Origin of the sequence: Enhygromyxa salina, assembly GCF_000737335.2 — a bacterium.
Classification (GTDB): Bacteria; Myxococcota_A; Polyangia; order Nannocystales; family Nannocystaceae; genus Plesiocystis; species Plesiocystis salina_C.
Genome location: NZ_JMCC02000062.1, coordinates 1 through 57,671, shown reverse-complemented (window position 1 = coordinate 57,671; position 57,671 = coordinate 1). Strand labels below are relative to the sequence as shown.

Below are 57,671 nucleotides of genomic sequence, written 5' to 3'. Positions count from 1 at the left end.
AGTTGCCTGAACTCACACAATACACGGATCGCAAGGGCGAGCTCGATCGCTACCTGCCCGTGGTCGGCGACACGGGGGAGATTCGCATGGATGTCGCCCTCTCCGCCGAGCTTCAGCGCCCAGAATATCGGCGGGCTGGGATCGCGGTGATCGTCGAGGTTCAAAAAGAGATCAACTCCGTTAAGCGGTGGCGGTTGTGGGTCTATTGGGCCCTGCTCGCCGAGCGGCTGCGCCGAAATACTGCGGTGCTCGTGGTTCCACTGTCGAAAGCTGTGGCGCGTTGGTCACGAGGGCTTGGGCGGCTCGAGATTCCGATCCGTGAAGGTTTGCTGGTTCTCGACCACGAAAACATGCCGCGGATCAGCGATATCGAGGAAGCCCGATTACGCCCGGCGTGGGCGGTGCTCTCGGCGGTGATCCACGCGATCAACGGTGACTACGGGAGCGCGCGAATTGCCTTTGAGATGGCGCTGGAGCTCGCGGATGAACGCCGCTGGCGCTACGCTGCGATCATCCTGAGCGCCGTCCCCAAGCACGAGGCGGACCAGATGAAGGAAGGGATGAACATGGAAGAACAGCACAAACTGACCGAACTCGAATACAACAGCATCGCGTACCACGACGGGTTGGACCGCGGGAAGCTCGAGGGCAAGCTCGAAGGCAAGCTCGAAGGCAAGCTCGAGGGCAAGCTCGAGGGCAAGCTCGAGGTTCTCGCGGAGCTCTTGTTCACGATCCTCGAGCTGCGTGAGCTCCCGATCGACGCGGCGACCGGGGCCAAGATCCGAGAGTGCAGCGATCCAGATCTGCTCGAGCGCTGGGCTGCCCGCGCCAAGCAGGCAAGCGAGACCGCGAGCATCTTCGTCTGACACTCGACCGCTTGTGGCGATCGCCAGCCTCAGCCGGGCTGCTTGCGAAGATTCGCCCGCGCCCCGCGGGGATCGATCTTCGGCCCACTCACCCGCTTGCGCAGCCGCCTGGCAGGCTTGTCAGCCCGCTCGCTCCGACGCCCACGCATGTCGCTGATCCCCCACGGCTCGGGCCGGCGCGAGATCGACAACAGCACACCGATCGACGCCATCGACACCAACAAGCTCGAGCCACCGTAGCTCACGAACGGCAGCGTGATCCCCTTGGCCGGCATCACCGAGAGCACGACCGCCATGTTGATCAGGGCCTGCAACCCAAACAGCGCAGACAGCCCGATCGCCAGGTAGGTCCCAAACCGATCATGGGCCTGGCGAGCGATCACCAGACCCCGCCAGACCAACAGCGCGAACAGCCCGATAACCGTGAAGATCCCGATGAGCCCAAGCTCCTCGCCGATCGTGGCGAGGATGAAGTCCGTATGGTTCTCCGGCAGGAAGCCCAGCTTCTGGCGCCCGTTGCCAAGGCCCAGGCCAAACGGGCCGCCGGATCCAATCGCGATCAGCCCCTGCTCGACTTGGTAGTCGTCGCCCGACAAGAAGCTCTCGACCCGTTCACGCCGATAACCAACGTTGACGATCTGCGACCACGCCAGCGGCGCGGCGACCATGATCGCGGCGAGCACCCAGCTCGCGCGGGTCCCGGCCACATACAGCAGGATCAAGCTGACGCTGCCCAGCAACACGGTCGTGCCCAGGTCCTTCTCCATCAGCACCAACGCCATGGTCCCGCAGGCCGCGATCATCGGCGGCAAGAACCCGGTCTTGAAGCTGCGGATCTGCTCACCTCGGCGAGCCAAGGTCGCGGCCAAGAACACGGCCAGCGCGATCTTCGCGATCTCCGACGGCTGCATGTGGACCGGACCCAAGTCGATCCAGCGGCGCGCGCCGTTGATGTCCTCGGAGATGAACAGGACCAGCACCAGCAAGCCGGCGGCGAAGGCCATCAGCTGCGGCGCGAACCGACGCAGCAGCCGGTAGTCGACGCGGCTGACCGTCAACATCACGCCCACGCCCATCGCAAAGAACACCGCCTGCCGACGCAAGAAGTACTCCCACGAGCCCGAGGTCCTGCTGCCCAGCCACGCGCTGGAGCTGTAGACCATGACGAGCCCGACGCAGCCAAGGGCCAAGGCCGCGAAGAACAGCCACGGATCCATGGCCTGGTCCGCGCCCGCCCTTCGGCGCCGAGGCGAACTCACCTCGGTCGCGGGGGCCTGCTGGGGCTCGGCTGCCACGTTGACGGTCTCCGACACGATGGCGAGCCAAGCACGGCCCGGGCGAGACTCCAAAAAAACTGCCAAGCGGGGGGCGTGGCCGCGCTATCGTGGCGGCATGCACCTGCGTCTATCGACATGCACGTGGACCATTCTCGCCGCGCTTACCGTGACCTCGGGCTGCAAGGGCGACAGCAGCGGGGACATCGGCGACGCTGACACGACCGGCGACGGCGACGGCGACACCGGCCCAACCGGCGACGGCGACGGCGACACCGGCCCAACCGGTGATGGCGACGGCGACACCGGTCCCACCGGCCCAACCGGCGACGGCGACGGCGACACCGGCCCAACCGGCGACGGCGACGGAGATCCCGGTGACTGCGCCGGCTACTTCCCGGCCGGCGCCGTGTGGTGCGAAGACGTCACCAACGCCCCCACCACGGCCGACTCCGACACGGTCACCGCCTGGCTCGAGCAGGCCGGGTGGGGCAACGGCGACAAGTTCCAGATCGACTTCTCGATCGAGGTGCTCGAGGCCGACGCCAACACGCCGCGCATGAGCTTCGAGGCGACCGACGCCTTCTACACACCCGACTGCGACTGGGTCGACGTCCCGGTCCCTGCCGTCGGCGCGATCGAGGGCGAGTCCGGCTACGAGTGCACCAACGACGGCGACTGCCACCTGATCGTCGCGGCCCGCGACGAGAACCTGCTGTACGAGATGTGGCGCGCCAACATCGTCGACGGCACCTTCTACGGCGGCTGCCTCGCGGTCTGGGACATGACCAAGGTCTACGGCGACGACGGCCGCGGGCAGGGCTGCACCAGCGCCGACGCGGCTGGGTTTCCGATCGCGCCCTTGCTGTTCACCGCCGACGAAGTCGCGAGCGGATCGATCGACCACGCGATCCGCTTCATCTTGCCCAACGCCAACATCCGCGACCTCATCTACTCGCCGCCCGCGACCCACAGCACCTACGCGACCTCGGGCCCCGTCGAGGCGCCGCCCTACGGCGTGCACCTGCGCCTGCGCGCCGACTATCCGCTCGAGAACCTGCCCAACGAGGCCGCCCGCGTGGTCGCGCGGGCGCTGCAAAAGTACGGCATGTTCCTCGCCGACGGCGGTCAGATCGCGCTGACCGGACAGAGCGATCGCTACTCCACGAACAAGTGGGCCGACCTGCTCGCACCGCAGGATCTCGTGGCGCTGCGGCCGATCGACTTCGACGTGATCGACCACGGGCCGCTGCTCGATTGGGGCCAGCAAGACTGCGAGCGAACCCCACTCGGAACCCCGTGATCTTTATGACCCCGTGATCTTTATGTCCCCCACATAGACCTGGACATGCGCCGACTGCAGCCGCTGGCGCGTCTGGTCGCTTCGCTCCTCGGGGCCGTTTGTTCGCGGTCGTATGTGTGGCCCCCTTGGAGGGGGCTCGGGTCGCTTCGGCGGACGTGTACTGGCCCTTCGCCGACTGCAGCCGCGAGCGCGTCTGGTCTTCTATAGACCCCCACAGAGACCTTAGACTGCGCCGACTGCAGCCGCTTTGCGTCTGGTCGCTTCGCTCCTCGGGGCCGGTTGTTCGCGGTCGTATGTGTGGCCCCCTGAGAGGGGGCTCGGGTCGCTTCGGGGCCTTCGCCCGGGACCGTTTGTACGCCCAGGTCCGAAAACGGCCAGACTGCGAGGGCGCAACGCGCTACACCCAGCGTGTGATGCTCGACCGCGACCACTGCTACCGCGCCCTGAAGGCACGGGACGCCCGCTTTGACGGGGTGTTCTTCGTGGGGGTGCACAGCACTGGCATCTACTGTCGACCGATCTGTCCGGCCCGCACGCCCGCGGAGCGGCGCTGCACGTTCTACGCACATCCAGCGGCGGCTGAGCGCGCGGGGTTTCGGGCCTGCCTGCGCTGTCGGCCGGAGCTCGCGCCGGGTCACGCGCGGGTCGACGCGCTGTCGCGCTTGGTCACCGAGGCCAGCGTTCGGATCCAGCGTGGCTACCTCGATCAGCACAGCGTCGATGACTTGGCGCTGGCGCTGGGGGTCTCGGCTCGGCACTTGCGACGCGCGATCGAGGCCGAGCTTGGGGTCTCGCCGATCGAGTTGGCCCGCACGCGGCGGCTGGGGATGGCCAAGCGGCTGCTGCACGACAGCGCGCTCTCGTGCGCCGAGATCGCGTTCGCGGCCGGGTTCTCGAGCGTGCGGCGGTTCAACGCGTGCGTGCGCGAGCAATTTGGGGTGTCCCCTTCCGCGCTGCGCTCGGGTCGAACGCAGCGCCGCCGCGACGACGGCGGCAGCCTGACGCTGCGCCTGGACTACCGACCGCCCCTCGACTGGGACGCGCTGCTGGGGTTTCTGGCTGCGCGCGCGATCCCAGGGGTCGAGCAGGTCGACGGTGGCTGCTATCGGCGAACCGTTGGCCCGGCCGGTGACGCGAGCGCGGGGTGGCTCGAGCTGCGCCACGATCCCCAGCCCGATCGCCCACGCCTGCACGTGACGCTGTCCCTGTCCCTGACCAAGCGTCCACTGCAGATCGTCGCGGCCCTGCGCGCGCTGTTCGATCTCGACGCCGAGCCACAGGTGATCCGCGAGCAGCTTGGCCGCGACCCCAAGCTCGCGCCGCTGCTGGCTCGGCACCCGGGCCTGCGGGTCCCCGGCGCGTTCGATCGCTTCGAGATCGCGGTCCGGGCCGTGCTCGGGCAGCAGGTCAGCGTCGCGGCGGCAACCACGCTCGCGCAGCGGCTCGCCGCGCGCTTCGGTGCCGCGCTCGAGGATGGACCCGCGGGGCTCGAGCGCGTGTTCCCAGACGCGCCCACCCTCGCGCAGATCGAGCCCGAGCAGCTGCGCGCGATCGGGCTGACGGGCGCGCGCGCGGCCACGCTCTGCACCCTCGCGCGCGCGCTGACATCCAACGAGCTCACCCTCGAAGGCGATCCCGAGCTCGTGCAAGCGCAGCTGCTGGCGCTGCCTGGCGTCGGCCCCTGGACTGCGCAGTACATCGCGATGCGAGCGCTGCGGTGGCCCGACGCGCTGCCAGCTGGAGACTTGGTGCTGCGTCGCGCGCTGGGCGTGACGACCAGCCGCGCCTGCGAACACGCGGCACGAACCTGGCGACCGTGGCGGGCCTACGCGGTCATGCAACTGTGGACGAACGAACAGGAACGAGCATGAGCGACCTCCATCAACGTCTTGTCACCACGCCGATCGATCGCCTGCGCTTGGTCGCCTCGTCGCGTGGGTTGGTCGGCGTGTACTTTCCCGATCACCGCGCCGCGTCGCCGCCCAACTACCCCGAAGCAGACGAACACCCGGTGCTCGATCTCGCGGTCGCCGAGCTGCGCGAGTACTTCAGCGGGACCAGGCGAGCGTTCACGATCCCGCTCGAGCCGCGCGGGACCGAGTTCCAGCGCTTGGTCTGGGCGGCCCTCGCGGACATCGAGTTCGCCGGCACCCGCAGCTACGGTCAGCTTGCGAGCGCGATCGGTCGACCTCGCTCAGCCCGTGCCGTGGGAGCCGCGAACGCCCGCAACCCGCTGTCGCTGGTGTTGCCCTGCCACCGCGTGGTCGGCACCAACGGCGCGCTCACGGGCTACGCGGGCGGGCTCGAGCGCAAGCGTTGGCTGCTCGCGCACGAACGCGCCCACCGCTGAGCGTGCCCCATCCGGGAGCGAGCGAAGCGAGTGACCTGCGTCGTGCAAGAGCGGCTGTGGGGGTCCCCGTGCCTACGGCGCGTGGAAAATTTTCCGCTCCCAGCCATTGTTGCCGTTGAGAAAGGTACCGCCACACCGATAGCCGCTGGTGATCGCGTCGCCGCCCGTGTGCCAGCACATCCGAAACTGTGGATTGACGTTGTCAACGTCGCAGGAGTTGCGGTCGACGCTGTTGCCCCCCTGCGCGAAGCCCATCGAGTGGCTGTTGCTGTAGTACCACGCCACGCCGTTGCCTTGATGCGTGGCGTTGACCCCGTTGCCGGTCGGAAACAGCACGTCGGCGCGGTCACCCATGGCGAGCACCGCGTAGGTCGGCGAGCCGACCTGGCGGCAGGCCTCGAGCAGCTTCGAGCCGGTGCAGTTCTGGCTCAGGATCGTGTTGCTCAAGTTCGGGGACGGGGTCCCGTAGAGCCCGCTCCAGCACTCGGTCCAGCCGGTGAGGGCCTGGGCCGAGACGTTGGTCTGCACGCCCACCGCCCAGTAGAGACTGGCGGTGCAGTCGTTCGCGCACCCGTCGTCGTCGACCTCGTTGCCGTCGTCGCACTCCTCGACCCCGGCGTGGACGTGTCCATCGCCGCAGACCGCGTTGAAGCAGGTGGCGCAGTCGTCGGTGTTCTCGAAGTTGCCGTCGTCGCACTCTTCGAGCAGCGCGTGAACGTAGCCGTCGCCACACGTGGCCGAGAGGCAGGCGATGCAGTCGTCGGTGTCGTCCCCGTTGCCGTCGTCGCACTGCTCGTTGCCGGCCCAGATGTAGCCGTCGCCACAGATCGGCACCCTACACGCAGCGCAGTCGTCGGTGTGGTCGTCGTTGCCGTCGTCGCACTCCTCGTCACCTTGGAGCATGCCGTCGCCGCAGGTGCCAGACATGCACATGTTGGTGCAGCCGTCGTCGTTGACGTCGTTGCCGTCGTCGCACATCTCGACGCCCTCGTGGACGATCCCGTCACCACACACGGCCGCAGTGCAGGCGTTGGTGCACGCGTCACCGTTCGTGGGGTTGCCGTCGTCGCACTCCTCGTCGCCCTCGACCAGACCATCGCCGCACAAGGCCGGGTCGCCGTCGCCGTCGCCCGTGGTGGGGTCGCCATCGCCATCGCCGGCCGGATCACCGTCGCCGTCGCCAGCGGTCTCGGACATGTCGCCGTCGCCGTCGCCGGGCGCCGAGGTCATCGTGAAGGTGGTGGTGGCGTCGGCCCCTGCGTCGTCGGTGCAGCCAAGGGTCAAGACCAGCGCAGGAAAAAGAGCAATCGGGGCCACGAGCCGTGTCATGGGCCGAGTATGCAGAATTTCTGCGTGCGCGTGACCCCACCCCCGCGTTGGGCTCGTCGGCGATCCGCGCGAGGGCCTCCACGGCGATCGCGACCATGGCCGCACCCGAGCGGGCGCGGCCATGGTCACTGCTCATACAGGCTCAGTTTGCCTGGTAGATCTTCCGCTCCCATCCGTTGTTGCCATTGAGGCCAGTCTGGGCGCCGCAGCGCCAGCCAACGTTGATCTGGTCACCGCCGGTGTGCCAGCACAGACGGAACTGCGGGTTGGTGTTCTGGGTGTCGCAGGAGCTGCGGGAGACGGGGTCACCACCCTGCGCGAAGCCCATCGAGTAGCTGTTGCTGTAGTACCACGCGACCCCGTTGGCCTCGTGCTTCGCGGCGTTGCCGTTGCCAACGTCGAACAACACGTCCGCGCGATCGCCCATGGCCAGCACGGCGAAGTTGGGCGCGCCAACTTGGCGGCAGGTCTCGAGCAGCTTGTCGCCGGTGCAGCTCTGGCCAAGGATGTTGTTGGTCAAGTTGGGGTAGCCGGTCCCGTACAGGCCGCTCCAACACTCCGTCCAGCCGGTCAGGGTCTCCGGGGGTACGTCGGTCTGCACGCCCATGGCCCAGTACAAGGTGGAGGTGCAGTCGTTCGCGCACGCGTCGTCGTCAACGTTGTTGCCGTCGTCGCACTCCTCGACCCCGGCTTGGACAAAGCCATCGCCGCAGACCGCGATTGAACAGGTCGCGCAGTCGTCGGTCTCGTCCATGTTCGCGTCGTCGCACTCTTCGACCATGTCTTGGATGTAGCCATCGCCGCAGGTGGCCGCGACGCAGCTGATGCACGCGTCGGTGTCCTCCATGTTCGCGTCGTCACACTCCTCGTTGTCCGCCCACACGTAGCCGTCGCCGCAGCTGGCCATCTGACAGCCGGCACAGTCGTCGCTGTTGTCATCGTTGCCGTCGTCGCAGACCTCGTTGCCCTGGATCATGCCGTCGCCACACGAGCCGGCCATGCACATGCTGTTGCAGCCGTCGTCCTCGACGTCGTTGCCGTCGTCACACATCTCGACGCCCTCCTGCAAGATCCCATCCCCACACACAGCGGTCGTGCAGGCGTTGGTGCACGCGTCGCCATCGGTCGGGTTGCCGTCGTCGCACTCCTCGACCCCGCCGTAGACCAGCCCGTCGCCGCAGGCAGCGTTCAGGCACGCGCTGGTGCAGGCGTCGGTGTCGTCGGGGTTGCCGTCGTCGCACTCTTCGTCGCCGCCAACCACACCGTCGCCGCAGGTGCCCGGGTCGCCGTCGCCATCACCGGTGGGGTCGCCGTCGCCGTCGCCGTCGCCGTCCCCCGGATCGCCGTCGCCGTCGCCGTCGCCCTCGGCGGAGCCGGTTTCATTCGTGTCGCCGTCGCCGTCGCCGTCGCCGGTCGTCGACGTCGTCGGGAAGGTCGAAGCTGAATCGGTCGAGGCGTCATCGGTGCAACCAGTGACCAAGACAAGAGATGAGAGCAGAGAGAGCGGGATGACGAATCGTGCCATGCGTCGAGTATGCATACTTCCAATGCGCGCGTGCCCCCTTTTGGCAAAACTAACTCGTGTCGTGTATGGCGATTTCGCCCAGCGTGAATGCGCGCAGGCAAATCGTAGTTGACGGCCCCGATGGGCCACGTGTGACCACCCCGTCCCCATTCGCGCGAATTTAGCCAGCATCGATCGGGTGCCCATGTGGTCACGATGCATTCCCAACACAGCCGATGGACATTGCCGATTCGCGCTCACATCGCGTGACACTTAGCGTCAGTGGGGCAATATGCACACCGTGGTCAAGCCCAGCTGCAGAGAGGGGCAGACAGCCCCGATCGGTGCTCTACAAGCTGATACCAAGCGAATAGCGGCGGAGCACCTTGCTGCACTCAGCGTCTTCGGCGAACGATGCCCGCTCTGGATCCGTGACCGCGAGCGGCGACAGCTCGGCGATGCACGCGACGAGATCGCCAAGCTCGAGATCATCGAGGACCTTCAGCTCATCCGCCGTTACCCCGAACAAGCGCAAGAACAACAGCGATCCGTGCACAGTGTTGATCTTGCCCAGCAGCGGATCGGGCAGGCAGATCAGCCCGGTGAGAACGCTGTCTTGGGGCCCGTCGCTGCCCGGTGCGACCAGCGAGGCCCCAAGATCGATCGCGTGCCCCGAGTCGAAGCCGCCCCCGGTCGAGAGCACGTGGTGACCGATGCTCTGCAACAACCGCAGCGGCCACGCAGGTGGACGCTCGTCGGTGGAGACGCCGGACCCAGGCAGGCGCAGGCTCAGCTCGAAGCCAAACCCCGACACGTTGGGGTCGTTCGAGCTCTTGTCGAACAGCTCGCTGAGCCCGTAGGTCACGTATAGCCAGCCCGCCGGGGCGCTCGTGGCCCACACCGTCACGGCTGGCAGCGGGTTGGGCGACTCGAGCTCGTACGCGGTGTGGCTGGTGAATTGATGCGGGACCTGCCCGCCAAAGCGCGCGCCGACCCAACGATCGATCGCGTCCCAGCCCGGCGCTGGGATCTTGGCGTCTTCGTCGTGCTGGTTGCTCATCCCTTGCGCTCGAACTCTTGCATGAACTCGACCAGCGCGGTCACGCCCGCGAGCGGGAAGGCATTGTAGATCGAAGCGCGACAGCCACCGACGCTGCGATGGCCCTGCAGCCCCGAGAACCCGGCCGCGGTCGCCTGCTTGACGAAGCGCTTGGTCATCGCCTCTTCTTCGCCAGCGGGCGCGCCGCCGAGGGTCCAGACCACGTTCATGCGCGACCGCGAGCCGGGCTTGGCCAGCGGCTTGTACAGCGAAGATCCATCGAGCAGGGCGTAGAGCGCGTCGGCCTTGGCCTGGTTGCGCGCGGCCATGCCCGCGACCCCGCCGTTGTCCCGCACCCACTCGAGCATGAGCTTGAGGACCAGCGCGCCAAAGGTGTTGGGCGTGTTGTAGAGCCCGCCTTTGTCGGCGTGGGTCTTGTAGCGAAGGATCATGGGGACGCCGGCCTGCGGCGGCTGGGCGGCGGCCCACTCGCGCTGATACCAGACCAAGGTCACACCGGAGGGTCCCAGGTTTTTTTGTGCGCCCGCGTACCCGAAGGTCGCGCGCTCGAGGCCCATCGGGCGGCTGCCGATGTTGCTGCTGGCGTCGACGATCAGCGGCGCTTCGACCTCCGGCATCGACTCGTACTCGGTCCCGAAGATCGTGTTGTTGCTGGTCACGTGCAGGTAGCAGGTCTGCTCGGGCAAGCTCGTCGGGATCTCGGGGATGTGGTCGTACTTGCTGGGCTTCGAGCTGGCGACCACCGCGGTCTCGTGCCCGCGCGTCTCGGCGACGACCTTGCTCTCTTTGATCGCGTTGGCTGACCACGAGCCAGTGTCGACGTAGCAGGCCGTGCGACCCGCCGCGGCGAAGTTGAGCGGGATCATTCCGAACTGCAGCGACGCGCCACCTTGCAGCAGCAAGACCTGGCAGCTCTCGGGGATCCCCAGCACCTCGTGAACCAGCGAGATCGCCCCGGTATGGATCGCGTCGAAATCTTTGCTGCGATGTGAGATCTCCAAGAGCGACAGACCAATGCCCTCGCCGTCGGCCGCGTGCGCGTTGCTGCGAAGCTCGAGGACCGACGACGCGGCGCGCTCGAACACCTCGGGCGGAAGGATCGCGGGTCCAGCAGAGAAGTTGAAGATCTGGGACGCTGCCATGCGCCCAAGGTACCTGGGTCGTGTCCCTAGATCGAGACCCGCTGCGGTGGTAGATTCTCCCGCCGTGTCGCACCGCACCAGCTTTCCCCCGGTCCAGGAACTCGTCCCCGGCGAAGGCCCCTTGAAGGCCACGTTCCGCACCAACTTGGGCAACTTCACCGTCGCCCTGCTCGAGGAGCTCGCGCCAAACACGGTGTCGAGCTTCGTCGGCCTCGCCACCGGCAAGGGCGAGTGGGTCGACCCGGTCTCGGGCGCGCCCGGCAGCGGCCGCTACTACGACGGCGTCATCTTCCACCGGGTCATCGCCGGCTTCATGTTGCAGGGCGGTGACCGAACCGGCACCGGCCGCGGCGGCCCCGGGTACACCTTCGACGACGAGTGCAGCGCGCAGGCCAAGCACACCAAGGCCGGGATCCTGTCCATGGCCAACGCCGGCAGCCGGGGCGGGCGCGGCAGCAACGGCAGCCAGTTCTTCGTGACCTTGGGCCCCACGCCGCACCTCGACGGAAAGCACACCGTGTTTGGTGAGGTGGTCGAGGGGCTCGAGGTGGTCAAGGCGATCGGCGCGACCAAGACGGCGGCGGGGGATCGGCCGATCCAAGACGTCCGCATCGAGACCATCGACGTGAGCCGGGGCTGACCATTACCCCCACAGCCGCCTTCGCACTTCGCGGTCACTCGCTTCGCTCGCTCCCAATGGGGTGTTTGTTTGCGGGCGTATGTGTGGCCCCCTAGAAGGGGGCTCTCGTCTGACCACCTGCAGGCACCGGGGGGCGCTCCACTCACGTGTCGTCCTTCGGTCCTTGGGCGGGTCGGGCTTGGACCGCCCGCTGACACCTGGTCGCTTCGCTCCTTGGGGCGGGTTGGGCTCAGGCGGCTACCATTGGCCCCATAGTTGTTCGTCGCCGTCGCGCATGCCGTCGGCGTCGCGGTCGATGCCCAGGCGCTCGCCCGAGCCTGGTGGGACGCAGGTGTAGGTCACGGGGGCGCCCAGAGCCAGCAGGCGGACTTGGGCGTCGCTGAGGCTTGGCAGATTGACGAAGCTCGTCGTGTAGGCGCCGCCCTCGTAGAAGAGGCCCAGCTCGAACGGACCAAGCCGGGTCTTGGCGATGAGCTCGCACTCGTTGGCGTTGGCTCGCTCGCGCAGCAGGTTGATGCTGGCGTTGACGGCGGGCCACGCCTGGGGCTTGAAGTCTTGTTTGCGCAGGGTGACCTGCTGGCCGACGACCGGCGCGAGGTTGGTGTCGATCGCAAACAAGAAGCTGGCGACTTCCTGCATGGTCTCGAGGTCGTGGAAGCCCCCTGGCGCGAAGCTGAAGCCGTTGAAGATCCGCATGATCTGGTCCTTGGAGCCGTCGTGCGCGTAGCCGTAGCCGCGGACCTGATCGCCCTGGTGGCTGTCGTCGAAGAAGGGCCGCTCGGGGACGTTGAAGAAGAAGTCACCGCCGGCCATGCCGAACGCGCCCACCCGCGTGTAGAAGTTGCGCATCTGCGGGATCTTGAGGGTTTGACCGAGCTCGGCCAGCACGAGCTGGCCGTCGCTGCCGAAGAACCCAGGCCGCGCGACGCCGTACTCGGCGTTGGCCTGCGGGTCGATGCGGTGGCAGCTCTCGCAGGTGAACGGTGGCTCATCACCAACGATCACCGACAGGTTGTTGAAGAAGAAGTCGCGACCCGCCTGCTGCTGGGGCGTCAACGAATTGTCGAGGTTGCGGATCGGGTTGGGCGGGTAGGTGAGCTGCAAGGCGAAGTCCGTGAACGCCTGCATGTCCTCGGGGCTGAGCTGCTCGTCGCGGCCGAGCAGACCCGGGAACGCGACGTTGAAGGTGTTGAACGCGGCGACTTCGCTGTAGACCCCCGTGTCAGGCTGGGCGCTTGGCTCCTCGCCAGCGCCGTTTCGATCACCGCGCCAGTGCATCGGCCCGTGGTTGTCCAGGCCGCGCAAGCTCTGGGTCAGCATCGGGCCCTTCATGGGGTGATAGTCGATGTCGCCGATCCCAAAGTTGGTGCGGATGTTGTCGGGCGTTGCCATGACGTCGGCGTCGGGATTGCCCAGATCCCAAGCCAGGTCGTCTTTGTCGCCAAAGATGTGGCACGAGGCGCAGGATTGGTCACCGTGGCTCGAGCTCCCGGCGGCGTCGTACAGCGCCCGGCGCCCGGCGATGAGATCCGCCGGCTCCGGGTTGTGCATGGTCAGGTGGTCGATCTCCTCGAGGGCGTCGGTGTCGATGACCGAGATGCCGTTGTCGAACCGGGTCATGACGTAGAGCCGATCATGGGCCTCGTCGAGGACCAGCCCGGTCGGGCCGCCGCCGCTGACGGGGATCTGGTCGAAGGCGTCGGGGTAGAAGCTGTCGTCCTCGAGCTCGGCGGTGTAGTAGATCGCGACTTTGTCGTTGCCGAGCACGGCCGTGTACAGCACCGCGCCGTCGCTGGTGGTCGCCATGCCCAGGGGCTGCGACACGCTCAGCTCGGTCTCGGCGTTGGGTGCCGGGGCGCAGCAATTGTCGTAGTTGATGTGCTTGTTGAGCACGCGCGGGTGCACGCCCTGGGCGTCGAGCACGGTGATGCGATTGTCGACGAGGTGCCCGCGGACGGTGGTGTCGGCGAAGATGCCCGGGCCCTCGAACCGGACGTGGTTGCGAGCCTCTGTGTTGGTCACGTAGATCTTTCCGCTGACCGGATTGACGATCATGTTGAACAAGGTTGTGCCCACGCTGGCGAAGAAGCCGTCTGCGCCGGGCAGCAGCGCTGGCATGGCGCCGTTGGCGTTGATGACGAACACGTCCTTGTCGGGGAGATCGAACTTGACCAAGTCGTCCCAAACCCGGCCAAGCTCGTCGACCCAGTGGTCACCATCGAAGCGGACGATCAGGCCGTTGTCGGGCTCTGGGATGCCCGCATGGTTGATGTTTGGGCCCGGCAGCCCGCCAGCCTGCTCGCCCGCGTCTGAGATCAACGCCGGAGCGATGACCGTGGTCTGGTTGCCCGAGTTGAAGGCCGCGGCATAGACCCGCGAGCCGTCGGCGTTGACGGCGAGCGCCCGCGGCGTGTCACTAAAGAGGTTGACGATCGTCAGGGGCGCCGCGCTGGGTTGGTTGGCGTCGAACACCCAGACATCCGCCCGCCCAACGCTGGGTGTGGTCAGCTGGGGATCGAAGGGGGCGTGTTGCCCACGGTGGGCGGCGGTGATGAAGGCCCGCTTCTTGCCAGGCCCGGCGAACACGATGTCCCGGGGCTCGTCGCCCACCAGCAAGGTGCGCTGCACGTGGGCGTGCGGACCCACGTTGACCACGCTGACGTTGTCTGACAGGTGGTTGACGACCCACACCTCATGATTGTTGCGCGCTGCGACGGCGACCGGCTCGAGCCCGACCGGCACCGAATCCTCGTGCTCGAGGCCCGCATTGGTGATCGCGTAGATCTCGAGGCGGTTGTCGGGGGTGTTGACGACGAACAGCCGATGGCCATTGGGCGAAATCGCCATTGGCCTGACCTGACCGCTCTCGAACGCGGTCATTGGCTGCGATGCTCGTGCCTGGCCGGTGATACCAACGAGCGCAAGTGCCGAAACCACGGGGAACACCAGCTTGCGAAGATCCATCGCCCCCATGATTGATCAGTATGGACAATAACGCCAGTACGAATTCATACATTTGTCCGAGCGGTCCAGAATGCCACAATGATGATCTGCGCGGATGTGTCCAACGGCGCGTCGCTACTTCGCGCCTGTCCCAATTTGCCCACCACCGCGTGGATCGGGTCCAAGACGCCGCGCAATCGCGCCCGCGCAGAGCGGGAACGCGCAGCAACCGGCCCGGGGGCCGCGTTCTGGCTGGCCGGCTGGTGCCGATGAGCGAGAAAGTTCGCTTCCCGCAGTGAAAGCCCTCGCTAGCTGAAAACAGATCAAAAATAGTCCGATCGAAACACCTTGTTTCTCCAACTATCCATTCAGCACACATCGGCGCCGGTCCGCTCGGCACATTCATAGCTCATGGGGCTGCACGCCGTCATGGGGTGGGTGCACCGATCGTCTTGTACGCATTCGCTAGCGGCGCGACTCCGAGCAGGCTGACCGATGACGGGTTGGCGCGAGCTGGCACCGACTGCCACGAGTTGGCGCGGCGAGCGGCTCAGATCGAGCCGAGCACCTGCTCGACCCCAGGAAAGTCTTCCGCCCCGACCCCGCCCATCCGCACACATCGCAGGCGCCCGGCCGCGTCCACGAACAGGTGGATCGGCAGCACCGCATTGGCCGGCAACCCCAGCCCCTCGAGCCAACCGGACAGCTGCTCGGGGTCGCTGATCTGCAGCGTGTCCGCGACCTCGGGGTGCAGCTTCGCAAACTCCTCGAGGTTCACGTCGGCGCCATCGACAGAGATGAACACGAGCTCGGTCCGGTGCCCTGCCCCCGCGAGCTTGGCCGTCCAATCAGCGATCCGCGGAAATTCCTCGATGCAGGGCTTACACCAAGTCGCCCAGACGTTGACCCAACGGGCCGACCCAGCGCCCGGCCCAGCGCCCGACCCAGCACCCGCGGCGCCGGCCAGCGGAGGAAGCGAGAACGCTGGCCCGCCGTCGGCTTGCCAGTTCTCGCAAAACTGATCGGGCGCGAAGCGAGGATCGGCCTCGGCCTCAACGGCCTCGAAGCGGCTGCGCGAGCCGGCTGGATTCGGCTCGGACTTTCCGCTCTCACACGCCGACACGAGGCCGATGACGGCGACTACAGCCGACAGTCGATCCATGCCACGAACGCGCTGCGGTTGATGTGTTCGGGTTCGCATTCGTCGGCTCCTCCACTGCGATTCCAGGAACAGAAGCTCTGGTCGAGCTGGGCAAATTCCTCGCCCAGCCACAAGAGCCCGACCTCTTTGTCGAGATCTGGATCTTGGAAATTCTGGCGCAGGTGCTCCATCACCGCCTCTGCGCGGTCCTGCGAGAGCGCGCTGTTGGCCTCGAGCGATCCCTCGGGCGAGGCGCGGGCGACGACCAAGAAGTAGCTCGCGCCGCGCTGATCCGCGAAGGCTGCGTCGAGCAGCGCGAGGTCACGCTCGTCGAGGACCGCGTCGCCCTTGCCAAACTGCACGATGCTCGCGCGATCGACCAAGGGCAGGAACAACGCGTTGAAGTCCTCGCCCTCCATGGTCGCGACGTTCTTGGCGTCGATCGGCTGACACCCGCGGGTGTCGCCGCCGGCCAGGCCGCAGCTGGCCAAGACCCGACGCAGGACCTGGCGCAGACCGGCGTTGCAGTAGCCCTCGTCGGCCTGGGCGGCGACCGCGACCTGGGCCTGCTCGCCGGGGTTGGTCTCGAGCTGCTCGAGGCGATCCTCTGCGGCGCTGACCCAGTGGCCGACGAGAAACGAGGGCACGGCCAGCGCGGCCAAGCTGATGGCGATTCGTAGGGCGATCATGGGGTCTCTTTCTTGGCGGTGCCGCCTGACTTGTCGCGGGTCTTGCTGGCGGCCTTTGGCTTCGTCGGTGCTTCGAGCTTGGGCTCGGGCACGGCGGGCGGCGCCTCTCCGCGAAGCTTGCCCGCGGCCTCGAGCTCGAGCATTCGGGCGAGCGCCCAGTCGAGGCCCAGGTCCGTGTCTTCGTCGCAGACCTTGACCCCGGCCACGTACAGCTGCGGCGTCAACACCGGGATCGAGTTGCGGACCGCGAAGCGCAGCGACTTGTTGAGCTGCGACTCGACCTCGGCCGAGCCCAAGCACGCGGCCAGGGTCGGGAACTGGGCCGTGACCATGCGCGCTGCAGCGTCTGGGTCGGCCTTGCTGGCCTCGAGGATCTTCTCTTGCTCGGCGAACGCCCAGTCGATGACGGACGTCGGCGACAGCTTGTTTGGCTTGGCGCACAGGATCGCCTTGCTGACCGTGCACGCGCCCGGGTGCAGCGAGCGCGAGACCATCCAGTTGCAGGTGCTGTCGAGCGGAAACAGGACCGCCTTGCGGTGCAACTTGGACTCGACCTCGGATGCGTCGAGGCGCCGCTCGAACCCGCGGCAGGCTGCACACAGGGGATCGAAGATCTCGATCGCGTCAACCCGATCGACGGCGCTCCCGGTGTCACTGAGCTCGATCATGACGCCGTAGGGATCTTCCTGCTCGCGCAGGGCCCCGCAGCTGCCCAGGTAGCTCGAGAAATCTGGCGCGAGCAGCAAGTACAGGCCCGCGGGAATCGCCACGAACGCGCCCAGCTGAGCCGCCCCCGTCAGCCAGACCTTGACCGCCCCCGCCCCGCTCCCGCCGCCCGAACGAACGACCGCGCGCCGACACAGCACCGCGGCGATCAGCACCGCGGCGGAGCTGCCGTAGATGCCAATGCAGATCTTGCAAGCCGCGTGGAGCTCGGTCGCGGCGATGTAGCCCATCACCATGCTCGCGATGACGGGGATCACCGACGCGGCGATCAAGAAGTTGGCGGCGGCCTTGCGCTGATCTTGCTGACGCAGGATCAAATCCAACGCGCGCCACAGCAAGAACGCGAAGATGCCCATGGCCGGCAGCGCGATCGGCAGCCCGCCCCAGATCTTGGTGCGCAGCACCGACGAGTAGGGGCTCATCATCGCGACCTCGCAGCCGCTGGCCTGCTCACCCGCTGGCTCCTCGGCCCCGGGGATGAACGAGCAATGAATGGCGTGAACTTGGCGATCGAGGTGCTGCGCGAACTCGGCCGTGGAGAATGCCGCGAACACCAGCCCCACGGTCGCGGCCGCAGCGAGCACGATTGCGACGACCCTGAGCGCCGTCTGAGATCGGCCCGGGGAAGAGGGAGCTGCCGGAGCGGCAGCGGGGGGAGGGACCGCCGTCATGCCGCGCATTTTAGCAAGTGCGTGGGAATGTACAGGGCCGCAACACACGGCGCCGCGAGGCCGAGCCTGCTTACCCAAACCGGAGAGTACGAACGCAGCGCTCTTGGATCTTGGTCTCGACCGCCCGCGGCCCCCGGGCGGCTCGCACGATCTGCAGGGCGTCGTCGGCACTGACCCCGCGGCTGCGCAGCCAGGCCGCCGCGACCATGCCCGAGCGGCCGAGCCCGCCGACGCAGTGAACCAGCACGGACTGCCCGGCGGCGACCCGGACCTGAACCCAGGCCGCCGCCTCGCGCAGCTTGTCCGCGCTCGCGCCCTTTTGATCGAGCAGCGGCATGTGCAGGGTCGCGAGTCCGCTGTCGCGGTAGGCGTCGATCAGCTCCGGCACACCGTAGCGCTCGAGCTCCTCGTGGGGCACCAGACAGACGACGGCGTCGACGCCGGCCTCGCGCAGTGAGCCCAGATCTTCGCGCAGGTGTCGTCGCCAGTCGCGGCGTCCGGGCAGCACCGTCAGCCCCACGCGGCCGCCGGGCCCGCCGCTCGACACCTCATCGGCGAGCTCGAGAAAGTCGACCCGCAGCCGGGTCGAGGCGGTCAGCGTTGCCTGCACCCGGTCGACACAGCGCGCCGCCGTGTACAGCGCCCACTTGAGCTGCAGCGGGGTTGGCTCGTCAAACGACAGCGTGTGCCCAGCGTAGCGAAGCATCGCCACAAACAGCTGCAGCGGCGCGCGGTCCGAGTGCACGAGCCTGCGGTAGTAGGCCCGAAGCATTCGCAGGGTCGCCCAGGCTCGCTGCATCTGCGGCAAGGTTGAAGGGCACTGCGCGGGCAGCTCGGCCCACAGATCCTGCACATCGATCAGCGCGTCGGTGAGCTTGAACGCCTCGCGCAGCTCGTGCTCGGTCTGCACGGGAGTGAAGATGTAGAACAGATCGTTCTCCATCTTGACCAGGTCCATGAGCACGTGGGCCCGGCGGGTGTGGAAAAAGTCGATCAGCCACACGTTGTCGTGGCCGTCGAGCACGATGTTTTGGCCGTTGAGGTCGCCGTGCACGTGGGCCTGATAGAAGCGATCCTGGGCGCGCGCGGGCAGCTGCGCGAGCGTGCGCCGATAGAACACCGCCGGGTTGGTGACCTCCACGCCGGGCAGCAGCTCTAGCGTGTCGCCGGGGACCTCGTGACCCACGATCTGCTCGACGCTGCGCTGGACCCCCGGCGCCCGCTCGGGCGCGAAGAAGTAGTGCTCGAGCAGATCCCCAGACTCCAGGGTCGCGGCCTTGTACAGCCGCATCAGCTGCTCGCCGTAGACGGTGTTGATGACCTGCTCGACCTTCTCGAGCGCGAGGCCGCGCTGGTACTCCTTTTGAAATGTGGTGGTGAAGCTGCCGCCCATGGACGCGTAGCGGTATTTAATCGCGCCGCGGTCATCGAGATCGGCGAAGTCGCTGATCTGCGGGGCGTTGTTGCCCATCACGTCTTGGACCTGCTCGAAGTTGGTGCGCTCGCGGCCCATCTTGTCTTGCGGGCCGATCTTGACCACGTGCGGGACCTGCTCGTGACCGTGCAGATCCACGCTGGTGGTCCCCGCCACCAGGTTGCCCGAGAAGCCACCGCCGAGCAGCTTCAGCGTGACCGACCTGCAGTCGCGGAACAAGAAGCGCAGCAGCATCGCGTCGGTCGGGTCGAGCTGGGCCTCGCCCGCGTCGATCACCGGGTACTTCTCGCGCAGGCCAAGCAGCGGCGCGTTGGTGGTGCCGCCGCCCAGCCAATCAATGAAGCCGCCGACCGAGTCGATCACCTGAACACCGATGATCCGGTCGAGCTGGCTGAGCGCCTGAAAGTGGTGCTGGCGCGAGGACGAGGCCGTCAGAGCGGAGCACACGGCGATCTCGAATTCAGGGAACCGGGTGCGGATCTCATAGGCGAGGAACAGCACCTTGGCCTCCGTCCAGACCCCCGTCAGCCCGACGCGGCACGGGCCGGATCCGTAGGGCGCGAGGACCTCGGTCAGGCCCGTACCCTCGAAGTCGTTGAGCGTGACCGAGTTGATCAGCGCGATGTCCTTGGCGTGGCGCTGCGGCTCGGTGAACACGAACCGAGCACCCTCCGTGTCGCGAATGCAGTGTTCGCCGAATTGGGCCAAGTGCGAGCGCTGCTCGGGCTGGCTGGGGTCGTGCCAATCGCGGATGTGGACGACCCGCACGAGCTCGTCGGGCTGCGCGTAGGCCCACTGCATCATGCGCTCGACCGGGCCTTCGGCCGGCGTCTCACCCAGCAGCCGCAGCGCCTCGGCGTGACCCACGTGGAGCTGGTTCGGGATCGGGTCAAACCGCCCGATCGGCTTGACGAAATCATTCTGCAAGCACTGCGTGATCAACAAGCTGTGTCCAGCCCGGGCAAGGCCCTCTCCCCCGCTTGCGGGCGCATTCTTGGGCTGGATCATCGTAGGCAGCGAACGAGTTGGCATGGTGATCCCAGGGTAGGTCTTCGGGTCGTGAGCATCGGGCCGCGCTCAACCCCCGCGACGGCGGAGCGCGAGCAGACCGATGAACCCGACCACGGCAAACACGGCCGTCCCCTGGGTGACCTCGTCGTCGACGCTGCAGCGGTTGCACCCGCCCGAAGGCGCGAGGTCAGCGAGCGCGAGCGCGGGGGTCAGCAGGAACAGGGCGAGGGTGAGCGGGGCGAGAAGGCGTCGCACACGCCATCGTAGCCTGACGGCGGCGCGTCGTGGTCATGCGTGATCCGCAGCAGCACGTGCGGAACCTGCCACGGTAGGGCGAAACCCGCGGATTTGGCCGGTGTGTTCCGCTCGCCCGAGCTGAACACAGCTGCGCCTGCGCCGTGGCATGGAACCTGCTAATCGCCCGGTCCATGCAGCTCATACGGCTCTCGTCCTTGGTCTTGCTCTGTACTCTGACGCTCGCGTGCGGCGATGATCCGGGGCTCGCCGACTCCGAGGCAGGAACCGGCAAGGCAGGAACCGGCGAGACCGACGGAACCGAGGAGGCCGACAGCTCCGACAGCTCTGACAACGGCACCGACGGCGGCGCGGGCCTGTGTGACGATGACCCGGCGGACCTGGTCCGGCCCGATGGTTGGGGCCGCGACAGCCACTGCAAGGGGGCGACGCCCGACTACGACCGGCTGTTCGACGACACCAAGGTTCAGCGGCTCGATCTCACGATCGACCCCCTGGACTACGCGGACATGCGGTCCGACTTGGACGACATGGCGGCCAACAACAACTGGAACCTCGACCCGATCTACGTCCCCGCCGACGTCGCGTACGACGGCAAGACCTGGTGGCAGGTCGGGGTCCGCTACAAAGGCAACTCCTCGCTCCACTCCGCGACCAACCAGGGCATCGACAAGCTCGCGCTGCGCTTCAAATTTGACGAGTACGAAGCGGACAACCCCGAGCTGGTCGACCAGCGCTTCTACGGGTTCAAGAAGATGACCTTCTCGAACGCCTACAAGGATAACTCGCTGATCCGCGACAAGCTGGCCGGCGATATTTTTCGGGCCGCGGGGGTTCCGGTGGCCCGCTCGGCGTTCGTGCGCATCTACGTGGACGTTGGCCAGGGGCCGACCTACTGGGGTCTGTACACGATGATCGAGGATCCCTCGAACAAGATGCTCGACACACAATTCGCCGACGCCAGCGGCAACCTCTACAAGCCCGATGGCGCGGGCGCGCGGCTCCAGAGCTTTGACGCCGACAGCATGATCAAGAAGACCAACGAAGAGCTAGCTGACTATGCCGACGTGGAGGAGTTGATCAGCGTGCTCAACAGCGGCAGCGGAGCGCAGTGGCGCGCCGAGCTCGAGTCGGTGTTTGACGTGGATGGGTTCTTGACGCTGCTCGCGGTCAACCAGTCGATCGTCAACTGGGACAGCTATGGGTGGATGACGCACAACTACTATCTGTACGCGGATCCCTCGGATGGGCTGATCAAGTGGATCCCTTGGGACCTCAACGAGTCGCTGCTGATCCAAGGTGGCGGCGGCGGGCCTGGGCCGGGTGGCGGCGGCGGCGGGCCGGGCGGTGGGTCTGACTCGGTGCTCCTCGATGAGATCAGCGCGCAGTGGCCCATGATCCGTCGGCTGCTCGACGACGAGGTCTACAGCGCGGCGTACCGAGACAAGCTCCTCGACCTGCAGACGGGGGCGTTTGACCTGCAGACGACGACGGCGCTGGCGCAGACCTATCACGATCTGATCACGCCCTACGTCGTGGGCGCGGACGGGGAGCAGCCCGGGTACACCTTCTTGAACAGCGACGCCGCGTTCGAGAGCTCGATCTCGGGGGGCAACAACGCGATCGCGGATCACATCGCAGACCGCCACGCCGACGTGAGCGCGGCGCTCTGACCGGTATCTGGCTTCAGCTCGGGCGAGGTGCTCGCGGGCACCTCGCCGTCCTAGCCCTAGCCCTAGCGGGCCGCGAAGCTCAGTCGGCGATCAGCTTCTGTAGTTGCTGGGTCTGCAGCTGCACGCTCAGCGGGATGCCCAGCTTCGCGTAGCGATCAACCTCGGTCTCGAGGACTTGCTTGCCGTCGGCACCCCACGGGCGCACGCTGGGCTTGCTCAGCAGCACCACGCGCGAGACCTCGATGTTGGCGGCGGCGATCTTGGCCTGGAAGTCCTTGATGTAGGGCACCGCCGGGTCACCCTTGCCGTGGCCGTCGGTGCCGCCGTTGACCCACAGCCACAGCGGGTGCCCGCTGGAGTCGCGCGGGACCAGCTCCTCGAGCAGGGCGATCGCACGATCCTGTTCGGCCTCGAAGCGCAGATCATAGCGCTCGACCGCGAGCGCCCCATCGAGCAAGCGCCGGCCGTAGACGACGCGCCGGGTGATCGCCAAGGCCTGCGGCGCGAGCTCCCAACCCCACACGCCAAGCCCCTTGCCTTCGTCGCGCAGCTCGTGCTCGTTGGGGTTCTCCACGAAGATCGGGATGATCTTGTCGCGGCGCAGCTCGGCGCCAAAGTAGCTGCGATCCGAGGCTGCGATCCACTCGGCGCCGGCTTGCGCGACCGCTTCGGCGCCGCGCGGGGCCGCGTCGATCATCGCCTGGGCCGCGGCGGCCAACATCTGCATCGAGACCCTGGCGTTTTGGATCTGCAGTCGGGCGCTGGCGTCGGCCGTTGCGAGCGGTCGCGTCGCGTCACCAAACAGCCGCTCACTGACGGGGAACGAGCCAAAATAGGCGTTGATGTCGGTGCCCGCCCACGCGGCGTCGTCGTCGATCGGCGCGCTGCGTGGGGCGGTCAGCGGGCGGTTGGCGAGCGTCTGCGCGACCGCGACGGTGACCCAGCTTGGCGACATCATGAGCGCCCGCGGCCGCTGGGCGACGGGGTGATCTTGCTGCGAGAACAACGAGTCACGCAGCACGACCAAGCCGCCAACTCCCGCGGCGAAGCGACGCCAGTCCGCGGCCGTCTCGTCGCCAGATCGAAACAGCCCCGCCGCGTCCGGCTCGGCGCGAAAGTGCTTGTTGTTGCCCTCGTAGACCAAGTTTGCGTAGCGAGCCCGGATCGGGAGCGCCGCGCGGAGCACCAGGCCTTCGTAGCGCGCAGGGGCGTCGAGCCGCTCGCTGGGGTCGACCGTGGGCGTGCCGGGATCGTCGACTGGAGGCGAGCGGATCGTCAGGTCGCTCGCGGGCGTCGGCGCAGCGCTGGGGGTCTCGTCTACCGGTGGGCTGCGCGTGGGAGAGGGTTTGGACGCCTCCCCCGGGGGCGGCGTGACGCTGGTGCAAGCGCCAAGCAGCATCGCCAGCCACGCGAAAGATCGCGAAAAATTGTGGGAGCGGCTGACCGACATGGACCTGTTTTGCATGGGTCGGAAGGTCGTGTCGAGCTGGACCAGCCGACACATGCGCCCGGCCCCGTGCGACTGATCGCGCCCGCCTACTTGCAGCCGTCGTCGTCGGGCGTGCACGTGAAGCGCACGTGGATGTGGTCGTCGTGCTTGGGCTCGTGACGCACGATCCCATGCGCGGCGTAGGGCCCATCGGGGTACTGAAACACGTCGCGGAGCTTGGCCTTCGACCAGCCGTCCTTGCGCGCGGCCGCGTACAGCCAGCCCTGCAGCTCGTAGTCCAAGAACACCTTCTCGACGCCGCCGTCGCGCCCGGCCGTACGCACGAAGCTGACCAGCAGGGCCCAGGTCGCGGCGGCGTCGAAGTTGTCCTTGGTCGCGACCACGAACTCGCTTGGGTACCCGGCCGGGACCTTGCGGTAGTACAGCCCCACGTCGATGTCGCGCCCCGATTGGTGCGAGTGGTGGCCCGAGAGCGACCCGCCGTCCTTGTCGGACAGATCACCGATCGCCAGCCGGTGCAGCTTGGGAAACGCAGCGCGAGCGTCGGCCACCGCGTTGACGGTGTGGTCGATCACGTGCGCAGCCGCCCAGGTCCGCTCGATCCGACGCCGGTAGTAGGCCGAGCTCTGCGGCAGCTGACTCGGCTGGTACAGCCACCCGTGGCCCGGCCGACCGCGGCTCTGGCCGACCAGCAAGCGCACCGTTCGCTTGGCCTGACCCGGCACCCGCAGCTGCTGGCCAAGCTTGATCAGGTTGCCCTTGATGTCGTTGAGGGAGCGCAGCTCGGCGACGGTCGTTCCGTGCTTGCGCGCGATCGAGGATAGGCTGTCGCCGGCCACCACGACGTAGCGACGCCCGGCGGTGCTCGCCTGCGCCGAACCTCCCGAGCAGGCCGAGAGGTCCAGCTGGTTGCCAACGATGATCGGATCATCGACGTCCAGCTTGTTGGCCTTGCGCAGCTGCTCGATCGTGCAGCCGTTGTCCTCGGCCAGCTCCCACAGCGTGTCACCGCGCTGAACGATGTACGCCCGGGGCCCCGCCCACGCGGTAGATCGGGGCCCCGCGAGCGACACCAGGCTCGCCAAGCCCACGAGCATGATCAGCTGCAGCCGACGCATGCTCTCACCCTCCACCAAGCTGACATCGTGCGCAAATTTCTGGCATACGGTGGAGTCGCGCGCCGCGATAGCCGACCATTGACCTCGATGAGCACCTCCGACCGCCCCGACATCTTCGACGTCGACGACCGCGTTCGCGCCGGCAGCAGTTCACAGATCCCGGACATGCCGTCCTACCGCGAGCACTGGTCCCGGGCAGAGGCTGATCCAGACGGCTACTGGCTGGCCCAGGCCAAGCAGCGGGTGCGCTGGCGCAAGCAACCAACCCGCGGGCTCGAGGGGGACTTTTGGTCGATCCGCGAAGCGCCGATCTCGTGGTTTGCCGACGGCGAGCTCAACGTCACCGAGTCGTGCTTGGACCGCCAGCTCGAGCGCCGCGCAGACAAGACGGCGATCTTGTGGGAGGGCGACGAGCCCGGCGACGTCCGCACCCTGACCTACGCGCAGCTGCACGAGCAGGTGTGTCGCTGCGCCAACGCCCTCGTCGAGCTCGGGCTCAAGCCCGGCGAGCGGGTGATCATCTACATGGGCATGGTGCCCGAGGCCGCGATCGCGATGCTGGCCTGCGCGCGCGTGGGCGCCGTGCACTCCGTCGTGTTCGGCGGGTTCTCGGCCGAGGCCGTGCGCGACCGCGTGCGCGACTGCGGGGCTTCAATCGTCATCACCCAAGACGTCGGCAAGCGCGGCGGCAAGCACATCCCGCTCAAGGCCACGATCGACACCGCGCTCGAGGGTGAGCGCGGCGTCGAGACGGTGTTGGTCTACCAGCGCGATCCCGCGGTCACCGTCAACATGCAGGCCGGCCGCGATGTCTGGTGGCACGAGCAAGTCGACCCGGCCAGCCCCACCCACGAAGCCGCGCCCCGCCGCGCCGAAGATCCCCTGTTCGTGCTCTACACCTCGGGCTCGACCGGGCAGCCCAAGGGCCTCGTGCACAGCTGCGGCGGCTACCTGACCTGGGTCGCCTACACCCACGCGCTGACCTTTGATCTACGCGAGGACGACGTGTACGCGTGCATGGCCGACATCGGCTGGATCACCGGGCACAGCTACATCGTGTATGGGCCGCTGTGCAACGGCGCGACCAGCTTGATGTTCGAGTCGATCCCAACCTACCCCGACGTGGACCGCTACTGGGACATGGTCGCTCGCCACGGCATCACGGTGTTCTACACGGCGCCCACGGCCATCCGCACGCTCGCGGCTCACGGCGAGGCGCCGGTCCGCAAGCATGATCTGTCCTCGCTGCGGGTGCTCGGGACCGTGGGTGAGCCGATCGATCCAGTCGCGTGGCGTTGGTACTACGACGCCGTCGGCCAGGGTCGCTGCGCGATCGTGGATACCTGGTGGCAGACCGAGACGGGCGGCCACTGCATCACGCCGATCGCCCCGGCCACCCCGGAAAAGCCGGGTTCGGCGACCTTGCCGATGCCGGGGATCATCCCTTCGTTGGTCAACGACGAAGGCCGCGAGATCGTCGGTCCGGGGCAGGGTCGGCTGTGTATCGAGCACCCCTGGCCCGGGCTCGCGCGGACCGTGTGGGGGGACCACGCGCGCTACGTCGCAACTTACTTCGCGATGTTCGCGGGCCGCTACTTCACCGGAGATGGCTGCCGCCGCGACGCCGACGGCTACTACTGGATCACGGGCCGCGTCGACGACGTGCTCAACGTCTCGGGTCACCGCATGGGCACCGCCGAGTTCGAGTCCGCCCTGATCGCGATCGACGACATCGCCGAGGCCGCGGTCGTCGGCTACCCGCATGCGGTCAAGGGTCAGGGCGTGTACGCCTACGTGGTCTTGCAACCTGCGTGCACCGACGAGGCCGGGGCGATCCAGCGGGCCCACGCGGCCGTGCGCAGCTCGATCGGCGCCCACGCCCGGATCGATCGCTTGCAGATCGTGCCGGGCCTGCCCAAGACCCGGTCGGGCAAGTGCATGCGTCGGATCCTGCGAAAGATCGCGGAGGGCGAGCCCGACAAGCTCGGCGATGTCTCGACGCTCGCAGATCCCTCGGTCGTAGAGGTGATCGTGCGTGGGGCGGAAGCGCTCCGCAAGCCCTGACGCGGGGGGGGCCAAGCAATTGCGGCCGCGGGCTCGACCGCGTGACGCCGACCGCCCGGCCTGGCTCGGGGCTGGTCAGGACTTGGCTGCGCTCTACCGAGCGCGACCCGGCATCGGCGCGTCGAGCATCTGCCGGTCTGGGATGCTGTTACATTTGTGAGGGTGCGCGGTGTCGCAGACCGGTTGCGTGAAGCCTTCGACGGGCTGGTCAACGAGCGCAAACTCGATACGCCCGAAGAGTTGCCGGCGTCGCACGACGTGGTCACCTCGCGGGTGTGGGTGAGCAGTCAGCCCCGGCGCCCCCGCGAGCGGCTGCGCATCATCGCCAACATCCGCGACAACCCGTTCACCTCGGTCGGCGACATCACCCGCCCGGCGGCGCTCGGGACCATGCTCGAAGGCGCGATGTCGTTTGCGATCGACGACGTGATCGACGGTCGCTGCGAGGGCTTGGAGATCCGGTTGTTGACCGATGGGTCCGCCATGGTCACCCACACAGGCCCCGGCTTCGATCCGGATCGCGCGGCTCGAGGGCTGCAGCGCTGGCCGTGGCTGCGCCGCTCGGCCGAGGGCCAGGTCATGTTGACGCAGAGCCTGGCGGCCCCGGTCGTCACGTGCGCGCTCAGCCACTGGTGTCGGATCGAGATCACCCGCGACGACGGCGTCTGGCACCAAGCGTTCTACCGCGGCGAGGCCGAGTGCCCGCTGACTCGAGATCCGCCCAAGCCCGGCCAACAGACAAGGACGCGGGTGTGCTTTCGTCCTGACCCAGAGATCTTTGGCGAGCTGCGATTTTGCGTCGACGATCTGTACATGCGCGGGCTCGGGTTCTTGATGGAGCTCGCGCAGATCGAGCTGCGCATCCTCGATGAGCGCAACAACGCGCCGCCGTTGATCATGTACGGCACCGGCGGCCTCAGCCGCTCTTGAGCGCGGACAACAGCCTCAGTCGTCGTCGATCTCGTCGAGGTACGCCGAGCCCTTGCGGTAGCGCAGCTTGTCGCCGATCAGCACGCCGACCACCCCGACCGCGCCCCACGAGAACAGCGCCAGCACCTGCATCCGCATCAAGAAGATGAACCCCGCGTCGCTGCCCCCTAGGTCCCCAAGCGCGATCATCACCACGAAGGTCGCCAGCAGCCAGTTGATCGGCACCAGCGCGCCCGCGCTCGCTCGCGAGCCGCGCTTGACCAAGAAGGTCAGCAACAAGGGCGCGCCCAGCATCAGCGGCGCGGTCACGCCCAGGTAGCGCCACTGATCCACCGCCCAGAACGTGAAGTCCCGCGAGGTCATGGCGGTCACGAAGATCGTGAAGCTGCTGTCGCCGCGGGCGTCGATGCAGCCCTTTGACATTTGCCCGTGACACTCGAGCGCGAACCCCAGCGGCTCGCGGAGGAACACGACCACCAGCGCGAACGCGATCGAACACCCCAGCGCCACGAGCATCACCCACGGCCACTGCACGCCGTCGCGGTCCTGCTCGGCGTCGCATTTGGGACACCGCACGGGCGGCCGCGGCCGCAGCGAGTAGCGGCTGTGGCACTGCACGCAGGTGGCCTTGCCGGTGATCTGCTCTTGCGCGATCCAGCCCGCGAACGCGAACAGGATCGCGGTGAACAACATCAAGAGCAGCAGCTGCGTCAGCAGGATCGGCGCGGGGCCGCGCAACACGAAGCCATCGCCGGCGATCCACAGGTCACTGCGTAGGTGCCCGCCCGCAGCGCGGGCCATGAACAGCCACAGCACGAACTGCGCGAACACACCCGCGGTGGCCCCGAGCACGACCTCGCGCAAGTACCGACCCGCGAACACGATCGAGGCGACCAGCCCCGCCAGCCCAAACGCCAGGGCCAGCCCGAACACTTGGGACAGATCCGCGTTTGACGTCAGGACCTCGACCCGAACCAAGCGCTCGCCTTCGACCCGCATCACGTCCGCGACCTCGAGGTGCATCGACAGCCCGGTCATCCACGCGAGCAGCACCGCGCCCACGCTGATCCCCGTGACGGTTGCGACCACGACACCGTGCAGCTTGCGAACCGGCGCGGTCGAGCGCTGGGCTTGGGCCAGCGGATCGAGCAGCCGGCCGCAGCTGTGACAGATCGTCGCGCTCGCGCCGTTTTGGGTCCCGCACTCCGAGCAGAACACCGAGCCGACCTCGATCCGGCGCATCCCGGAGTCGCTGTCGAACGACTCGCTGTCGGGCGAGACGGGCTCGTCCTCGGGGACCGTCTGGATCTCCTGCTCGTCCTCGGGCGCGTCCCCATGTTCTCGCATCGACCGGATGGTAGCGCAGTCCCCTGGATCCTCGATTGCGCTGGGGCTGGGTTTCCCAGCCAGCGGGGTATAACCCCCGCAGTGCTCGGTCTGCTCGTGATGCTGCCGCTGGTGCTCGGCGCTCAGCAGTGCCCCTCGGTCCTCGACCCCGCGGTTGAGCCGCGCCTTGCCTGCTTCGTCGACGCGACCCCGGCCTGCCCGCCTGACCGACGCTACTGCGTGGGCTTGCAGCTCCACCTCGCGGACGGGGCCGAGCAGACCCCCGCGTGGATGGCCGCCGAGCTCGAGCACGCGTTCAAGCTGTTCGCGCCCGCCGATGTCGGCTTCACGGTCGTGGGCATCGACGCGATCTCGGCCGAGTTTGCCGTCATGCACACCGCGGATCAGCGCGACGAGGTCGGTCGCCAACAGTTCACCCGCGGCGTGATCCACGTGTACCTGGTCGCCCAGCTCGACGACGTCGACATACCGGGCGCCCAGATCCGCGGGGTCCACTGGCGCCAGCGCAGCAACACCGACAAGCGCTGGATCATCTTGTCCCAGATCGGCTCCAACGTGGTCATGGCCCACGAGCTGGGCCACTTCTTTGGGCTGCCGCACTCGCGCTACACCGACAGCATCATGAACAAGCGCCCGCGCGAGCAGCCACCTTGGGACGCGCGGGTGTTCGTGCCGCAAGAGCTCGAGATCGTGCTGAAGCAACGCGACGCGATGCTCCGCGATGGCTCGCTCGAGACGATCTCTAGCCCCCGCTGAAGCCGCTGAAGCTCACTTGACCGTGAACGACACCGAAGCGAGCTCGGTCCCGTCTTCGGTGGTGATCGTCGCGGTCCACTCGCCCTGGTAGCCGGTCTTCTTGAGCGGCAGGTAGCTGCGGGTCAGGTAGGCGTGCGCGTCCTTGACGGTGACCTTGCTGGTCCGCGATCCGTGGCCGCCGGTCTTGGCCCACGTGACCGTGAGCGTCTCTTCGGCGCCAGCGGGATGCACGATCCGTAGGCAGATGTTGGCCCGGTCGTCGATCTCTACGTCAAAGGTGTCGGTTGGCTCGACGCAGCGACTCTTCTCGAACCCGCGACCCACGACCAAGCTGTCGAAGTGGATCCCGTTGGCCCCGATCGCGCTGACCGGCGGGCCGTCGCCCTTGGCGTTGGGCAAGCTCTTGAACGCCGCCGCGTTCTCGGGCGGCGTGCCCGGTGCGATCACGGCATCGCTGCGGATGTCCGCGCCGGGTGGCGGCTTCCAGTCGGTTGGGGATCCGCTGGCCGGCTCGCTTGGGGCTTCGACGTTGGCCTCGGCTGGCGGCTCCTCGGTTGGCGGCTCCTCGGCTGGTGCAACGGCAGCAGGCTCGGCGCTTCGCGCAGGGGTGACCGGTGCGGGCTCGGCCGGCTTGGGCTCGGCCGCTGTCGCGGGCGCGGGCGTCTTGTTGGCGACTTGCTCGTTCGCGCCCGGGTCGGCAGGCGCCCCACATGCAAGGGTGGAGAGCAGCAGACACGAGACCAACACGATCGGAATTCTCGACATGCGCGATCGTCCGCCGTGTACCCGCCCGCGTCAATCAACAATCACGCAAACCCACTGTAGCGGATGTCCCCACATCCCCGGCTGCTGGCCTCGCTCGCGCCGATCGTTCCTGCTAGCCTCGGGCCGCGATGAGCTCTTCTGGCGACAAGCCTGGCGCCCAGTCGCCCGGCGTCAAATCGCGCTACATCGTCAGCGCGTGGTACGACTGGGTGTTCTTTCTGCTCCCGCCGATCCTCGCTCTGTTCGTGGGCATGGGGATCTCTGGCACCCCGTTTGCCGATGACCGGTTCACCTGGTGGGGCTGGGAGGTCACCTGGTCGGGGCTGCTGATCGGCGTGTTCATTCACGCGCACCTGATCTTGGTGTTCGTGCGCAGCCACGGCAACAAAGAGATCTTCAAGCAACACAAGCTGCGCTTCGTGTTGGTGCCGCTGCTGCTCTACGCGGCGATGCTGTCTTCCAACTACGTGCTCTACACCTGCTCGGTCATCGCCACGTTCTGGGACGTCTACCACTCGGGCATGCAGACCTTCGGGTTTGGTCGCATCTACGAGGCCAAGGCCGGCAACCAGCCCACCCACGGGCGCAAGCTCGACTGGGCCCTCAACCAGCTGCTCTACGCCGGCCCGATCGTCGCTGGCGCGGTCATGCTGGATCACTTCGAGGACTTCAACGAATTCAGCGACGTCGGCCTGATGTTCTTCACCAAGATCCCGGTGTGGATGGACGGCAACCACGCCTATTTCACCTGGGCGATGCTAGGCGGCGGTGCCGGGTTCTTGGCCTACTACGTCTATGCCCAGTTCGAGCTGCAGCGCGCCGGCCACACGGTCTCGTGGCAAAAAGTGTTCTTGTACGTCACCACCGGGGCGACCTCGCTCTACACCTGGGGCTTCAACAGCTTCGGCGAGGCGTTCTTCATCATGAACCTGTTCCACGCGCTTCAGTACTTTGGAATCGTGTGGGCGACCGAGAACAAGAACATGCAGCGAATGCTGCGGGTAGAGGGCAAGCCGCTGGGCAAGTGGCTGACCCTTGGGCTGTTCGTGGCCCTGGCGCTGCTGTACGGGACGTGGGTCCAGTACATGGATCCCAGCGTGCACATGTGGTGGGCGCTGACGCTGTTGGTCTCGCTGATGCACTTTTGGTACGACGGGTTCGTGTGGTCGGTGCGCAAGAAGCAGGTTTGATCCTCAGCGTGGGGTGGCCAGCTGGCGCCGCCACTGCAGGCCCAGGTCCAGCGCAAACAACCCAACACCCGCCCAGATCGCCACAAACGCGACCGCGTGGGCAGCGGTGAACACCTCACCAAACACGAACACCGCCAACAAGAAGTGCGAGGTTGGGGTGATGTACTGCATGAACCCCAACGCATACAGCGGCAGCCGCCGGGCGGCGTTGGTGAACAACAGCAGCGGCGCCGCCGTGATCGGGCCGGCCGCCAGCAGCAACAGCGTGGTGCCTGGTCCCGCGCCCGCAAACTGACCCGAGCCGGCAAACCCGAGCCACGCGATCGCTACCAAGCAGGGGATCGCCAACATCCCGGCCTCGATCGTCGAGCCGGGCAAGGGCTCGACCTCGATCGTCTTGCGCAGCAGCCCGTAGCAACCAAACGCGGCCGCGAGCACCAGGCCGATCCACGGGAACTCGCCGGCCTGCCACAGCAGCACGATCACCCCCACGGCGGCCGCGGCCACTGCCGCCCACTGCAACGGGCGCAGCCGCTCGCCAAGCACGACCATGCCCAACACCACGCTCACGATCGGGTTGAGGTAGTAGCCAAGGCTCGCGTGCAACACACGATCCGTCTCGACCGCGAGCAAGAAGGTGAACCAGTTGATCGCCAGCAACGTGGCCGACAGCGCCAGCCGCCGGCGCCTTCGCGGATCGGCGAGCACGGGCCGCAGCTCGCCAAGTCGGCCCCGGGAAAACAGCAGGGCCAGCATCACGACCACCGCCCAGACCACGCGATGAACCAGCTGCTCGCCCGCAGGCACGTGACGCAGCAGCCTCCAGAACAGCGGCAGCGCACCCCACAGCCCATAGGCTGCGAGCGCGAACGAGTACCCGGCGCGGGTGTGCGGCTCCGACACGGCGACGGACTGTCGCACGTCCGCGTTGATGTGTCCGCGACTCCGGGCTGGTACGCTCGCGCCCAGCATGGCGGGGTTCGTGAAACACACGGGAGCTTCGAGCTCCAGGACGAGTACGCGCTGTGGATCGCCGTGTTGTCCAGGTCCCTGACGGACTACCCGCGCCCCCGCCAGTGACCGGGCTCGCGGTGCTGGTGGGTGACAGTGGCGACCTGCACGACATCGGCTCGGACACGATAGATGACGGCGTAGGGGAACTTCCGCAGCAGCGCCCGGTGGATGCCGGGTTCGATCTCGGTCCAGGCGCGTGGGTTTTCGAGCACCTGGTCAAGCACGCGCTCGAGCTCGATGGCGAACCGAGCCGCGAGTTCGGGATCTTCCTCGAAGTATTAGAGCGTCGCGTCGTCGATGTCCGCTTCGGCCTCGGACGTGAACTCCAGCCGCATGCTCAACCCGCAGAGGCCCGTTGACGTGCACGCTCGATGGTGCCGTGTAGCTTCCGCTTGATCTCTTCGTAGGGAACCGACTGGGTACGACCGGCGTCGAGGTCATCGAGCCGCCGCTTGGCCTCCGCGAGGGTGGCGGCGTCGATCTCCTCCTGTGGCGAACCATCGCCGATGCTGTCAGCGAGGATGGTTGCGAGGCGAGCACGCTCGACCTCGGGCAGCGTCATCGCGGCGTCCAGGACGCGGCTGGCTTCGTCAGTCACGGCCACCAGTGTAGCTCGGACGAGCGGTATCCCCCACCCCGGTCCTCGAGTGTCATCTCGCCAGAGTCAGATCATCCGTACGAGTCGCACAGACGACCTTCCAGATGGAGGCCAGATACCTGATTCGCCACAGACCGGACTCCATCTGGACTCCAGGAATGTGGGTCTCGCTCGTGGATTCGGCGTCGCCGATCTCGCCGCTGTCGGTGAGCCTTCCGCCACAACCCAGCAATGAGCGAGGTGTACTCTGGGCTGGTACGCTCGCGCCCAGCATGGCGGGGTTCGTGGAGGTCGACGGGAGGCGCTTCGAGTTTGGCCAGGCGGCGCTCGAGCTGTACCACTGCGAGTCGGGCGAGCCCGACTGGAACCTCGAGCTGGTCCGCGCCGCTGCCGTCGCGGGTCAGCAGATCTGGCTGGCCAGCACGGTGATCGCAAACCGCAGTCGCCTGCAGGAGGCTGCGGGCTCTGGGCGGGCAGGCAACGCAAAGCCAACCCGCGCGAGCGATCTGTACGGCATGGAATTTCGGATCGAGGGCCGGGACCTCGACGGGATGTTCGAGCAACTACTTGGCGTGGCGATCACGACCTACCCCAACGGTCAAGATGTCTGTAGCGCCAGCTTCGTGGCGTCGCCCGGCAGCACCGACGACGCGCTCGAGCTGGTCGCGGCGTTCGAGTTTGATTGGGATCGCTACCTGGATCCGCCCGGCGCCAGCTACCCAGAGCCCCGCGCGGCCCGGCTCGAATTTGTCGCGACGCTCGTGGGTCTGCACGCCAACGATCTGCCGGGGTGACCGCGGCGCTCTTGCTACCCACCACCGTTCGCCCACGTGTCCGAGGATCTCGACTTTCGCCTGCGCCTCGCCGAGCTCGAGCGCGCCTTCTTGCGACCTGCGCGAGGTGACCTCGGCGAGCTCGCAAAGGCGATCGACTACCGGGGCGCCGACCCAGGCGCGGCCGTGTGGGCCCGCGCGATCCAAGCGGGAAAGATCCCCACAAGCTGGGCCAACGATCCAACCCGCCGGTTTCGGGCCGCGCGTGGGCAGCCTCCCCAACCGGCACCCCGCACCGCCCAGGCCGCGCTGTTGTTCGCCAGTGATCCCAGCGGCCTGCTCGCCGCCGAGGCCCACGCCAAGCAGCTGGTCGCGCGCTTCGAGGCGTGGGGCTGCCCGCCCGCGACCAAGGTGGTCTGGCGGCTCGCGGGCAACCCCGTCGGCCCCACTGGGGCGAGGCCGCGTTCGTTCGGCGCGCTGGCGCCCGCGCTCGCCCGCCTGCGCGTCTTGCTGGGCGGTGCGCAACGCATCTACGAGCCACCCCATCCGTACCGACGCTTTCAGGTGGTGGTCGACGCGCTGCATGGATCGCGGCGCTGGCAGCTGATCGCAAACTCCGAGATCCGCTCGCACGAACAGAGCCTGCTCGGGGGGCCGCTGCCGCCCGCGTTGCAAGGTCGCGCGTTCGGTGAGCTACCCAATCCGCTCGAGCCGTGGTTGGCGCTCGCGTTGACCGGCTACGCCCTGTGGGGGATCCGGGTTCAGGGCCAACCCGAGCCAACGATCGAGCTCGCGGCGCCGTTTCTCCCGCCGCGTGGCGCACCGTCGGCGAACACGAAGATCCCTGGGCGCGTGGTCTGGTCGCGGGATCTCACTGCGCTGCGCCTGGCCTGTGCGCGTGGTGACCTCGCAACGCTGCGCCGACGGCTGCCGCTGCTGCCCGGCGACGACGAGCCCGAGCAGCCGCGATTGATCCACTTTGCCAGCTACGGCGGGCCCGAAGCGCTGGAGCTGCTGGCCGAGCACGCTGACGGGCGCCCCGATCTCGAGGCCCGTGACCGGCTCGATCGCACGGCCTTGATGCTCGCGGCCGGGCTCCCAACCCAGGGCCCTGCAGGCGCCGAGGCGGCCGAGATCAGTGTGCCGATCAGCGAGCTCGTCGGCGCCCAAGCATGTGCATGGCTGCTCGGCGCCGGGGCCAAGCGCGAGTCGACGGATCGCCAAGGTTGGACGGCGCTGCACTGGGCAGCCCACGCGGGTCGCCTGCGCTGCGCCGCGACGCTGCTGCAAGCTGGCGCCAACCCAAACGCCCAAGATCATCGCGGGCGCACGCCCTTGATGCTCGCGCTCAGCCAACGCCCGGTCGCCCAGCTGATCGACCTGCTGTTGTCGGCGGGCGCCGACCCAGACGCGCGCGACCACCATGGCTGGAGCGCCCTGCACTACTTGGCCGCCAGCACGGCCGGCAACAGGCAACAGGCGCTCGCGCGGCGCCTGGTCGAAGCGGGGGCGCGTCCCAGCAAAGACCGGGCCGGACGCTCGCCCGCGCAGCTGTGCCGTTCACTAGGCGTCCAACACATGGACAACGGCCCCTTCGACCCTCGCGCCGCCGTCGCTGCTGGGCCGGGCGCGCCAGCGCTGGCGAGCGAAGCCACGCTGGTCGAACGCTTGCTCGACCAGCTCGTCCCCGATCCGCCCGATCCCACCCAGGCCACCCGCCGCGCGCAAGGCCGCACGGACGACTGGATGGTGTGGGCGGACTGGCTGCAGAGCCGCGGGGATCCGCGCGGCCAACTGGTCGCAACGTCGCTGGCGCGCGCACGCCTGGGCCAGCGCAAGCAACAACGCATGGCCCACGAGTTCGCCCAGCTCGAACAAGCCGCGGCGTCGATCACTCGCGCCGGGATCGAATGTGCCGACCCGCTCGCCCCGCTGCGGACCAGCCCGATCGGCCTGACCTGGACCCACGGCTTCGTGACCGCGGCGCGGCTGACCAGCGCCGGCTGGGAAGTCCGCGAGCGCAGCCACCTCGAGCAAACGGTGACCGAGGCCGCGCGCATGCTGCTGCGTCACGAACCACTCCTGGCCGAGCTTCGCCTGCACCTCGACGGGCTCGGCACCCAGCCGGTGGCTGGGCTGGAAGCGCTCGACCCCCCATCACCGCTACGCCGGCTCGTGCTCGAGGGCCTGCCACCCGACCTCCCAAAGATCGATTACCTGCGCCGGAGCTTCCCCGCGTTGCGCTCGCTGTGGTTGGTGGGGCTGGACAAGATCCGATCGGGCACGCTGCGCTGGCCTGGGCTCAGGCACCTGCGTCTGCGCCACGGGAGCACCTCGGAGTGGGCGCAGGGCTGCGTGGATCTGGAGCTCTGGCTACCGGATCTGACCCACCTCGACTTCGCCCTTCCAGCCGGCAGCCGCACGAGCGCGGCCGAGATCGAAGGAGCCACGCGCACCCTGTCCGCGATCCGACACGTGTCACATCTGCGTATCGGCCCGGTGACGGCAGACTTCGCCGCGGCGATCCTCGTGTGTGCTGTAATACCGCGACTACGCACGCTCGAGCTCGCTGGCGTACGCGGATCGGCGCTCGAGGTATTGATGCGTCACACCGAGCAGGTTGGGCATCTTCAGCGCATACGCGTTGCCGTCACGCCCACGGTCGCGCAGCAGCGCGCCCAGCTGATCGCTCGGCTGCGCCAGGCCCTGCCCAAGCTCGAGCTCGACGCGACCCCTGGCACCCGCGAGCCGTTCACCCCCTGGTGAGCGCCACACCAATTGACACGCTCGCCAAGTTCGCGCCTCATTGCATCACATGCGAGCTCTACCCGTCGCAATCGTCTTGCTTGGTACATGCCTACTCGCCCCCGCGCGCGCCCAAGCGGCCGGCGTCTGCGACTGTGATCACATCATTGACGTCGCCACGCCCTCGGCCAACGGCGTCGAGCTTGGCATCGCGCCCGGCGACAGCGTGTGTGTGCGCGGTGGCGCCCGCGAATTCCTGCGTCTGTACGAGCTCAACGGCACCCCAGACCAGTGGATCACCGTCCGCAATTGCGAGGGCGTGGTCGAGATCGACAACGAAGATCGCGGCTACGGCCTGACCATGGACGGCTCGCGCTACGTCCACATCACCGGCACCGGCGACACCGACTACACCTACGGCTTTCGGGTCCGCGCGGCCAAGGACGGGCCCGACTACTCGGCCAGCGGCGTGGCCGTGGGCGGGCTCAGCAGCGACTACGAGATCGATCACTTCGAGGTCTACGAGACCGGCTTTGCCGGCTTCAGCCTCAAGACCGAGTCAACCTGCGACGGCTCGGCCAACCTCGGCAACTTCATCCAATACGACACCCGCCTCCACCACAACTGGATCCACGACACCCGGGGTGAGGGTATCTACTTTGGCAGCACCGGCTACGGCGGGCGCGAGTTCCAGTGTGATGGCCAGACGGTCGTGCTCCATCCCCACGAGCACCACGGCGTGCAGATCCACCACAACCTGATCGAGAACACCGGCTGGGACGGCATGCAGGTCGGGGTCTCGCCGGTCGACTGCCGGGTGTGGGCCAACTACATTCGCGACGTTGGGCTCGAGGGCGTGCAGTATCAACAACAGGGCATGCAGATCGGCGGCGGCTCGCAGTGTGAGATCTGGGGCAACCGACTCGAGCGCGGCCCGACCAACGGGATCTTCATCCAGCAGGCCGCCAGCACGTACGTGCACGACAACCTCGTCGTCGACTTTGGCGAGAGCGGGATCTACTCGAATTCGAACGACGACTTCGACGGCTCGAGCTACGTGTTCGTGCACAACACCGTGTTGCGCTCGGCCGGCTGGGGTATTGCGATCTTCGGCGGCAACCTGGCCGGCAACCTGGCGTGGAACAACCTCGTGCTCGAGTCGGGCAACGGCAACATCGCGCCCGGCGGCGACGTCGACTGGGACGATCAGAACAACATCGTGGACATCAGCGTGGCCGAGGCCGGGTTCGTCGACCCGGCGGCTGGCGACTTTCACCTGCTAGAGGACTCGGTGGCCGTCGGCGCGGGCCGGGCTGCGGGCGAGTGGAGCACCCAAGACATCGACAACGTCCCGCGTGATCCCGCCGCCCCCGACGTCGGCGCCTACGAATACACGGACGAACCGCCCCCGGGTGACGGCGACGGCGACGGCGACGGCGACGGTGACGGCGACGGCGATGACGCAGGCTGGACCGCTGGCGACGAGTCCGGCGACGGCGGCAGCGCCGAGAGCGGTGGCGACGACAGCACGGGGGAGACCGGCGGAGAAGCGGGCGCTGACGCAGGCAGCACCGACAGCGGCTGCAGCTGCTCGAGCAAGGGGGACCCGGTCGGCGGCGCCGCGCTCACGCTCGGCCTGTTGGCGCTGCTGGGCGCCGCTCGCCGCCGCGAGGACTGACGCCCGCTGTGTCTGCGGCTCAGTCGCGCCCGTGGGTGTTCTGATAGTCCGACAACACATCCGCGCTACGAACCAAGCGCTCGAGCATGGGGTCACGGCTCTCTCCCGCGCGAGGCGGCTGACCGCCCTTGGGCGGCACGAACTCGAGCGGGTAGTTGATCACATAGACCTGCGTGTCCAAGTTGCCGGCCGGTACGTCCATGGCCCAGGCCGCGCCCTCGAGGCACGCGAGCAATTTGTCGTCGGCGTGGCTGAGCGCCGACTTGGTCAGCCCCGCCATCATGACCTCGCCCTTGCCAACCTCCATGCGCAGCTCCACGCGACCATCCAGGATCTGGTTGCGGGTCAGCGCTTGGTTGTAGCAGGCGCGCGCACGCGGCAGCACGCGGGTCCGCAGCTGTCGCTCGATGATCGCCGAGTCGAGCTGCCCGGTTGCGACCCAGCCAACCCGGCCCGCCTGCGTGACGTTCATGGTCGTGGTCCGGCGCATGCTGGGCGTGTACCAGTCTGGCAGCACCAGGCCCTCTTGCACGGCGCGGGGCCGATCACCCTCACGCAGCGCCGTCGCGATCGCCTCGGGCCGGGGCGCACGCTTGGCGAGCTTGAAGCTGGTCGACACCTTGGCCGCACCAAAGCGCCCGCGCACGGTGATCTTGGACGGCGCGCGCCCGCCGTAGCTGCCCTCGAGCACCACGAAGTCACCCGCGACGAGGCCGCTGGGCAGCGGCTCGTCGAGCACAACGGTATCGGGCAGCGACAACGACAAATTGCCGAGCACCTTGGGCGCCGCCAACAGCTCGTTGACCTGCGCAGGCCCAAGGTTGGCCAGGGTCTCGAGCGAGATCCTGGCGCCGAGCCCCGCGGCCAGGTTTGCGATCGCGTGGTCGGCCGGGAGCCCGCGCATGTTGAGCAGCGGATCATCGACGACAAACAGGATCTCCGGGCGCTTGGCCTTGCCCAGCGAGCCGTCGAGCGCGTGGGTGATCTGATCGGCGCTGACGCTTGGCGGCAGCATGCCGTCGGTCACCACCAAGATCAGCGGACGCTTGGCCCCCCGCGCCGCGAGCTGCTCACCCGCGAGCTGCATGGCCGCGCGCAGATCCGTGCCCTGGCCCGCGACCGTGACCCCCAACGCGCGCGAGAGCTCTGCCCGCGCCTGCTCGTTGTCGGCCCGCGGGGCCTTGCCGTCGACGAAGAACTTGGGATCGATCAAGCGCTCCGCCTCGCGGGCAAACGTGACCGCGTCAAAGGTTGTCGACGCAGGCAGGGTCTCGAGCAGCTGCGAGAACACCCGGCTGCTGTCGCGCGGAAGCGTGGTCGAGCTCGACTGCGAGCGATCGACCACCAGCACCACGTGATCCGGCGCGATCGCCTTGCTCGGACCCAGGCGCAGGGCCACGCGCAGCCGCCCACCTTGGCCGTCGGCGTCGCGCGAGACCTCGTAGCTGCCGTCGAGCTGCGCCGTGTTGTTGCGGATCTGCGCGGGCCACTCGACCACGATCGCGTCCTCCGAGCGCGTGACCATGTAGGGCGTGCCCGCGCTGGAGCTGCCGTCGACATAAAAGTTCTCGTCCTTGCCCAGGTTCTGCACGATCACGCGACGCTGATCGCTGAGGTTGGGCAGCTCGAGGTTGCGGCGCGGCAGCTCGAGCTGCCACCGATCCCCGCGCAGCAACGGGAGCACGCGCAGGCGCAGCTCGATCTGGGTGGTCGCCTTCGGGTCCAGACCAAACGCCACGATCTCGACGCCGGGGAGCTCGCCTGGACCCGCCGACTCGAGCTCGTGGGCAAACACCGACCCGGGATCCCGGCGACCAACGCCTGGCCCGTTGGCCGCCTTGGCGACCTTGCTGACCTCACCCTCGATCCAGTCGCCGCCCGCGGAGATCGAGATCCCCGTCAGCTCGCTGCCGCGCGGCACGCCCAGCGCGAGGACCATGTCTTGGACGTTGACGCTGGTGTTGTTGAGGGCGATGCGGATCGCGAGCTCGGCCTCGTAGCCGGAGCCTGGGCGAATGATCGTCTCGTACGAGAGCTCGTCGATCGGGACGTAGCCCGCGTCTGGATCTGCCTCGAGGGTGTCGGACTGCGCGGGCGCGCCGACCAGCGCAACCCCGCACACCAGCGCAAACCCGCACAGCTTGGTTAGACGTGGCCGGCCGGCCCAGCCGCGTCGCGGGCTCACCATCTCTGCTCGGGTGCTCGTGCGGGGCAGGCTATCTGGCACCGGGCCAGGCTAGCGCAGGATCGTCGCGCGCGCCGGTTGGGATCGATCTCGCCCGCATCCGGGTCGCTCGCGTGCTGTTTCGCATCGCCGCGCCCCCGCGACGGTCACGGCTTCGTGGGCTTGGTACACACGAACACCTGAACCTCGACGTCGCTCGACAGCGAGAGATCCAAGAAGTCCCCGGTGTGGCTCTCGATCTCGAACCCGGCCACCCCAAGCAGCGCGCGCGCCTCCTCCGGGAAGATCTGCCGATGGGCGAGGTGCACGATCGACACCGGCTTCACGCCGGGCCGCAGGCCGTCCCACTCCAAGTCGTAGTCGTCGTAGTAGATCCGCACATCGCAGATCTGGGTGTCGGGATCGTACTCGTGGTTGGTCGAGTAGATCATCTGCGCGCCGGTCCGGGGGTGCTCGAAGCGGGTGACCGCGTGGCGCTCGTGGGGGTCCCAGCGCAGCCAGTCCAGATCCGGCAGCAGCACGTCAAAGCCAAACGACCCGCCGGGCTCGAGCACGCGGTAGACCTCACGGAAGCACGCGAGCAGCTCCCGCCACGTGTACAGATGCATCAAGCAGTTGAACGGCGCGATCACCAAGCCCACGCTGTGGTCCGCGAGCGGAATCTGGGTCATATCGGCCAGCAGCGGCTCGATCGTGCCCGACACCGGCTCGCCCACCTTCGCTAGCCGGTCGAGCTTGGTGAACAAGTGATCGAGCATGGGCTGCATGCGATCGAGCGCGAGCAGGTGATGGCCGGCGTCCGCGAGCGGGATCGAGATCCGCCCGCTGCCAGCCCCGAGCTCGAGGATCGTCTTGCCAACGCCGCGCTCATCGGCCAGCGCCCCGTACCAATCGACGTCGTCGTGCTGATCCGCGTACTCGAGATCGTAGAGCAGCGGATCGACGTAGTGCTCCGTCGTTCCGCGCGCGAGCTCCTGTGCGAGCTGCTCGGCCCGTGCTTGTTTGCCCTTGGCTCGCTGCTCGTCGCGCCGGCCCACGCTCAGCTCTCGCTCGCCGAGCGCGACGCGCCGGTCCGGCCACCACCCGATCGCGGACCGGACTTGGACTTGCCTCGCCGACGGCTGCGCTTGCGCTTGCGCTGCCCGCCAGACCCGCCGCGATCGCCACCGCCGCCGTCATCGTCGGGCCCGTCGGCCTTGCTGTTGTGCACGACCGCGAGCGCGCGCCACTGATCCAAGGCGCTGCCGTCGAGGTCCCGCGCTTCAACCGAGAAGCCCAAGAACAACAAGGCGTCGTGAAAATACTGGCGCTGGACCAGCGACGCCTTGCGCCCGCGCTTGCGGCTGGGCTGGATCATCCGGCGGTGGGCCATGAAGATCTGCCGCGCGAGCTCGCGATCGCGGCGGGCCACACCCAGCGCGCCGCAGGGCGGGGTCATCAGGTCGTCAACGCGGACGTCGAGCTCGGCCCGGTTGGCCTCGAGCAGCAGCTGATCGAGCAGGGGCGCGAACAAGATCGCTTGGATCACCCCGTTGCTGGGCACGTGGCCGGTCTCGATCACGTAGTCATCGAGCGCGCCGAGGTAGCGCCAAAACAACGAGCCCGGCTGATCCGAGGGCTGCGCGCGGCTGGGACGACGAAGCCCGCCGACGTCGTCATAGAGCTCCATGTAGGCCGGCCAGATGTGTTGAAACAGGTTGGCCTCGAGCATCAGCTCGAACGCGCGCTTGGCCGCGCCGCCGCGGAGCAGCTTGTAGAGCTCCTCGACCAGGCGGGCCCGCGAGCAGCGGGCGATGTCGGGGGCGCAGGCGAGCAGGGCCGCCCACGAGTCCGACTCGATCGTGAAGTCCAGACGCGCGGCGAACTTGATCGCCCGGATCATCCGCACGGGATCCTCACGAAAACGGACCTCGGGGTCGCCGATCGTGCGGACCACACCGCGATCGAGATCGGCCACGCCATCGACGAAGTCGACGATCTCCTCGTGCTCGATGTCGTAGAACAGCCCGTTGATCGTGAAGTCGCGCCGCCGAGCGTCCTGCTCGATGTTGCCCCACTCGTTGTCGTGGGTGATCAGCAGGTCGTCGTCATCGGACTCGCCCTCGTTGGGCGCGTCTTCGTTCGGGACCGAGCGAAACGTCGCGGTCTCGATGATCTTCGATCCAAAGAACACATGCGCGAGCTTGAACCGCCGACCGATGATCCGACTGTTGCGAAACACGCGGCGGATCTGCTCCGGCCGGGCGCTCGTCGCGACGTCGAAGTCCTTGGGTTTGCGGTTGAGGTAGAGATCCCGAACACACCCCCCGACCAGATAGGCCTCATGGTTGGCCGCGAGCAGCTTGCGGACGACCTTGAGGGCTTCGGTGTCGATGTCTGCCAGCGGCAGCGGGTGGTTCTTGCCGGCGGTGTGCTCGCCCGGTGTGTCGTCGGGCTCTGAGCTTAAATTGTCGCTAGTCACGGCTTGGCCGTCGTCTAGCACAGGCGGGACCAGACTTTTAGAGGCACGGGCCAGCGCGATGCGCGGGGCTTTGAGAGTGGGCAGCAGGTGGGGCCAGAGCATGCGCCATCCGCGGTGGCTGTCCTTTCGACCGTATTTGGCCCAGGGAAGCTGGTAGCGCGTTGTCTGAGACAGATCAGGTGATCCAAGAGGCCTGGCGCGGACCCCAGCATCACACTATACAACTTATCAGGACTGGTCATGAGTTCCCCACGCCACGCAAAAACCGTCGAACGAGCCTGCGATGGTGAGCATTTGGCCATTTGGGGCCTCGCGGACCACTTCGAGCGGGGTCAGCTCGAGCCCATGCTGTCCGAGTTGCTCGCTGAGCGTGAGTCGCGCGGCTCGAGGGTCCCCGTTGTCAGTTTGTTGATGCGGTCCCGCGAAGATGCCAGCTGGATCGCCCATGCAATCGGGTGGCTGGCCGTGCGCGGCCGCCGGGTCGTCGTCCGAACCCGGGTCGTCATGCCCAAGCGGGTCGTCGCAGCCCTGACAGAGGCCCAAGATCTCGGCGCTGGCGTCGTGGTCGAGCTCGAGGTCGCCCACCACAAGCCAGAGGTGCAGCGCGCCCTGCTTGGTGAGCAAGCCGATCCGGCGGTGGCCCTGCTGCTTCAGGCCCAGCACATCGAGACCCTCGAGCTCCCGATCGTCGCGCGGATCGGCCCGGTGATGCCGGGCATCCACGACCAACCCAACGGCTTCATGCCGCTGGTCCGCAACGTGGAAGCCGCGGACGTGCGCAACGTGGTGGTGGTCGTGGGTCAGCTTCACACCCAGCAGCTGCGCAACCTCGTGTCGTGCCAGCGCGAGCTCACCATCGCGGGCTTGCTCGAGCTCGGCCGGGCTTACGCCGTTGACGCGATGATCCTGCTGGGCAGCGTGCCCGTCCCGGCTGAAGCCTCCGTGTACAAGCTCCGCTCTCGCCGGGCGCAGGTGTTCGCGCACGCGCTCGAGCGCATCGTCGCGGAGTTGGGCCTCGAGCTCCCCAGCTGTGGGTGCCGCTCGCACTGTGAGCTGGTGGTGTCACGGCCCACGGCCAACGGCTACGCGGCTGGCTACGAGTCGGTCATGGGCCGGGATCTGTTCGCCGGCATCGAGCTGCGCTGAAGGCGGGTACGAAGAGAGTCGGCGCGGTGGGGTGACGGCCGGCCGTTAACGACTACACTCGCCCCGCGATGGCCTTTGAAGTTGGCTCTGACATCGAAGCGATGTGCAATCCGTGCGGCGACGTGTGGCACGTCGTCGTCGCGAAGATCGGCGACAAGATCACCAAGGTGCAGTGCAAGCAGTGCAACAAGCAGCACCGCTTCAAGCCAACCGGTGACGCTCCCGACGCCAACCTCAACCCCACGCGACGCAAGGTCGAGAGCGCGGGTCCCAAGGCTACGCGCGCCCGTGCCAAGCCAACCGCGAGCGCGGGCATCGTGCTCGATCCCAACAAGCCCACGCGCGACTATGGGATCAGCGAGCGCTTCAGCCTTGGCGATCAAATCCAGCACAAGAAGTTTGGACCCGGCGTCGTGTGTGGCGTCGAGGACAGCAAGATCCGCGTCAACTTCTCGGAGGGCCTGAAGGTGCTGCTCCACGCGAAGCGCCTGTAGGCGCGGACGCCAGCTGCGTTCAGCTCGGGCGAAGACTTCTCGCCCGCTTGCGGACACCTGCGTGCAACGGTTCACCGAGCAGCGAACGGCCATCAGCTCGGGCGGGGACGACTCGCCCACCTGCGGGCACCAGGCGGCGAGCTATTTTACGGTAAATGACCCGTACAATGTCATCGTTGACGACCTGGACCAGTTCGGTCAGAGTCTGGCAGGCACCTGGCATGCTCTAATCAGCAAAATCGTCGGGTCAAACAACCCCACGAAGAACAGGTAAATCAATGGCGACGTTCAACGAAGTCCTGTCCCAGGTCAAACAAGGTATCCACGAAGTCTCGGCCGAGGACACCAAAGCCCGCGTACTCGATGATCCCAAGGGGAGCAGCGCGCCCCCGGTGCTGGTCGACGTGCGCGAGCGCGACGAGTACGAGCAAGGCTTCATCCCAACGGCGGAGTGGATCCCCCGCGGGTTCTTGGAGCTCAAGATCGAAGATCTGGTCGCCGATCGCGACCGCGAGGTGATCGTCTACTGCGCAGGTGGTGTCCGCTCGGCGCTGGGCGCTCGCTCACTCAGCGAACTTGGCTACACCAAGGTCTCGTCGATGGTCGGCGGGTTTCGGGCCTGGAAGAACGCTGGGTTCCCGTTCGAGCGACCGCGGGTGCTGAGCGCCGAGCAGCTCAAGCGCTACAGCAGGCACATCATGCTGCCCGAGGTCGGCGAGGCCGGCCAGGGCAAGCTGCTCGACGCCAAGGTGCTGTTCTTGGGCGCGGGCGGGCTGGGCTCGCCGAGCGCGCTGTACTTGGCGGCCGCGGGCGTCGGCACGATCGGCATCGTCGACGATGACGTGGTCGACGAGTCCAACCTGCAGCGCCAGGTCCTGCACAACATCGAGCGGCTGGGCATGACCAAGGTCGAGAGCGCGCGCAAGACCCTGCAAGCGCTCAACCCCGACGTGAAGGTGATCCCGATCGAGGATCGGCTCGACAGCTCGAACGTGCTCGACATCATCTCGCAGTACGATCTGATCGTCGACGGCGCGGACAACTTCCCAACCCGCTACCTGCTCAACGACGCCAGCCTCAAGCTGGGCAAGCCGGTCGTGCACGCGTCGATCTTCCGGTTCGAGGGCCAGATCACCACCTTCATGGCGAACCCCGAAGACGGCGGGCCCTGCTACCGCTGCCTGTACCCGGATCCGCCCCCGCCCGGGATGGCGCCCTCGTGCCAAGAGGCCGGCGTGCTCGGGGTGTTGCCCGGCATGATCGGCATGCTGCAGGCCAACGAGGCGCTCAAGATCATCTTGGGGGTCGGCGAGTCCTTGTCGGGTCGGCTGATGGTGTTTGACGCCCTCGCGACCACGTGGCGGACCATGAAGCTGCGCAAGGATCCCCACTGCCGCGTGTGCTCGAAGCCGCCTGAAGAGATTCAGCTGATCGACTACGAGCAATTTTGTAATGTCCAGTGAGCTTGGACGGCTCTGATCAACCATGGCGCCGCGTCGCGGACCAACGCGCGCTCGCGGTGTTGTTGGTCCGTCACGGCCGGACCTCGTTCAACGCCGAGCATCGGTTTTGCGGCGGGCGCTCGGATCCTCCCTTGGACGAGCGCGGTCGTGAGCAGGCGGCCGCGCTCGGGCAACGATTCGCAGGTGAGGTCGATAAAGTCTGGTGCTCGCCGCAGCAGCGGGCCCAGCAGACCGCGGCAGGGTTGGCGGCGGCAGGGTTGGCCGGGGCGGCGGGCGCCCCGGTCGTCATCGAAGGCCTGCGCGAGCTGGATCAGGGCGCGTTCGAAGGCCTCGACTTCCAACCGATCTTGACCGAGCACGCCGCGTTCTTCCGGGCCTGGAAGCGGGATCCCACCCACGTGCAGATCCCCGGCGGCGGCGAGAGCATGGGCGAGCTGGCACAGCGCGTCGACGGCGGGGTCCAGCAGATCCTGGCGCAGCTTGGCGGCAGCTGGCGCGGCCGCGTGATCGCGGTTGTCTGCCACCAGATGGCCCAGGCTGCGTTCGTCTGTCACGCGCTCAACCAGCCGCTGCGCGACTGGCCGCAGTTCCAGCTGCGCAACGCCACGGCGAACTTGCTCAGCTGGGACCGCAAGCGCTGGTCGCTGGTCGCTCGCAACCTGTGAGCGCCGCTCGCCCACGCGGAAGCCAGCGGTGTTGTGCCCCCACAAAACCGTGGTACGACGCCGACGATGCAGGACGTCCAGGGCCTCTTCGATGATCGAGAGATCGCCCTCGACCGCGTGGGCGTAGCCGGTCTCAGCCACCCGATCGTCGTGCTCGACCGCGCGACCGAGAAGCAGCGGACGATCGGCACATTCACGATGTCGGTGTCGCTGCCGCGCGAGCAAAAGGGCACACACATGAGCCGGTTCGTGGAGGTGCTCAACGAGCACCACGGCGAGGTCACGATGCGCACCGTGCCGGCGATCCTCCGTGATCTTCGTGACCGGCTCGACGCCGCCAGCGCCCGCATCGAGGTCGAGTTCCCCTACTTCTTGGAGCGCGCCGCCCCGGTCAGCGGCGCCAAGGCGCTGATGGACTACGCCTGCGCGTTCATTGGCGAGGTCAGCGACGCGCCGACGCCCAACGACTTCGTGCTGCGAGTGCGGGTGCCCGTGACCAGCCTGTGCCCGTGCAGCAAGGCCATCTCCGAGCGTGGCGCCCACAACCAGCGCGGCTACATCACGATCAGCGTGCGAACGGATCACGATGATGACGGCGCGCCGCAGCTCGTGTGGATCGAAGAGTTGATCGACGTCGCCGAGCGATCGGCCTCGGCGCCGGTGTACCCGCTGCTCAAGCGGCCCGACGAGGCCTACGTGACGGTTCAGGCTTACGACAACCCCGTGTTCGTCGAGGACATGGTCCGCAACGTCGCGCGGGTGCTGCAAGATGATCGCCGCATACGCTGGTTCCGCGTGCACGCCGAGAACCACGAGAGCATCCACAATCACGCTGCGTTCGCGCAGGTGACCTGGTCTCGGCCGGCCTGAGCCGTCAGATGGTCGCGCTGTGAAGCGCGGTGTTCAGATAGTCGAGGCCGCTGTCGCTCGCGAGACAAGCGACCACCGCCCCAGGCCCAAGCTGCTCGAGCAGCAACATCGCACCAGCGAGGTTGGCCCCGGTCGCGTACCCAGCAAAGATCCCCTCGGCCCGGGCGAGCAGACGGGCATGGGCGATCGCGTCTTCGTTGGAGACGGTCAGCAACCCGTCACAGTCCGAGCGATCGAGTTGCGGACGATCCCGAACGCGGTCCCCGTCACCCGCGCCGTCACGAAGGTCCGTGATGTGCGAACCCGCGAGGCCGGGCGCGGGCGCGGACTCGATCGCCATGCACACGGTGCTTGGCTGCGCAGCCTTGAGCCCGCGCGCGACTCCGCTGAAGGTCCCCCCCGGGCCCACGAGGTCGACGAACCCATCAATTGGGGTGTTGCTCTGACGAAGCAACTCTTGGGCGGTGCCGTACTCGTGCGCGCGCACGCTGGCGCGAAGCTCGAATTGGTCAACCCGAAAGTAGCCGTGCTCGCGGACCAGCTGGTGGGCGCGCGCCTCTGCGAGCGCACGATCACGGCTCGAAAGCTGCCCGGGGGTCGAGTCGACGTCTTGATCCACGAGCACGACCTGGGCCCCAAAGCTGCGCATCATTTGGGCCCGCTCCATCGAGCCGCCGCGGCTCATCACCGCGACGAACGGATGCCCGAGCACACAGCAGCCAAGCGCCAAACCGGCGCCGGTGGCTCCGTGCACGACCTCTACGACCACTTGCCCAGGTTGCAAGGCCGCGCTGCGCCTGGCTGCGCGGAGCATCTCTATGGCGACCCGGTCTGTGGTGCTGTTGCCGGGGTTGAACGCCTCGAGCTTCATCACCACGAGGCCGTTCAAGTCGCGACACACGCGGCGCAGCGCCACCAGCGGCGTGTTGCCGATGGTCTCGAGCACAGAGTCGAACTGAGGCGGCGCGAGCTCCGGTCGAAAGGCATGGGTGCCCCGACGAGCCCGGGCGCGGGCGATGAAGATCGCCGTGTCGAGCCCGCGCCACGCGCACGCGGGCTCCATGTTGGCCTGGCGAAGCCATGCGAGATGCTCGTTGAGCGTTGCGCGGCGATCGATTGTTGCGTTGATTGTTGGTGCACGCGCGAGCGGGCCGTCAGAGATCGCGGCCACGCGGCTTCGCGCGCGCGCTTGTATATCGCGCTCTGCTACTTCCGCGAGTTCACACTCGAAGCTCGAGAGCCGCAGAATATCGATCATGATGAATTTGCCTCCGAGTGCCAAGAGCCGAGACACCGCAGAAAACAACGCGCGCTTGTTGGCGTGCGACAAGTGGTGAACCGCGTGCGCCGAGATGACCACATCAAAGCTACCTTCCGCGAGGCGCCCGGCTTGCAATGCGTCTTGCAGGGTGTCGAGCTCGGCGTGGTGAACCTGGGGCTCGTGCGCCGCGAGCCGTTGCTTGGCCCGCTCGAGCGCGACCTCGCTGCCATCGACCAAGGTCAGCGACTGCACGCGGTTCGCCAGAATGTTGCAGAGGATCGCGCTGCTGCGCCCCGTTCCGCAGCCAAGATCCAGAACGCGAAGCCGGGGGGTTGGCTGTGGCTGCGGCTTGGGCCCCAACTGCGAACGAATTAACTGGTCGAGCGCGGCGTCGACCTCTTGCCATTGTAGAACCATCGCCGTGGATGGCTGATCGATGATCTGCTCGGTGACCGGCGCCAGCGACTCGCAATGATCGAAGGACAAATCGTTCATTGTATCTCGTTCCCCACCAACCCGCGGAGCATAACAAAGGCGACCACGAGGGCAAATGCGAATATGGCGAATACATATGACTCGAACGCCTAACACCCGGAAAATTCTGCACTTGGCCGAATGTACGCAAACTATGAGTTCACATGATCCGAGGGCCGTGGTCCGAAGGCCCATTGCTGACCCATGGACAATACGACTTCGAGCTCGCACCCACTCTGGCCTGGCCTGGCCTGGATGCCCAGTCCAGCTGCGATGGAAGCTGGGCTCGCCTCTCTAGGAGCCCGTGGTGCAATGCATCGCGTCGCCTCGCGCAGGAATTTTCGTCGAGGGCGAGGCGCTGAAACGCAGCTGTACAGCCGCGGCTGCTGCGGTCGCTCGAGTCCCGGCGGGTCCGGCCCGTTGGCGGCGACGATGAGGTCGAGGTCGACGTGCGGGTGATCGCGGCTTGCCAGCGAGATTCGTGGCCCGGCAACGTCCGCGAGCTTCGCAACGTGCTCGACCGGGCGCTGGCGCTCTCGCCCGAAGCTCACAGCTTCGATCAGCTGCGCATCAGCTTGCCCGGCGAAGCTTCCCGCGAGGACGACGAGCTCCTCGTGCGTACGCTGCTGCCCTACGCCGAGGCCAAGCAATTGCTGCTCGACGGGTTCGAGCGCCGGTACCTCCGTGATCTGCTGGTGCGCAACGACGGCAACATCTCTGCTGCGGGCCGCGAGGCCCAGCTGGATCGCAAGCACTTGCGCTCACTGCTGCGCAAGCATGGCCTGATCTGAGCGCTGGTAACACGCACGCCTTGGCGAGCGCGGCCAGCTCAGCTTGCTCGCACTTCGTGCCGGCGCGGCCGTCGCCCGCCGCGCATGCAGGGGCCCGGCGGCGCAGAGCCCCCTTGTAGGCCTTGTAGGCCTTGTAGGGGACCACACATGCGGATGCGAACAAACGGCCCCGAGGAGCGAAGCGACCACACGCGCCAGCGGCTGCAGTCCAAGGTCTAGGTGGGGGGTCTACCCCGCCATCCGTGGTCGTGGTCGTGGCCGCTCGACGGGGCGGCCCAAGATCTGACACAGGGCGCCCATTTCCGACACCGAGCGCAACCTCGCAGACACCGAGAGCGCGTCCATGGCGACCAGGGGCCGATGTTGGAGCGCGGGAGTGGTTGGCTTGCACGCTAGCCGAAGCCGTGTCGAGACGGCCTGAGCGCTCATGTCCACTGCGTCAATCGTCATCGTTGCCATGGTCGTCACCTTCATTCCTAATCGAGCATCTCTAGCAGCTGAATGTCCACGAGGTCCTGCGGGCGGCCGGCCCTACGCTTGAGTGTGATCAAACCCTGCTTGGAGACCACGCAAATGCTGCCGCCCTCGAACTCCACTTGCGTTCTCGAGCCCCACACCAGATCGAGCTCGCCCTCGAACAGCAGGACATCGAGGGTCAGCGGATCGGGGTCGTCTGTTCCGGGGACCCGAAACCGTTGGGCCGAAAGGCCACTGCGAAAAGGCATCAACAACAGCTCGTCCGTGAAGCCGCGGGCATGGGCGACCAACCGAAATTCTTCGAGGTCGCCGCGGCGAACGAGCAGGTCGATGTCACGCGTGGCCCGAGGGACACCGTAGACCGCCATCGCCAGCCCACCGCACAGGGCGTACTCCACTCCGGCGTCGTCGAGCCCTCGCACGAAGGCACAAAGCTCCGCATAGAGATCCACGGCGCAAGGGTACCACTAAATTCGTGTGACGATCTCAACCCTCGGTGACACAAACTTCGGTGACACAGGCGCGCACGTACACGGGCACGTCAAAGAACCGGGCGCCCGCTCCCATGTCGGTTTCATCAGGGGGGCTCAGCCAATTGATGTTGCGACCTTCAGGGCTGAGCTTGGCCCACCAGATGCCCGGCGCGACCACGGTGCCGCGCACCACCTCTTCCGTCACCCGTGCAGACAGACGCACGCTGCCTCGCTGGTTTTCCACGCTGACCTGCGTGCCATCAGCAATACCACGTTCGCTGGCGTCATCGGGGTGCAGCAGCAAGAACGGCTGCTTCTCCCGGCGGGCAAACTTGTGCACGTTCACGAAGGTGCTGTTCAAGAACGAGTGGGCGGGGGGCGAGATGCAGTGCAGAATTTCGCCGTTCTGGGCCTGTTCGGCGCTGACCGCCGGTGCCAAATAGGTGGGCAGCGGATCGTATCCTGCATCGCCCATGGACTGGCTGTAGAGCTCGCAGCGGCCGCTGGGCGTGGGGAATTCGCCGTCTGCGAAGGGTAGGTAGGGATCGGGCACGTCGAGGCGGCAGTACCCTTGCTCGAGGAGTCGCGCCCAGCTGATCGTGGCCATGGTCGGATCGCGCTGCGCGTCGACGAAGGCCGCGAGGATCGCCTCGTCGGGCTCGTGAAAGCACGGTTCGTCAAAGCCACACGCCTGCGCGATGCGTCGGAAGATCTCGGAATTGGGCAAACTCTGGCCGACGGGATCGATCGCCGGGCGGTTGAGTCCTAAATACAGGTGCCCATAAGGCCTGACGATGTCCCAATGTTCGATCTGCGTGGTAGCGGGCAATACAATGTCGGCCCAATCGACGGTGTCGGTCGCAAAGTGCTCGAGCACGACGGTGAAGAGATCATCACGGGCAAGTCCACGCAGCACCGCGCCCTGATCCGGCGCCACCGCGGCAGGATTGCAGTTATAGACGAACAGCGCGTGCACAGGCTCTCCGGCGTCGATCGGCGCTTGGTCGTTTGGACACTCGCGCAGGTGAGCACGGCGCCGCTGCTCGGGGTCGAGGCTCAAGGCCTCGCCGAGCCGATTCATATTGAAGGTACGTGGCTTTCGATCACCGAGCAGATCCGGCCGCTCGATTCCGCTCAGATCGAGCCTGAAGCTCCCCGAGCTGCTCAGCTGCACGCCGCCGCCTCGCTCGCGCCACGCCCCGACGAGCGCGGGCAGACACGCGATATTGCGGACGGCCATCCCGCCGCCGCGATGCCGCTGAAGCCCATAGTTGATACGGATCGCGGCCGGCTTGATCCGGCCGTAATCGCGCGCGAGGGCCTCGACGCGTGCGGCTGGAATTCCTGTAATCGCCTCGACTCGATCCAACGACCACTCATGCGCGCGCTCGCACAATTGCTCGAATCCGATGGCGCCGCGGGCGACGTAGTCGTGGTCGACCAGGTCATCGCGGATCAACACATGCATCAGGCCCAGCGCCAGGGCGCCATCGGTACCTGGCCGAATGGGCACCCACTCGTCGGCGGCGCGAGCGGTGCGGGTCCGAACTGGATCAATGACCACGACCTTGGCCCCCGCTTTACTGGCGCGCTGGATAATTGGCCAAAGGTGCATGTTGCTGGTGAGCGTGTTGGTGCCCCACAGCCAGATCAGGCGGGCGTGCTCGAAGTCGAGTGGGTCGGGGGCGACGCTGCGACCAAGCGTGTAGCGCATGCCCTGGGTCCCGGCGCTCGCACAGATCGTTCGACCCAAGCGCGTGGCGCCGAGCTTGTTGAAGAAGCGCTGGGCCATGCCCTCGCCCTGCAGCAGCCCCATGGTGCCCGCGTAGGAGTACTGCAGGATCGACTCGGCGCCCTCGCGCTCGACCAGCTCGTTGGTGCGCGTTGCGATCTCGCTGATCGCCTCTGCCCAGCTGATTGGCTGGAAGCGACCCTGGCCTTTGGGCCCGATCCGTCGCAGCGGCGTGGTCAGCCGATCCGCGTGGTAGCTGCGCTCGAGGTAGTTGTCGACCTTGCCGCACAGCTTGCCCGCTGTGAACGGGTGCTCGGCGTGTCCCCAGATGTCGACCGCGCGGCCTGTCTGCGGATCCACTGCGACCTGCCACGCGCAGGTGTCGGGGCAGTCATGCGGGCACGCACCGGTGACGACGCGCATGCGAGGGTCGTGGCGAGGACGAAGGGCCATGCACAGATGCTACTCGGGGGCGGAGCCGCTCACCATTGGACCCAGCTGGTACCATCTCGAGCAGTTAGCAGCAGCCATGGCCAAGCAAAAGATTGTCGTTCTTGGGGGAGCACTGAGCGGACCGACGGCGGCAGCGCGCGCGCGAGAGACCAACGCAGACGCCAGCATCATCCTGCTCGAGCGGGCCGAAGCGATCAGCTATGCGGTTGGCGGGCTCCCCTATTATCTGTCCGGCGAAGTCGACGCTCGCGCTGACCTCGCCCCGTACCGGGCGGCGTTCTTCAGCCGCTACTATGAGGTAGACGTCCGCACCAAGGTCAGCGTCGAGCGCTTCGACGCCGCCAAGCGCAAGGTCTACACCAGCGCCGGGGTCGTGCCCTACGACACGCTGATCTACGCGCTCGGGGCCGGCTCAATCGTCCCGCCCGTGTTTGGCGACGGCGATGCGATCGCTTCAAACGTGTCGCTGCTGCGCAACCCGGCCCACCTGCAGCGAATCGACGCGCTGCTGCGCAAAGGGGCGCAGCGGGTGGTGGTGGTGGGCGGCGGCTACTACGGCGTCGAGGCTGCGGACTGCCTGGCCCGCCGGGGCTGCGCGGTGACCTTGGTCGAGCGAGGTCCGCAGCTGCTGCCAGAGTTCTCTGCCGCCGCGGCCGGCCAAGCTGCGCGGGCGCTCGCGGCCGCGGGGGTCGAGCTTCGGCTGGGGGTCGGGGTCGAAGAGGTCTCCCGCAAGGGCAAGAAGATCGTCGCCGTGCGCGTCGGCGACGAGCGCATCGACACGGACTTGATCCTGATCACCGCCGGGGTCCGGCCACGTACACAGATCTTCGCGGCCGCTGGCGGCGAGCTGATGCGCGATGGATCGATCCACGTGGATGATCGCTGCGCAACCAACTTGGACGGCGTCTACGCGACGAGCATCTGCGTGAGCCATACCCACGCCGTCACCCGCAAGCCGGTCTGGACCGCGCAGGCTTCCGACGCGGACAAGACCGCCCAAGTCGCGGGCGAGAACGCTGCCGGTGGGAACGCGACGCTGCTGCCAACGCTCGGCACCGCGATCGTCCGCGCTGGGGCCCTGCAAGTGGCGCGGACCGGGTCCACGGAGCTCGGTGGGCGACACGAGGCCGCCAAGATCCAGCTGGCGGGACACTCCTGCGATCCCTTCTTTCGGGGCAGCGAGCCGCTCGAGCTCACGCTCTACTACTCCGGCAAGTCGGGCAAGTCGGGCAAGTCGGGATCCGAGCGGATCCTTGGCGCCGAGGTGGTCGGTCGTGGCGGCGTCGACAAGCGGATCGACGTGCTCGCGACCGCGATCCTGGCCAAGCTCACCCTCGCCCAGCTCGCCCAGCTCGACCTCGCCTACTCGCCGCCCTACTCGATGACGCGCGACATCGTCAACGCTGCCGGCGTCGTCGCGACCCAGGCCAAGCACGCGCGGCCGTGGACGCTCGAGGCCTTCAGCCAGCGCGGCGACGATGTGCTTGTCTACGACGTGCGGACCGCGTCGCAGCGCAAGGCCCACGGCTTCGCGGCCACGGTCATGGACTTGGCCAAGCTCCGCGAGCATCGCCGCGCGCTGCGGGCCGCGAAGCAGGTCGTGTTCGTGTGCGAGACCGGGCGCGAGTCCTACCTCGCGGCGCGGGCGGCCTCGCACATGGGCTGCGCCGAGGCTGGCTACCTCTCGGGTGGGCTGAACGCGCTGCGCGAAGTTGACAGCTTGCACACTTAGTGTTGTTCGGACACTATACCAACGCCAATGAACTGGAACCCAAGCCCAACGATGTGGCGCGCACCCGCGCCGGCCGACACCGTGAGCTACCCGCCCGCGGAGGTGTTCGCGGCCGGGCTGCGCAACCATCACATCGCCAACACCGCCTATCCGATCGCGCACCAGCAGACCTTCAAGCCCTACCGGGTCCCGCGGCGTGAGCACCTCGCGGTCACGCAGGCGGGCCTGTCGGGCTTTGAAGACATGTGCCTCTACGTGCACGTGCCGTTCTGCGAGACCCGCTGCTCGTTTTGTGAATACACGGTCGTTGGCAAGGACGAGCGCTCGGACACCAAGGTCTACGTTGACGCGCTGCTGCAAGAGATCGAGCGCTACGACGAGCTCGTGGAGCTAGGTGGCCGCCGCATGCACGGCATGGACATCGGCGGGGGCACGCCGGCGTATCTCTCGGTCGCCGAGATCGCGCGGATCATGGCGTCGATCCACGCACGCTGCAGCTTCGTCGCAGACGCGGACATCAGCATCGAGACCACACCCAAGATCGCGGCCGCGGATCCGGCCAAGCTCGCGGGCTATCGGGCGCTGGGGATCCAGCGGATCAGCATGGGCATTCAGGTGATCCAGCCGGATCTGCTCAAAGTGCTCAATCGGGCCGAGAACGGGATCGAGCACCACTTTCGCGCCGTTGAGGCGATTCGTGCGGGGGGCTTCTCGCGGCTCAACCTGGATCTCATGTACGGCTTTGCCAATCAAAGCCTGGATAGCTGGCGGGCCACGCTCGAGCACGCGATCGCGCTGGACCCGGAGTACATCACCCTGTACCGCATGCGCTACAAGCTCACGCGGATCTCCCACCAGGCCGACGCGGTCACCCTGGAGGAAGTTCGGCCCATGACGGCGCTCGCCAAGCAGGTGCTCGCGGCGGCCGGCTATCACGCAAACCCTGGCAAGACCACCTACTCGCGGATCCCCGGCGACGTCGGAACCAGCAGCTACCTGGCCCGGCGGGTCCAGACCGGGATCCCCTACATCGGGTTTGGGCTGGGCTCGCAGACCTTCACGCACACGACGATCGCCTACAACGACGGGGCCGCGGGCAAGACGCTGCGGCCCTACTTGGAGAGCGTGAGCGCCGGGCGCCTGCCGATCCAGGATCTCTACGAGCTGCCGGTCCGCCAGATGATGGGAAAAATGTGCGCGGTCAGCTTCTACTTTGGCGAGATCCAGCGCGCGCCGTTCTTGGCCAAATTTGGGGTCCCGCTCGAGCAGGTGTTCGCCGACGAGATCGAGTTCTTGGTCGGCCGCGGGCTGATGGAGCTCAACGAAGACGCGCTGAGCTTGACGCCCGAGGGCGTGCACGACAAAAATGGGATCATCCCGCTGTTCGCCGCACCCTCGATCCAGGGCTACCTCATTGGGCGCGATCCCACGGCAGCCGACGACCTGGTCCGCAACCGCAAGATCGCCCTGCGCGTGGCCGGCTGAGCTCGTCTCACATGCCCGTCATCGTTGTCGATCCCGAGCGGCCTGACCCCAGCGTGATCCGGGCCGCCGCCGCGCGGATCGTGGGGGGTGAGCTGGTCGCGTTTCCAACCGAGACGGTCTACGGGTTGGGCGCGGCGGCGCTGAATCCTGGGGCGGTAGCGAAGATCTACGCGGCCAAGGGGCGGCCCAGCTACAACCCCTTGATCGTCCACGTGCTCAGCCCTGAAGCTGCGCAGGCGTTGGTAACGGAGTGGCCACCGCTCGCGGCCGAGCTCACGGATCAGTTCTGGCCAGGGCCGCTGACGATCGTGCTGGGCAAGCGTCCGCTGGTGCCGGATCTGGTCACCGCGGGGCTGCCGAGCGTCGCCGTGCGAGCCCCGGCGCACCCGGTCGCGCGGGCGCTGCTCGAGGCTGCGGGCGTGCCGATCGCAGCGCCGAGCGCCAACCGGTTTCAGGCGATCTCGCCAACGAGCGCGGCTCATGTCGCGCGCTCGCTTGGGCCTGACGCGGCGCTGATCCTCGACGCCGGGCCGACGCGCGTGGGGATTGAGTCGACGGTCGTGGATCTGTCGGGCGCGCAGCCAGCGTTGCTGCGACTTGGCGGGCTGGCGCTGGCCGAGCTCGAAGCCGTGACGGGTCCGCTGGCCCGGCCTGCTGCGCCGGACAAGGCGGCGCCGCGGTCGTCACCGGGTCTGGTTGGACGGCACTACGCGCCAAGCGGGGAGCTGCGGGTGGTCGAGGCCGGCCAGATCGAAGCGGCGGTTGTCGGCGCGGGGCCGGTGGGGCTGATCAGCTTCGCCGAGCAGGCGCCAGCCGGCGTCGACCACCACCTGAGCATGCCGGCGGACCCGCGCGAGTATGGGCGCTTGCTCTACGCGGCGCTGCACACCCTCGATGAACTTGGCTGCGCGCGGATCCTCGTCGAGGCCGTGCCCAACGAGGGCGCGTGGGCGGCGATCCGCGATCGCCTGGCTCGCTCCGCCGTGCGGGCCTAGGAGCCCGTGGTGCAACGCCTCACGCCGCCTCGCTTGGTCTTTCCGCCGAGCTCTTCGTCGCCGAAACTTCCAGT

The 57,671-nt window shown here is 67.4% G+C and carries 45 protein-coding genes and 1 pseudogene (1 of these 46 running past the window's edge); 22 read left to right on the top strand and 24 right to left on the bottom strand.

Translation table 11 applies throughout. The features are described from left to right. Positions 1-866 carry the 3' portion of an RpnC/YadD family protein gene (locus DB30_RS23150; RefSeq protein WP_052552636.1) on the top strand. It extends 91 nt beyond the left edge of the window, so only the last 866 of its 957 coding nucleotides appear in the window; the start codon falls outside the window, past its left edge; it ends in the stop codon at positions 864-866. Positions 867-895: 29 nt separating this feature from the next. Here DB30_RS23150 and ftsW read toward each other — a convergent pair whose 3' ends face one another. Next, positions 896-2,179, bottom strand: a complete 1,284-nt coding sequence (gene ftsW / locus DB30_RS23145; protein ID WP_146660224.1) for a putative lipid II flippase FtsW — start codon at positions 2,177-2,179, stop codon at positions 896-898. Between the two features lie 79 nt (positions 2,180-2,258). Between ftsW and DB30_RS23135 the strand changes: the two genes are divergently transcribed. From DB30_RS23135 to DB30_RS23125, 3 genes are all read left to right on the top strand, one after another. Continuing rightward, on the top strand, positions 2,259-3,443 hold the full coding sequence (locus DB30_RS23135; protein ID WP_205633044.1) for a hypothetical protein: 1,185 nt from the start codon (positions 2,259-2,261) through the stop codon (positions 3,441-3,443). A gap of 413 nt (positions 3,444-3,856) precedes the next feature. Then, the gene (locus DB30_RS23130; protein ID WP_165703910.1) at positions 3,857-5,314 is read left to right on the top strand and encodes an AlkA N-terminal domain-containing protein; all 1,458 of its coding nucleotides are present in this window, start codon (positions 3,857-3,859) and stop codon (positions 5,312-5,314) included. After that, positions 5,311-5,793 carry a methylated-DNA--[protein]-cysteine S-methyltransferase gene (locus tag DB30_RS23125; RefSeq protein ID WP_052552633.1) on the top strand — a complete coding sequence of 161 codons (483 nt, stop codon included), beginning with the start codon at positions 5,311-5,313 and terminating at the stop codon, positions 5,791-5,793. Before DB30_RS23130 ends, DB30_RS23125 begins: the two co-directional genes overlap by 4 nt. Before the next feature lie 72 nt (positions 5,794-5,865). Here DB30_RS23125 and DB30_RS23120 read toward each other — a convergent pair whose 3' ends face one another. The 4 genes from DB30_RS23120 to serC all read right to left on the bottom strand — a co-directional run bounded on the left by DB30_RS23120 (position 5,866) and on the right by serC (position 10,828). Next, positions 5,866-7,122, bottom strand: a complete 1,257-nt coding sequence (locus DB30_RS23120) for a DUF4215 domain-containing protein (protein ID WP_276204373.1) — start codon at positions 7,120-7,122, stop codon at positions 5,866-5,868. A gap of 142 nt (positions 7,123-7,264) precedes the next feature. Continuing rightward, positions 7,265-8,647 (bottom strand): DUF4215 domain-containing protein, encoded by a 1,383-nt coding sequence (locus DB30_RS23115; protein WP_165703909.1) that lies wholly within the window; start codon positions 8,645-8,647, stop codon positions 7,265-7,267. A gap of 328 nt (positions 8,648-8,975) precedes the next feature. Next, entirely contained in the window at positions 8,976-9,686 is a 711-nt protein-coding gene (locus DB30_RS23110) for a suppressor of fused domain protein (RefSeq protein WP_052552627.1), read from the bottom strand. Further along, complete coding sequence (gene serC, locus DB30_RS23105; protein ID WP_052552625.1) at positions 9,683-10,828, bottom strand: 3-phosphoserine/phosphohydroxythreonine transaminase; 1,146 nt, start codon at positions 10,826-10,828, stop codon at positions 9,683-9,685. The genes DB30_RS23110 and serC overlap by 4 nt, the downstream gene beginning before the upstream one ends. A 64-nt stretch (positions 10,829-10,892) precedes the next feature. On the opposite strand from serC, the gene DB30_RS23100 reads away from it, so the two are divergent. Then, positions 10,893-11,468: a peptidylprolyl isomerase gene (locus DB30_RS23100; RefSeq protein WP_276204372.1), complete on the top strand. Its 576-nt coding sequence runs from the start codon at positions 10,893-10,895 to the stop codon at positions 11,466-11,468. Positions 11,469-11,705: 237 nt separating this feature from the next. Here DB30_RS23100 and DB30_RS23095 read toward each other — a convergent pair whose 3' ends face one another. The 6 genes from DB30_RS23095 to DB30_RS23070 form a co-directional block, all read right to left on the bottom strand. Continuing rightward, on the bottom strand, positions 11,706-14,348 hold the full coding sequence (locus DB30_RS23095; protein ID WP_240480303.1) for a YncE family protein: 2,643 nt from the start codon (positions 14,346-14,348) through the stop codon (positions 11,706-11,708). 613 nt (positions 14,349-14,961) lie between these two features. Further along, a complete protein-coding gene (locus DB30_RS23090; RefSeq protein WP_052552620.1) occupies positions 14,962-15,573 on the bottom strand; it encodes a TlpA family protein disulfide reductase in 612 nt (203 codons plus the stop codon). After that, entirely contained in the window at positions 15,552-16,241 is a 690-nt protein-coding gene (locus DB30_RS23085; RefSeq protein ID WP_052552619.1) for an OmpA family protein, read from the bottom strand. The genes DB30_RS23090 and DB30_RS23085 overlap by 22 nt, the downstream gene beginning before the upstream one ends. Beyond that, positions 16,238-17,551: a vitamin K epoxide reductase/DsbA family protein gene (locus tag DB30_RS23080; protein ID WP_052552617.1), complete on the bottom strand. Its 1,314-nt coding sequence runs from the start codon at positions 17,549-17,551 to the stop codon at positions 16,238-16,240. Before DB30_RS23080 ends, DB30_RS23085 begins: the two co-directional genes overlap by 4 nt. 157 nt (positions 17,552-17,708) lie before the next feature. After that, complete coding sequence (locus tag DB30_RS23075) at positions 17,709-20,105, bottom strand: isochorismatase family protein (RefSeq protein ID WP_146660216.1); 2,397 nt, start codon at positions 20,103-20,105, stop codon at positions 17,709-17,711. A gap of 45 nt (positions 20,106-20,150) precedes the next feature. After that, positions 20,151-20,339: an MYXO-CTERM sorting domain-containing protein gene (locus DB30_RS23070; RefSeq protein WP_052552612.1), complete on the bottom strand. Its 189-nt coding sequence runs from the start codon at positions 20,337-20,339 to the stop codon at positions 20,151-20,153. A 173-nt stretch (positions 20,340-20,512) separates the two neighbouring features. Between DB30_RS23070 and DB30_RS23065 the strand changes: the two genes are divergently transcribed. Beyond that, entirely contained in the window at positions 20,513-22,012 is a 1,500-nt protein-coding gene (locus tag DB30_RS23065; RefSeq protein WP_052552609.1) for a CotH kinase family protein, read from the top strand. A 79-nt stretch (positions 22,013-22,091) separates the two neighbouring features. On the opposite strand, the gene DB30_RS23060 is transcribed toward DB30_RS23065, so the two are convergent. Then, positions 22,092-23,477: a hypothetical protein gene (locus DB30_RS23060; protein WP_146660214.1), complete on the bottom strand. Its 1,386-nt coding sequence runs from the start codon at positions 23,475-23,477 to the stop codon at positions 22,092-22,094. 71 nt (positions 23,478-23,548) lie between these two features. Continuing rightward, positions 23,549-24,580: a penicillin-insensitive murein endopeptidase gene (locus DB30_RS23055; protein WP_146660212.1), complete on the bottom strand. Its 1,032-nt coding sequence runs from the start codon at positions 24,578-24,580 to the stop codon at positions 23,549-23,551. Positions 24,581-24,667: 87 nt separating this feature from the next. Here DB30_RS23055 and acs point away from each other — a divergent pair, with 87 nt between their 5' ends. Beyond that, a complete protein-coding gene (gene acs / locus DB30_RS23050; protein WP_052552603.1) occupies positions 24,668-26,644 on the top strand; it encodes an acetate--CoA ligase in 1,977 nt (658 codons plus the stop codon). A 162-nt stretch (positions 26,645-26,806) separates the two neighbouring features. Next, positions 26,807-27,574, top strand: a complete 768-nt coding sequence (locus DB30_RS23045) for a hypothetical protein (protein WP_146660210.1) — start codon at positions 26,807-26,809, stop codon at positions 27,572-27,574. Positions 27,575-27,589: 15 nt separating this feature from the next. Here DB30_RS23045 and DB30_RS23040 read toward each other — a convergent pair whose 3' ends face one another. Further along, entirely contained in the window at positions 27,590-28,921 is a 1,332-nt protein-coding gene (locus DB30_RS23040; RefSeq protein ID WP_052552599.1) for a zinc ribbon domain-containing protein, read from the bottom strand. Between the two features lie 81 nt (positions 28,922-29,002). On the opposite strand from DB30_RS23040, the gene DB30_RS23035 reads away from it, so the two are divergent. Beyond that, the gene (locus DB30_RS23035) at positions 29,003-29,677 is read left to right on the top strand and encodes a matrixin family metalloprotease (protein ID WP_052552596.1); all 675 of its coding nucleotides are present in this window, start codon (positions 29,003-29,005) and stop codon (positions 29,675-29,677) included. 12 nt (positions 29,678-29,689) lie between these two features. Here the strand turns inward: DB30_RS23035 and DB30_RS23030 are convergent, their stop codons facing one another. Beyond that, positions 29,690-30,442, bottom strand: coding sequence for a DUF2914 domain-containing protein (locus DB30_RS23030; RefSeq protein WP_146660206.1), 753 nt, complete (start codon positions 30,440-30,442; stop codon positions 29,690-29,692). 128 nt (positions 30,443-30,570) lie between these two features. On the opposite strand from DB30_RS23030, the gene DB30_RS23025 reads away from it, so the two are divergent. After that, entirely contained in the window at positions 30,571-31,632 is a 1,062-nt protein-coding gene (locus DB30_RS23025; RefSeq protein WP_052552592.1) for a hypothetical protein, read from the top strand. Between the two features lie 3 nt (positions 31,633-31,635). Here the strand turns inward: DB30_RS23025 and rarD are convergent, their stop codons facing one another. From rarD to DB30_RS23010, 3 genes are all read right to left on the bottom strand, one after another. After that, entirely contained in the window at positions 31,636-32,553 is a 918-nt protein-coding gene (rarD, locus tag DB30_RS23020) for an EamA family transporter RarD (protein ID WP_165703908.1), read from the bottom strand. 137 nt (positions 32,554-32,690) lie between these two features. After that, entirely contained in the window at positions 32,691-32,858 is a 168-nt protein-coding gene (locus DB30_RS43160; protein WP_420870678.1) for a hypothetical protein, read from the bottom strand. Positions 32,859-32,983: 125 nt separating this feature from the next. Beyond that, entirely contained in the window at positions 32,984-33,244 is a 261-nt protein-coding gene (locus DB30_RS23010) for an addiction module protein (RefSeq protein WP_146660202.1), read from the bottom strand. A 272-nt stretch (positions 33,245-33,516) separates the two neighbouring features. Between DB30_RS23010 and DB30_RS23005 the strand changes: the two genes are divergently transcribed. Genes DB30_RS23005 through DB30_RS41605 form a run of 3 tightly spaced genes read left to right on the top strand, consistent with a single transcriptional unit; the run spans position 33,517 to position 38,440 of the window. Then, on the top strand, positions 33,517-34,038 hold the full coding sequence (locus DB30_RS23005; protein WP_052552579.1) for a hypothetical protein: 522 nt from the start codon (positions 33,517-33,519) through the stop codon (positions 34,036-34,038). A gap of 36 nt (positions 34,039-34,074) precedes the next feature. Continuing rightward, on the top strand, positions 34,075-36,783 hold the full coding sequence (locus DB30_RS23000) for an ankyrin repeat domain-containing protein (protein WP_052552577.1): 2,709 nt from the start codon (positions 34,075-34,077) through the stop codon (positions 36,781-36,783). 49 nt (positions 36,784-36,832) lie between these two features. Beyond that, positions 36,833-38,440 carry a right-handed parallel beta-helix repeat-containing protein gene (locus tag DB30_RS41605; RefSeq protein ID WP_052552575.1) on the top strand — a complete coding sequence of 536 codons (1,608 nt, stop codon included), beginning with the start codon at positions 36,833-36,835 and terminating at the stop codon, positions 38,438-38,440. 19 nt (positions 38,441-38,459) lie between these two features. On the opposite strand, the gene DB30_RS22990 is transcribed toward DB30_RS41605, so the two are convergent. The 3 genes from DB30_RS22990 to pcnB all read right to left on the bottom strand — a co-directional run bounded on the left by DB30_RS22990 (position 38,460) and on the right by pcnB (position 43,086). Next, positions 38,460-40,667: a VWA domain-containing protein gene (locus tag DB30_RS22990; RefSeq protein ID WP_146660200.1), complete on the bottom strand. Its 2,208-nt coding sequence runs from the start codon at positions 40,665-40,667 to the stop codon at positions 38,460-38,462. Between the two features lie 104 nt (positions 40,668-40,771). Continuing rightward, a complete protein-coding gene (locus DB30_RS22985) occupies positions 40,772-41,662 on the bottom strand; it encodes a class I SAM-dependent methyltransferase (protein WP_052552571.1) in 891 nt (296 codons plus the stop codon). 2 nt (positions 41,663-41,664) lie between these two features. After that, positions 41,665-43,086, bottom strand: coding sequence for a polynucleotide adenylyltransferase PcnB (gene pcnB / locus DB30_RS22980; protein ID WP_165703906.1), 1,422 nt, complete (start codon positions 43,084-43,086; stop codon positions 41,665-41,667). 240 nt (positions 43,087-43,326) lie between these two features. Here pcnB and DB30_RS22975 point away from each other — a divergent pair, with 240 nt between their 5' ends. From DB30_RS22975 to folE2, 5 genes are all read left to right on the top strand, one after another. Then, positions 43,327-44,232: a hypothetical protein gene (locus tag DB30_RS22975; protein ID WP_146660194.1), complete on the top strand. Its 906-nt coding sequence runs from the start codon at positions 43,327-43,329 to the stop codon at positions 44,230-44,232. A gap of 68 nt (positions 44,233-44,300) precedes the next feature. Then, entirely contained in the window at positions 44,301-44,726 is a 426-nt protein-coding gene (locus DB30_RS22970; protein ID WP_052552566.1) for a hypothetical protein, read from the top strand. Positions 44,727-45,004: 278 nt separating this feature from the next. Next, entirely contained in the window at positions 45,005-46,189 is a 1,185-nt protein-coding gene (gene moeB, locus DB30_RS22965) for a molybdopterin-synthase adenylyltransferase MoeB (protein WP_052552561.1), read from the top strand. A gap of 2 nt (positions 46,190-46,191) precedes the next feature. Further along, the gene (locus DB30_RS22960) at positions 46,192-46,854 is read left to right on the top strand and encodes a histidine phosphatase family protein (protein WP_052552560.1); all 663 of its coding nucleotides are present in this window, start codon (positions 46,192-46,194) and stop codon (positions 46,852-46,854) included. A gap of 66 nt (positions 46,855-46,920) precedes the next feature. Beyond that, complete coding sequence (folE2, locus tag DB30_RS22955; protein ID WP_052552557.1) at positions 46,921-47,724, top strand: GTP cyclohydrolase FolE2; 804 nt, start codon at positions 46,921-46,923, stop codon at positions 47,722-47,724. 4 nt (positions 47,725-47,728) lie between these two features. Here the strand turns inward: folE2 and DB30_RS22950 are convergent, their stop codons facing one another. After that, on the bottom strand, positions 47,729-49,480 hold the full coding sequence (locus DB30_RS22950) for a pyridoxal-phosphate dependent enzyme (RefSeq protein ID WP_052552554.1): 1,752 nt from the start codon (positions 49,478-49,480) through the stop codon (positions 47,729-47,731). A gap of 359 nt (positions 49,481-49,839) precedes the next feature. Here DB30_RS22950 and DB30_RS22945 point away from each other — a divergent pair. Further along, positions 49,840-50,250 (top strand): annotated as a pseudogene (locus tag DB30_RS22945) (AAA-type ATPase lid domain-containing protein); the annotation flags it as partial. 476 nt (positions 50,251-50,726) lie between these two features. Here DB30_RS22945 and DB30_RS22940 read toward each other — a convergent pair. Both DB30_RS22940 and DB30_RS22935 read right to left on the bottom strand, forming a co-directional pair. Beyond that, complete coding sequence (locus DB30_RS22940; protein ID WP_052552548.1) at positions 50,727-51,179, bottom strand: nucleotidyltransferase domain-containing protein; 453 nt, start codon at positions 51,177-51,179, stop codon at positions 50,727-50,729. A 34-nt stretch (positions 51,180-51,213) separates the two neighbouring features. Beyond that, positions 51,214-53,385, bottom strand: a complete 2,172-nt coding sequence (locus tag DB30_RS22935) for a molybdopterin-containing oxidoreductase family protein (RefSeq protein WP_052552547.1) — start codon at positions 53,383-53,385, stop codon at positions 51,214-51,216. A gap of 76 nt (positions 53,386-53,461) precedes the next feature. Here DB30_RS22935 and DB30_RS22930 point away from each other — a divergent pair, with 76 nt between their 5' ends. The 3 genes from DB30_RS22930 to DB30_RS22920 are packed head-to-tail and all read left to right on the top strand — an operon-like array spanning position 53,462 to position 57,597. Then, on the top strand, positions 53,462-55,117 hold the full coding sequence (locus DB30_RS22930; protein WP_052552545.1) for an FAD-dependent oxidoreductase: 1,656 nt from the start codon (positions 53,462-53,464) through the stop codon (positions 55,115-55,117). A 27-nt stretch (positions 55,118-55,144) separates the two neighbouring features. Then, a complete protein-coding gene (locus DB30_RS22925; RefSeq protein WP_052552543.1) occupies positions 55,145-56,602 on the top strand; it encodes a coproporphyrinogen-III oxidase family protein in 1,458 nt (485 codons plus the stop codon). Positions 56,603-56,613: 11 nt separating this feature from the next. Beyond that, positions 56,614-57,597, top strand: coding sequence for an L-threonylcarbamoyladenylate synthase (locus tag DB30_RS22920; RefSeq protein ID WP_052552541.1), 984 nt, complete (start codon positions 56,614-56,616; stop codon positions 57,595-57,597). Positions 57,598-57,671 lie beyond the last annotated feature (74 nt).

Coding starts and splice junctions, on each gene's coding strand:
- DB30_RS23065 (WP_052552609.1), top strand. CDS start 20,513: ATGCAGCTCATACGGCTCTCGTCCTTGGTCTTGCTCTGTACTCTGACG.
- DB30_RS22935 (WP_052552547.1), bottom strand. CDS start 53,385: ATGGCCCTTCGTCCTCGCCACGACCCTCGCATGCGCGTCGTCACCGGT.
- acs (WP_052552603.1), top strand. CDS start 24,668: ATGAGCACCTCCGACCGCCCCGACATCTTCGACGTCGACGACCGCGTT.
- DB30_RS23115 (WP_165703909.1), bottom strand. CDS start 8,647: ATGGCACGATTCGTCATCCCGCTCTCTCTGCTCTCATCTCTTGTCTTG.
- DB30_RS23005 (WP_052552579.1), top strand. CDS start 33,517: ATGGCGGGGTTCGTGGAGGTCGACGGGAGGCGCTTCGAGTTTGGCCAG.
- DB30_RS22925 (WP_052552543.1), top strand. CDS start 55,145: ATGAACTGGAACCCAAGCCCAACGATGTGGCGCGCACCCGCGCCGGCC.
- DB30_RS23030 (WP_146660206.1), bottom strand. CDS start 30,442: ATGTCGAGAATTCCGATCGTGTTGGTCTCGTGTCTGCTGCTCTCCACC.
- DB30_RS23130 (WP_165703910.1), top strand. CDS start 3,857: ATGCTCGACCGCGACCACTGCTACCGCGCCCTGAAGGCACGGGACGCC.
- moeB (WP_052552561.1), top strand. CDS start 45,005: ATGGCGACGTTCAACGAAGTCCTGTCCCAGGTCAAACAAGGTATCCAC.
- DB30_RS22950 (WP_052552554.1), bottom strand. CDS start 49,480: ATGAACGATTTGTCCTTCGATCATTGCGAGTCGCTGGCGCCGGTCACC.
- DB30_RS23120 (WP_276204373.1), bottom strand. CDS start 7,122: ATGACACGGCTCGTGGCCCCGATTGCTCTTTTTCCTGCGCTGGTCTTG.
- serC (WP_052552625.1), bottom strand. CDS start 10,828: ATGGCAGCGTCCCAGATCTTCAACTTCTCTGCTGGACCCGCGATCCTT.
- DB30_RS22975 (WP_146660194.1), top strand. CDS start 43,327: ATGAGTTCCCCACGCCACGCAAAAACCGTCGAACGAGCCTGCGATGGT.
- DB30_RS23060 (WP_146660214.1), bottom strand. CDS start 23,477: ATGCAAAACAGGTCCATGTCGGTCAGCCGCTCCCACAATTTTTCGCGA.
- DB30_RS23040 (WP_052552599.1), bottom strand. CDS start 28,921: ATGCGAGAACATGGGGACGCGCCCGAGGACGAGCAGGAGATCCAGACG.
- DB30_RS23110 (WP_052552627.1), bottom strand. CDS start 9,686: ATGAGCAACCAGCACGACGAAGACGCCAAGATCCCAGCGCCGGGCTGG.
- DB30_RS23095 (WP_240480303.1), bottom strand. CDS start 14,348: ATGACCGCGTTCGAGAGCGGTCAGGTCAGGCCAATGGCGATTTCGCCC.
- DB30_RS23135 (WP_205633044.1), top strand. CDS start 2,259: ATGCACCTGCGTCTATCGACATGCACGTGGACCATTCTCGCCGCGCTT.
- DB30_RS23125 (WP_052552633.1), top strand. CDS start 5,311: ATGAGCGACCTCCATCAACGTCTTGTCACCACGCCGATCGATCGCCTG.
- DB30_RS23090 (WP_052552620.1), bottom strand. CDS start 15,573: ATGGATCGACTGTCGGCTGTAGTCGCCGTCATCGGCCTCGTGTCGGCG.
- DB30_RS23075 (WP_146660216.1), bottom strand. CDS start 20,105: ATGCCAACTCGTTCGCTGCCTACGATGATCCAGCCCAAGAATGCGCCC.
- DB30_RS23025 (WP_052552592.1), top strand. CDS start 30,571: ATGAGCTCTTCTGGCGACAAGCCTGGCGCCCAGTCGCCCGGCGTCAAA.
- DB30_RS22920 (WP_052552541.1), top strand. CDS start 56,614: ATGCCCGTCATCGTTGTCGATCCCGAGCGGCCTGACCCCAGCGTGATC.
- DB30_RS23055 (WP_146660212.1), bottom strand. CDS start 24,580: ATGCGTCGGCTGCAGCTGATCATGCTCGTGGGCTTGGCGAGCCTGGTG.
- DB30_RS23085 (WP_052552619.1), bottom strand. CDS start 16,241: ATGATCGCCCTACGAATCGCCATCAGCTTGGCCGCGCTGGCCGTGCCC.
- DB30_RS22970 (WP_052552566.1), top strand. CDS start 44,301: ATGGCCTTTGAAGTTGGCTCTGACATCGAAGCGATGTGCAATCCGTGC.
- DB30_RS22930 (WP_052552545.1), top strand. CDS start 53,462: ATGGCCAAGCAAAAGATTGTCGTTCTTGGGGGAGCACTGAGCGGACCG.
- folE2 (WP_052552557.1), top strand. CDS start 46,921: ATGCAGGACGTCCAGGGCCTCTTCGATGATCGAGAGATCGCCCTCGAC.
- DB30_RS41605 (WP_052552575.1), top strand. CDS start 36,833: ATGCGAGCTCTACCCGTCGCAATCGTCTTGCTTGGTACATGCCTACTC.